General features: G+C 43.9%; 36 protein-coding genes. 15 read left to right on the forward strand and 21 right to left on the reverse strand.

Annotated elements, in window-relative coordinates; genetic code table 11:
- Positions 1–152: 152 nt before the first annotated feature.
- Positions 153–1,016: an urea carboxylase-associated family protein gene (locus BUA59_RS22420; protein WP_072842301.1), complete on the reverse strand. Its 864-nt coding sequence runs from the start codon at positions 1,014–1,016 to the stop codon at positions 153–155.
- 106 nt (positions 1,017–1,122) lie between these two features.
- Here BUA59_RS22420 and BUA59_RS22425 point away from each other — a divergent pair, with 106 nt between their 5' ends.
- Complete coding sequence (locus tag BUA59_RS22425) at positions 1,123–1,974, forward strand: LysR family transcriptional regulator (RefSeq protein WP_072842303.1); 852 nt, start codon at positions 1,123–1,125, stop codon at positions 1,972–1,974.
- A 60-nt stretch (positions 1,975–2,034) separates the two neighbouring features.
- Here the strand turns inward: BUA59_RS22425 and purL are convergent, their stop codons facing one another.
- Positions 2,035–5,934 (reverse strand): phosphoribosylformylglycinamidine synthase, encoded by a 3,900-nt coding sequence (gene purL, locus BUA59_RS22430; RefSeq protein ID WP_072842305.1) that lies wholly within the window; start codon positions 5,932–5,934, stop codon positions 2,035–2,037.
- A gap of 117 nt (positions 5,935–6,051) precedes the next feature.
- Positions 6,052–6,540, reverse strand: coding sequence for a tRNA adenosine(34) deaminase TadA (tadA, locus tag BUA59_RS22435; protein WP_072842307.1), 489 nt, complete (start codon positions 6,538–6,540; stop codon positions 6,052–6,054).
- A gap of 128 nt (positions 6,541–6,668) precedes the next feature.
- On the opposite strand from tadA, the gene BUA59_RS22440 reads away from it, so the two are divergent.
- Positions 6,669–7,091: a CBS domain-containing protein gene (locus BUA59_RS22440; RefSeq protein ID WP_084122655.1), complete on the forward strand. Its 423-nt coding sequence runs from the start codon at positions 6,669–6,671 to the stop codon at positions 7,089–7,091.
- A 1-nt stretch (position 7,092) separates the two neighbouring features.
- On the opposite strand, the gene BUA59_RS22445 is transcribed toward BUA59_RS22440, so the two are convergent.
- From BUA59_RS22445 to BUA59_RS22460, 4 genes are all read right to left on the reverse strand, one after another.
- Positions 7,093–7,350 carry a cold-shock protein gene (locus tag BUA59_RS22445; RefSeq protein WP_072842311.1) on the reverse strand — a complete coding sequence of 86 codons (258 nt, stop codon included), beginning with the start codon at positions 7,348–7,350 and terminating at the stop codon, positions 7,093–7,095.
- A 90-nt stretch (positions 7,351–7,440) separates the two neighbouring features.
- Positions 7,441–10,224 (reverse strand): valine--tRNA ligase, encoded by a 2,784-nt coding sequence (locus BUA59_RS22450; RefSeq protein ID WP_072842313.1) that lies wholly within the window; start codon positions 10,222–10,224, stop codon positions 7,441–7,443.
- A 131-nt stretch (positions 10,225–10,355) separates the two neighbouring features.
- A complete protein-coding gene (locus BUA59_RS22455; protein WP_072842315.1) occupies positions 10,356–10,787 on the reverse strand; it encodes a hypothetical protein in 432 nt (143 codons plus the stop codon).
- A 265-nt stretch (positions 10,788–11,052) separates the two neighbouring features.
- Positions 11,053–12,513: a leucyl aminopeptidase gene (locus BUA59_RS22460; RefSeq protein ID WP_072842317.1), complete on the reverse strand. Its 1,461-nt coding sequence runs from the start codon at positions 12,511–12,513 to the stop codon at positions 11,053–11,055.
- A gap of 254 nt (positions 12,514–12,767) precedes the next feature.
- Here BUA59_RS22460 and lptF point away from each other — a divergent pair, with 254 nt between their 5' ends.
- Together lptF and lptG are read left to right on the forward strand one after the other, a co-directional pair.
- Complete coding sequence (lptF, locus tag BUA59_RS22465; protein ID WP_084122657.1) at positions 12,768–13,883, forward strand: LPS export ABC transporter permease LptF; 1,116 nt, start codon at positions 12,768–12,770, stop codon at positions 13,881–13,883.
- A 5-nt stretch (positions 13,884–13,888) separates the two neighbouring features.
- Positions 13,889–14,950, forward strand: coding sequence for an LPS export ABC transporter permease LptG (gene lptG, locus BUA59_RS22470; RefSeq protein WP_072842321.1), 1,062 nt, complete (start codon positions 13,889–13,891; stop codon positions 14,948–14,950).
- A gap of 58 nt (positions 14,951–15,008) precedes the next feature.
- On the opposite strand, the gene BUA59_RS22475 is transcribed toward lptG, so the two are convergent.
- The gene (locus BUA59_RS22475) at positions 15,009–16,175 is read right to left on the reverse strand and encodes an aminotransferase class I/II-fold pyridoxal phosphate-dependent enzyme (protein WP_072842357.1); all 1,167 of its coding nucleotides are present in this window, start codon (positions 16,173–16,175) and stop codon (positions 15,009–15,011) included.
- 168 nt (positions 16,176–16,343) lie between these two features.
- Here BUA59_RS22475 and dksA point away from each other — a divergent pair, with 168 nt between their 5' ends.
- The 8 genes from dksA (at position 16,344) to pgi (ending at position 25,093) form a co-directional block, all read left to right on the forward strand.
- Positions 16,344–16,778, forward strand: a complete 435-nt coding sequence (gene dksA, locus BUA59_RS22480) for an RNA polymerase-binding protein DksA (RefSeq protein ID WP_012071672.1) — start codon at positions 16,344–16,346, stop codon at positions 16,776–16,778.
- A gap of 32 nt (positions 16,779–16,810) precedes the next feature.
- The gene (gene gluQRS / locus BUA59_RS22485; RefSeq protein WP_072842323.1) at positions 16,811–17,710 is read left to right on the forward strand and encodes a tRNA glutamyl-Q(34) synthetase GluQRS; all 900 of its coding nucleotides are present in this window, start codon (positions 16,811–16,813) and stop codon (positions 17,708–17,710) included.
- A 121-nt stretch (positions 17,711–17,831) separates the two neighbouring features.
- Positions 17,832–19,235, forward strand: coding sequence for a sigma-54-dependent transcriptional regulator (locus BUA59_RS22490; protein ID WP_072842325.1), 1,404 nt, complete (start codon positions 17,832–17,834; stop codon positions 19,233–19,235).
- A 560-nt stretch (positions 19,236–19,795) separates the two neighbouring features.
- A complete protein-coding gene (gene pcnB / locus BUA59_RS22495; protein WP_072842327.1) occupies positions 19,796–21,250 on the forward strand; it encodes a polynucleotide adenylyltransferase PcnB in 1,455 nt (484 codons plus the stop codon).
- 14 nt (positions 21,251–21,264) lie between these two features.
- Positions 21,265–21,747: a 2-amino-4-hydroxy-6-hydroxymethyldihydropteridine diphosphokinase gene (gene folK, locus BUA59_RS22500; RefSeq protein WP_217653773.1), complete on the forward strand. Its 483-nt coding sequence runs from the start codon at positions 21,265–21,267 to the stop codon at positions 21,745–21,747.
- Between the two features lie 3 nt (positions 21,748–21,750).
- Complete coding sequence (gene panB / locus BUA59_RS22505; protein WP_072842331.1) at positions 21,751–22,578, forward strand: 3-methyl-2-oxobutanoate hydroxymethyltransferase; 828 nt, start codon at positions 21,751–21,753, stop codon at positions 22,576–22,578.
- The gene (panC, locus tag BUA59_RS22510; RefSeq protein WP_072842333.1) at positions 22,575–23,423 is read left to right on the forward strand and encodes a pantoate--beta-alanine ligase; all 849 of its coding nucleotides are present in this window, start codon (positions 22,575–22,577) and stop codon (positions 23,421–23,423) included. Before panB ends, panC begins: the two co-directional genes overlap by 4 nt.
- A gap of 23 nt (positions 23,424–23,446) precedes the next feature.
- Positions 23,447–25,093: a glucose-6-phosphate isomerase gene (pgi, locus tag BUA59_RS22515; protein ID WP_072842335.1), complete on the forward strand. Its 1,647-nt coding sequence runs from the start codon at positions 23,447–23,449 to the stop codon at positions 25,091–25,093.
- 216 nt (positions 25,094–25,309) lie between these two features.
- Here the strand turns inward: pgi and BUA59_RS22520 are convergent, their stop codons facing one another.
- The 4 genes from BUA59_RS22520 to BUA59_RS22535 all read right to left on the reverse strand — a co-directional run bounded on the left by BUA59_RS22520 (position 25,310) and on the right by BUA59_RS22535 (position 27,781).
- A complete protein-coding gene (locus tag BUA59_RS22520) occupies positions 25,310–26,062 on the reverse strand; it encodes an FRG domain-containing protein (protein WP_084122659.1) in 753 nt (250 codons plus the stop codon).
- A 206-nt stretch (positions 26,063–26,268) separates the two neighbouring features.
- On the reverse strand, positions 26,269–26,523 hold the full coding sequence (locus BUA59_RS22525) for a Txe/YoeB family addiction module toxin (RefSeq protein ID WP_072842337.1): 255 nt from the start codon (positions 26,521–26,523) through the stop codon (positions 26,269–26,271).
- Positions 26,520–26,771, reverse strand: a complete 252-nt coding sequence (locus tag BUA59_RS22530) for a type II toxin-antitoxin system Phd/YefM family antitoxin (protein ID WP_072842339.1) — start codon at positions 26,769–26,771, stop codon at positions 26,520–26,522. Before BUA59_RS22530 ends, BUA59_RS22525 begins: the two co-directional genes overlap by 4 nt.
- Before the next feature lie 227 nt (positions 26,772–26,998).
- The gene (locus BUA59_RS22535) at positions 26,999–27,781 is read right to left on the reverse strand and encodes an AraC family transcriptional regulator (protein WP_072842341.1); all 783 of its coding nucleotides are present in this window, start codon (positions 27,779–27,781) and stop codon (positions 26,999–27,001) included.
- Between the two features lie 99 nt (positions 27,782–27,880).
- On the opposite strand from BUA59_RS22535, the gene BUA59_RS22540 reads away from it, so the two are divergent.
- Entirely contained in the window at positions 27,881–28,144 is a 264-nt protein-coding gene (locus tag BUA59_RS22540; protein ID WP_084122663.1) for a hypothetical protein, read from the forward strand.
- A 105-nt stretch (positions 28,145–28,249) separates the two neighbouring features.
- Here BUA59_RS22540 and lplA read toward each other — a convergent pair whose 3' ends face one another.
- The 8 genes from lplA to BUA59_RS22580 form a co-directional block, all read right to left on the reverse strand.
- A complete protein-coding gene (lplA, locus tag BUA59_RS22545; protein ID WP_072842343.1) occupies positions 28,250–29,263 on the reverse strand; it encodes a lipoate--protein ligase in 1,014 nt (337 codons plus the stop codon).
- A gap of 227 nt (positions 29,264–29,490) precedes the next feature.
- Positions 29,491–31,383: a methyl-accepting chemotaxis protein gene (locus BUA59_RS22550; RefSeq protein WP_072842346.1), complete on the reverse strand. Its 1,893-nt coding sequence runs from the start codon at positions 31,381–31,383 to the stop codon at positions 29,491–29,493.
- A 310-nt stretch (positions 31,384–31,693) separates the two neighbouring features.
- Entirely contained in the window at positions 31,694–32,170 is a 477-nt protein-coding gene (gene greA / locus BUA59_RS22555) for a transcription elongation factor GreA (RefSeq protein ID WP_072842347.1), read from the reverse strand.
- The gene (carB, locus tag BUA59_RS22560) at positions 32,170–35,385 is read right to left on the reverse strand and encodes a carbamoyl-phosphate synthase large subunit (RefSeq protein ID WP_072842349.1); all 3,216 of its coding nucleotides are present in this window, start codon (positions 35,383–35,385) and stop codon (positions 32,170–32,172) included. The genes greA and carB overlap by 1 nt, the downstream gene beginning before the upstream one ends.
- Positions 35,386–35,408: 23 nt before the next feature.
- Positions 35,409–36,539, reverse strand: a complete 1,131-nt coding sequence (gene carA / locus BUA59_RS22565; RefSeq protein WP_072842351.1) for a glutamine-hydrolyzing carbamoyl-phosphate synthase small subunit — start codon at positions 36,537–36,539, stop codon at positions 35,409–35,411.
- 262 nt (positions 36,540–36,801) lie between these two features.
- Positions 36,802–37,353, reverse strand: coding sequence for a DJ-1 family glyoxalase III (locus BUA59_RS22570; RefSeq protein WP_012071697.1), 552 nt, complete (start codon positions 37,351–37,353; stop codon positions 36,802–36,804).
- A 39-nt stretch (positions 37,354–37,392) separates the two neighbouring features.
- Positions 37,393–37,896, reverse strand: a complete 504-nt coding sequence (locus BUA59_RS22575) for a GNAT family N-acetyltransferase (protein ID WP_072842353.1) — start codon at positions 37,894–37,896, stop codon at positions 37,393–37,395.
- Between the two features lie 31 nt (positions 37,897–37,927).
- A complete protein-coding gene (locus BUA59_RS22580) occupies positions 37,928–38,773 on the reverse strand; it encodes a hypothetical protein (protein ID WP_072842355.1) in 846 nt (281 codons plus the stop codon).
- 178 nt (positions 38,774–38,951) lie between these two features.
- Between BUA59_RS22580 and BUA59_RS22585 the strand changes: the two genes are divergently transcribed.
- Both BUA59_RS22585 and BUA59_RS22590 read left to right on the forward strand, forming a co-directional pair.
- Complete coding sequence (locus tag BUA59_RS22585) at positions 38,952–39,740, forward strand: transporter substrate-binding domain-containing protein (protein WP_072842356.1); 789 nt, start codon at positions 38,952–38,954, stop codon at positions 39,738–39,740.
- A gap of 110 nt (positions 39,741–39,850) precedes the next feature.
- Positions 39,851–40,657, forward strand: a complete 807-nt coding sequence (locus tag BUA59_RS22590) for an amino acid ABC transporter permease (protein ID WP_084122665.1) — start codon at positions 39,851–39,853, stop codon at positions 40,655–40,657.
- A 537-nt stretch (positions 40,658–41,194) separates the two neighbouring features.
- Here the strand turns inward: BUA59_RS22590 and BUA59_RS22595 are convergent.
- The coding region (locus tag BUA59_RS22595) for a TIGR03842 family LLM class F420-dependent oxidoreductase (RefSeq protein ID WP_072842361.1) at positions 41,195–42,118 on the reverse strand (924 nt) is incomplete at its 5' end.

Raw genomic sequence — 42,118 nt, forward strand, 5'->3', positions numbered from 1 at the left:
GCCTTGTCCGTGTCAGCGAGGGCGTATATTAAGGATCTACAGATTTTGTGCAACCCTTTTTTAAAGAAAATTTAAATTAATGTCATTTAATTCAATTGTGGATCACTTATTAATCAACACCCCTGAAGCTGACTATTTTATAATCTAAAACTTTAAATATCCTGTTTTATAACGCTCCAATCTATGTTCGGAGCACGCATACCATGAACTCCTTTATAAGCAGGACTCTTTGGCGACTGCCAATTTTCTAGGGCTACAGGATCTAAACGATAAATATCAACTTCCAATGGATGGCATGTTGATAAAGGGTCTATACCGTCTCGTCCTAAGAAATCCACAGATAGATCTCCGCCCGGACAGCAAGACATCGCACACAATAAATCGATCTCCGCAAAAAATTCGAGATAATCTCCTTTTTGGGCAGGACACGGCTTCATAAAATACTGATCATCTTCGTTTAAACCAGTACATTGAAAGACGTTCAACACATCATGTACATCAAACTCTGTTAATCCATGAGGAAGTACTGCACGAACCAAATTAGAATGACAGTGAAAATCAAAGTCTTCCCCAGTTAATAGGTAGTTGATATAAGGATCACAACGCGTACCGAGTAAGTCATGTACTCGCCCGCCATCTTCATCCTTACCATAATCTTCTAGTGTGTCTTCTATAATAGTTGCCATTGGGCGTAAGAAAGGTAGTGTCGACCATAGTCTGTCATGTGTACTTACATGTGCACGCTGTAGTTGGCGAGTTCTGGAAGCCCACATCCGCTCCCTTGGATCATGTAGATTCCACATATTAAAGTCACCAACCTGCGGCCCATCTGAAACGCGGATACGAAATACATGCCCCGCTGGCACTTTCCAAGCTTGACCAAATCGCATTGGAACCTTGATAGTTTCGACCAAAGTTCGCTTCGCCTGACCTTCTTTTAAAGAATCGTAAAACACTTTATCAACAGCCAATTTTGAGCCTTCACCTGACCTGTACGCTGCTTCTACATTCGCCATATTGTCTCTCCAAATTAAGTTTCTATTTGACTTAGACTAGAGAAAGCGGAAACTCAAAAAAATGGACATTTATTTTAAGTACATGACAAATATTCAAGAGTGAGTTATGAGCCTCCCCTACACAGCATTACACACTTTTCATTTAGCGGTTCGCTTCGGTAGCCTAAAACAAACGGCAGATTATCTGAGCTTGACCGAATCTGCCGTTAGCCATCAAATCAAACGCCTTGAAGCGCAGCTAGGTTACGCCCTCTTTTATAAATCCGGCCGACAATTAAAAGTCACACCAGAAGGCATAAAACTCTCAACAGAATTAGCTCAGCCCTTCGATCATATTGACCAAGTACTATTGACGAAAAAGCAAAACACGCACACCCTCACTCTATATTGCCTACCTTCACTTCTCGAATCTTGGTTATTACCAAGATTACTCGCATTTAAAAAAGCTAACCCAAATTACGATTTAGCAATTCGATATTACTCCTCCGCACCTGACTATTTAGATGAATACAGTTTGCGTATTGGCAGCCATGAAAACTATGACTCCACCCCCCATTCACTCACGCCAATTTTTTCGGGTGAAACGCTACCAGTCTGCAGCCCGATATATTTAAGCCAGCATCCAAACCTCCTATCTCTTAATGGGTTATTAGAAGCAGATCTCTTACATGATCACTCAGATGCTAGCTGGCAAGATTGGTTCTCCCTGCAAAACAAGCAACTGATTCAACCAGCAAAAGTGATTTACGAAGATTTTCACTTACTCAAAATGGCTACGCTGGCGGCACAAGGAGTGGCCTTGTGTCCTGAAACACTCATCCAGCAAGACCTGTTAAAGGGGACATTAGTCTCACTTTCTCATCAAAAGGGTAATATTGGACGTTATTATGCTATCGAACAGAATCGTTACGCTCATGCCAATACCCATTTACTTATTGAGCACTTGCTCAAATCATAGACACAAAAAAAACCCTTTAGCTTTTCAGCTAAAGGGTTTCATCAATACTAATTTATCGAATTAGCCTAACCATTTACGTGCGTTCTGGAACAAACGCAACCATGGTGCTTGCTCTTGCCATTCGCTTGGATGCCAGCTGTGCTGAACCGTACGATAAACACGCTCTGGGTGAGGCATCATAATAGTCACTCGACCATCTTCAGATGTTAACCCCGTTACACCTTGCGCAGAACCATTCGGGTTAAATGGATAACGTTCGGTTGCTTGACCGTAGTTATCAACATAACGCAACGAAATCTGATTCGCAGAAGCCAGTGTCGCCATATCTTGGTCATCACGGTATTCAGTTAGACCTTCACCATGAGCAACCACGATAGGCATACGAGAACCTTCCATACCAGCAAGCAAGATAGAATTAGATTTTTGAACTTCTACTTGTACAAGACGGGCTTCAAACTGAGAAGATTGGTTACGAACAAATTTCGGCCAATGTCCCGCTCCAGGAATTAATTCGTATAAATTCGACAACATCTGACAACCATTACACACGCCAAGCGTGAAAGTATCAGGACGATTGAAGAAGGCTTCGAATTGCTCACGAGCTACTGGGTTGAAAAGGATAGACTTCGCCCAACCTTCACCAGCACCCAATACATCACCGTATGAGAAACCGCCACAAGCTACCAAACCACTAAACTGATCCAGCGTCGTACGACCAGACAAGATATCACTCATGTGAACATCCACTGGAATGAAGCCAGCTTTATGGAAAGCAGCTGCCATTTCAACTTGACCGTTTACGCCTTGCTCGCGCAAAACAGCAATCTTAGGCTTAACACCAGAGTCAATAAATGCAGCAACAATGTTTTCATTTTGATCGAAACGAACGTCAGCAGATAGGCCTGGGTCTTTCGCATCCAACAGACTATCAAATTCTTGCTGTGCTGAATCAGGATTATCACGCAATGCTTGAATACGGTAACTGGTTTCAGACCAAACACGCTGCCAATTAATGCGAGATTCTTCAAGCACAGTTTCACCTGCGAAACGAACACAAATGTTATCGTCACCAGACAAAGTAGCAATAGAAGCAACAGCGACGCCTACTTTTGCATAAGCAGCAATAATAGCAGCAACATCTGATTCATTAACTTGAATCACTGCACCCAACTCTTCGCTGAATAACACAGGCGCCACTTGAGCACGATTAGAAACAACTTCATCAAGATCGATATTCAGACCTAAATGACTCGCGAATGACATTTCAACCAAAGTTGCAAACGCACCACCGTCAGAACGGTCATGGTAGGCCAACAATTTGCCTTCAGCATTAAGTGCTTGCGTCGTATCGAAGAAACCGGCCAATGTAGCCGCATCATCCACATCTGGCGCTTGTTGACCCAGTTTGTTGTAAACCTGAGCAATAACAGAACCGCCTAGACGATTCTTACCAGCACCCAAATCAATCAACAACAAACGCGTATCAGCTTTGTTTTGCAGTTCTGGCGTTAATGTCTTGCGAACATCCGTTACTGGGGCAAACGCAGAGATAACCAAAGAAAGCGGAGACGTTACCGCTTTTTCTTTGCCATCTTCTTTCCATACGGTCTTCATCGACATAGAGTCTTTACCCACTGGAATGGCAATATCCAATGCAGGACACAACTCCATACCGACTGCTTTTACAGTTTGGTAAAGTTTTTCATCTTCGCCTTCGTGACCAGCGGCCGCCATCCAATTAGCAGACAACTTAATACTACTACGCTTAGTAATGTGAGCTGCAGCCAAGTTAGTTAACGCTTCACCAACGGCCATACGACCAGATGCAGGTGCATCTAACAGCGCAATTGGCGTACGCTCACCCATTGTCATAGCTTCACCTGTGTAGCCTTCTAAAGAGGACGTTGTTACCGCCACATCGGCTACTGGTACTTGCCATGGACCAACCATTTGATCACGAGCAACCATACCCGTGATTGAACGGTCACCAATGGTGATCAAGAAGTTTTTGCTCGCTACCGTTGGCAAACTCAATACGCGATTTGCTGCATCAGCTAAATCCACTTCAATCGCAGTAAAATCATCACCAGCAATAACCGCTTTTGTTGCTTCACGGTGCATTTTAGGTGGCTTGCCAAATAAAACAGACATTGGCAAATCAACTGGATTGTTATCAAAATGTTCATCGGCAACTTGCAGATGCATTTCTTCTTTCGCCTCACCAACGATGGCAAAAGGACAACGCTCACGCTCACAAATCGCGGTAAATTCTTCAACTCGATCTGGAGAAACCGCCATAACATAACGCTCTTGCGATTCGTTACACCAGATTTCTAGTGGAGACATGCCAGGTTCGTCGTTTAGGACCTTACGCAGATCAAAATTACCACCGCGCTCGCCGTCTTTTACCAATTCAGGCAAAGCGTTAGACAAACCACCAGCGCCCACATCGTGGATAAAGCTGATTGGGTTTTTGTCGCCAAGCTGCCAGCAACGGTCGATCACTTCCTGACAACGACGCTCCATTTCTGGGTTGCCACGCTGTACAGAAGCAAAATCAAGATCTTCATTGCCATCGGCAGAAGCCATGGAGGATGCCGCACCGCCACCAAGACCGATCAACATTGCAGGGCCACCAAGTACGATTAACTTAGCGCCAACTTTGATCTCTTGTTTTTCAACGTGTTCACGACGAATGTTACCGATACCGCCTGCCAACATAATTGGTTTATGGTAACCACGCACTTCTTCTTGAGAGGCACCTTGAATTTTTTGTTCGTAAGTACGGAAGTAACCCAATAGGTTTGGACGACCAAACTCATTGTTAAATGCCGCACCACCAATAGGACCTTCGATCATAATATCCAAAGGCGTTACGATACGAGACGGTTTGCCGTAATAGCTTTCCCATGGCTGTTCAAAACCTGGGATTTTAAGATCAGATACTGTGTAACCACTCAAACCAGCTTTTGGTTTGGAGCCAATACCTGTAGCACCTTCGTCACGAATCTCACCACCAGAACCCGTCGCTGCACCTGAGAAAGGCGCAATGGCAGTTGGGTGGTTATGGGTTTCTACCTTCATCAAGATATCGATGTGCTCATGACTAAAATCGTATTCACGAGTTTCAGCCGACGGGAAGAAACGACCACCAAAGTGACCTTCCATCACAGCAGCGTTGTCTTTATAAGCAGACAAGGTGCCATGAGGATTATGTTCGTGAGTGTTCTTGATCATTTTAAACAAAGAGCGCTCTTGCTCTTCGCCATCAATTGTCCAAGACGCATTAAAAATTTTGTGACGACAATGCTCTGAGTTTGCTTGTGCAAACATCATTAGCTCTACATCGATTGGATTACGACCCAACTCAATGAAAGACTCGACAAGATAATCAATTTCGTCATCCGCAAGAGCAAGACCTAGCGTTTGGTTTGCCTCAACCAACGCGGCACGGCCGCCACCTAACACATCAACACTTGTCATTGGTGTCGGTTCTGCATGAGAAAACATGTCAGTAGCGTCACTCAATGCCGGAAGTACGCTTTCTGTCATGCGGTCATGCAACATAGCAGACAACAAATCTAGCTCTTCAAGCGCCAATGGCGCCGAGCTATGAATAAAGTATTCCACGCCACGTTCAACGCGGGATACGGCCGCAAGGCCACAGTTATGAAGGATATCGGTTGCTTTCGATGACCAAGGTGAAATAGTTCCTAAACGAGGAACCACTAAAACACTTTGATCAGATGAACTGACTTGGGAGGATTTAGGACCGTAGGCCAAAGCGCGTTGTAGAACAGTTTCCTGTTCAGCAGTAAGCGTTTTATTATCAGCCAGCTCCACAAAATGGAGAAATTGAGCATCAACATCTGTGACAGATGGGATAGATGCTTGCATATTGGCTAATAACTTTGCCTTGCGAAACGCTGATAGCGCTGCGGAACCATGCAGAGTTAGCATGTTGAGTATTGCCTCACTTGGTAGTTTTGGGGAAATGGTGCGGGTATTTTAAATCAATGCAGCAAATAGAGGCTAGCAGAGTATGAAATTTCTACACAAAATGACGGAATTAATCGTCTAAATCGTCTTTTTTGCCTGTTCCTTGAGCTTCTTTTTTTGTTCACGGCGATATTGAAAGAAATGAGTAAGCTGGCTAGAGGCTATTTCAGCCAATACACCGGACTCAACTTTTACCTTGTGATTAAGAAATGGCGCTTCAAAAAATTGCCCCTGACTTTCCACAATTCCGCTTTTGGGTTCCGTCGCTGCATAAACCACCCTATCAATACGTGCGTGAACCATAGCACCCGCGCACATAGAGCAAGGCTCTAATGTTACATATAACGTCGCACCGGGCAGCCGATAATTATTCATGGCTTTACAGGCCATACGAATTGCCTGAATCTCTGCGTGGGCAGTCGGGTCACAAAGTGAAATCGGCGCATTATAACCTTCACCGATAATTTCATCATTGAGTACGACAATAGCGCCAACCGGAATTTCATTTTCTGATGCCGCTTTTGCAGCCAGCGCTATCGCACGCTCCATCCATTCTTGATCTGTCATTATTGATCTACCTCAAGGCTGCTATGCTTTATCTAAGACATAATCGCCTTTTATACATAATTGCCTTTCATACCTGATCCGCTCTACACTGAGCATTAACGCTGAAATAGATATAGGGAGACTTGTTCATGCGCACTGTAGCTGATTTGATGATTACTAACTTAATTACACTGAGAGAAAACGATTCTTTAGCGAAAGCCAAAGCATTGATGCAAGAAAAAAATATTAGAAACATCCCCATCGTAAACGACGAAGGGGAATGTGTTGGCATGCTAACGCAGCGTGAATACTTACGTCATGCCTTTCACCTAGTTAGCCAATTTGGCACCCAGCAAATATCTAAGAAAGAACAACAAACGCCAATTGCAAACGCCATGAACAAGGACATACTAACAGTAAGCCCTGACACAGATTTAGACATGGCTGCCGAGTTCTTTATTGAGAATAAATATGGCTGCCTACCAGTAACTCAAGACAACAAACTCGTTGGCATCATTACACCAGTCGATTTCGTCAAACTTGCGCACAAGATGCTAACTGAATCTAAATAAATTAAGCACTTTCAAGCTGTTGATTAGAACCAGAGGATGCAACTTGCGCCTCTTTTTCTAAACGCACTTCCATCGCTTGCAAGCCAAAATCCGTAGCAGATAACACAAAACTAACCGACTGGCCTTTTCTTAAGCTTTTATGACCATCACAAGCAATCGACTTGTAATGAACGAACACATCGCTGTCTTCTTCTCTCTTAATAAAACCCACGCCTTTAGCGTCGTTAAACCACTTAACTTTCCCAGTTAATCTTTCCATCTCTATCTCGCCTCTTTTTTATTTTTATTAAGTAAGCGCAAGGTCAGAAGCCAAAATAGACTTCCAACCTTATGTTTTTACAACGCGAATTTACAAAGATCCAATACTGATCTTTTGCTCTTCCAACTTAGTTACCGCAAGTTGCAAGTCATCACACTTAGCACGTTCTTTCTCAACCACTTCAATAGGCGCTTTCGCCACAAAGCTGTCATTAGAAAGTTTTCCTTGAATGCGTTGCAATTCTTTTGACGCTTTATCAATTTCTTTTTGCAAACGCGCAAGCTCAGCCTCTTTATCAATCAAGCCAGCCATTGGCACTAGCACTTCCATATCACCAACTAACGCAGTCGCTGACATTGGAGCTTCATCGCCCGCATTCAACCAAGTGACAGACTCTAATTTAGCCAGTGTTTGTAAGAATGTTAAGTTCGCATCTAAACGTGCTTTATCTTGCTCAGAACCATTACGGAACAAAATAGTAAGCGGCTTAGAAGGAGAAATATTCATTTCACCACGGATATTACGAATGCCTTCGATAACACCTTTTAGCCATTCAACATCCGCTTCTGCTTGTTCGTCTTTTTTCGCCTCATTAGCCGTTGGGTATTCACCCAACATAACCGTCTCGCCTTTAACACCTGCAAGCGGCGCAACACGTTGCCAAATTTCTTCGGTCAAGAATGGCATCATTGGGTGAGCAAGACGTAGGAAAGCTTCCAATACTCGAACCAAAGTACGACGCGTGCCAGTCAATTGCGCTGCAGTGGCATTTTCATCCCAAAGTACAGGCTTAGACAATTCCAAATACCAATCACAGTATTCGTGCCACATAAATTCGTACAATGCCTGAGAAGCCAAATCGAAACGATGAGTATCGAAAGCGCGGTTTACTGCATCTTCTGCATGCTGCAAGCGAGAAATAATCCACTTATCAGCAAGAGATAGTTCAACCTCTGTCCCATTCTGCCCACAGTCTTGATCTTCAGTATTCATCAAGACATAACGCGTCGCGTTCCAAATCTTGTTACAGAAGTTACGGTAACCTTCAAGACGATTAAGATCGAACTTAATGTCTCGGCCGCCAGACGCCAATGAGCAAAGCGTAAAACGCAGTGCATCAGTACCGTAGGCTTGAATACCTTCTGGGTAGGTTTCACGAGTATTCTTTTCGACTTTTTCAGCCAAGCGTGGCTGCATCATGCCGTAAGTACGTTTTGCAACCAAAGATTCGATATCAATACCATTGATTAAATCCAATGGATCGATAACGTTGCCTTTGGATTTCGACATTTTATCGCCGCGTTCATCGCGAATAAGGCCAGTGATATAAACCGTTTTGAAAGGTACTTTGTCAGTAAATTTCAAGGTCATCATGATCATTCTGGCAACCCAGAAGAAAATAATATCAAAGCCGGTTACCAACACGTCCGATTCACTAAACTCAGCAAAATCTTGCGTTTCTTCTGGCCAGCCTTGTGTTGCAAAGGTCCAAAGTGCAGAAGAGAACCAAGTATCTAGTACGTCTTCGTCTTGAGTTAATTCAACATCAGCCGCTAGGCTGTATTTGGCACGAACTTCCTCTTCACTCTTACCAACGTAGTGTTTGCCATCCGCATCGTACCAAGCTGGGATCTGATGTCCCCACCACAGCTGACGAGAGATACACCAATCCTGAAGATCACGCATCCAAGCAAAGTAAGTGTTTTCCCATTGCTTAGGCACAAACTGAATATCGCCATTTTCAACTGCTTCGATCGCAGGCTTTGCCAATGACTCAACAGCGACATACCACTGCTGTGTTAGGTAAGGTTCAATAACCGTATTACCACGTTCACCGCGTGGTACTTTTAATTTGTGATCAACGACTTTCTCAAGCAAGCCAAGCGCATCAAAATCAGCAACAACGGCTTTACGTGCATCAAAACGATCCATACCGCGATATTTTTCAGGCGCTACATCATTAATGGCCGCATCGTCGGTCAAAATATTGATCAATGGCATGTCGTGGCGTTTGCCTACTTCATAGTCATTGAAGTCATGGGCTGGTGTAATTTTCACACAACCCGTACCAAATTCTTTATCTACATATTCGTCAGCAACGATTGGAATACGACGACCAACCAATGGCAATTCAACAAACTTGCCAACAAGGTCTGTAAAACGCTCGTCATCTGGCGCTACAGCAACAGCAGCGTCACCAAACATGGTTTCTGGACGCGTCGTTGCGACAACAATGTAATCTTTGCCATCTGTTGTTTTCACGCCATCAGCAAGTGGGTAACGGAAGTACCACATGAAGCCATTTTCTTCTTCAGAAACTACTTCAAGATCAGAAATTGCCGTATGCAATACTGGATCCCAGTTTACAAGGCGCTGACCACGGTAAATGATGCCTTCGTCAAACAGACGCACAAACACTTCTTGAACCGCAGCAGACATGCCTGGGTCCATAGTGAAACGTTCTTTATCCCACGCAACAGAATCGCCTAAGACACGCATCTGGTCAGAAATAGTGCCGCCAGACTGACCTTTCCATTCCCAAACTTTTTCAAGGAACTTTTCACGACCAAGATCATGACGAGTAATATTTTGAGCCGCTAATTGGCGTTCAACCACCATTTGAGTCGCGATACCCGCATGGTCACAACCCGGCTGCCATAAAGTACGACTGCCTTTCATACGCTCACGGCGAATCATGGCGTCCATCAAGGTATGCTGAAACGCATGCCCCATGTGCAAACTACCAGTGACGTTTGGAGGTGGAATCATGATAGAGAATGGAGAACCGTTGCCCTGAGGGGAAAAGTATCCGCCCTCTTCCCAACGTTTATAAATAGGCTGTTCAATACTCTGAGGTTGGTAGGTCTTTTCCATTATGATGTCTTAAGGCTCTTATGTAGCGATCAATTGTAAGTTGAGGAATTATAACGTGTCATAACAAGATAAAGAATAACACGTGGGTAATTAAGCCGTCTGCAAACACATTAGACAGCTATTAATTTGTATTACTCTTTTTGAGTTGTACCGGCTGCATGCAATGCCTGCATCACTTCCGACACCAACTCTGGTAAACGTTTTTCAAGTACATCTGCAATAGTTTTAGCAATCAACTCTTGCGATAAAGCCGATTCAGCAACCACTTCGTTCAGCGTAACGACTTCATCTAGTGACGGATCTGACGATTCATCTTTAAAGTCATTCTGATAGGCTTCCTGCGAAACACTGCCATCAAGTATATCTTGCGGCTTAGCATCCTGCTCTTTATGCTCACTAAAAGACTGTTCTAAATGCGCTTCTTGGCTAGAGGAAAGAGACTCTCTCTCAGCGACAATATCCATCAAAATAGGAATGTCATCTTGATTCCGCAGAGCAGACATCAAGGTTTCTTCATCTGGTTCAAGAACACCATCATCATAATGAGTGGCTAAATCTGACATAGGAAAAACCAATATTAAGAAAGCAAAATACAAGAGTTAAGCGACATTACATACTTAACCCATCATTTGAAGCCCTCAACTTTCGCATTGAAAAACACAAAAGTCCACCCTCTCCAAATGAAGATAATGAACACAACACAGAGCGAACAAAAATAACACCTTGATCGGACTAATCTTTCCCCTTAGAAGACTGCACAAAAAAAGCAGCAACCATTAATGATTACTGCTTTTATAAACGCTATGCGTTAGTAAGAAAACGAGTTAGTTACACTTTACCGAGCAAATAACGAGTCAACAAAGCAACTGGACGACCACTTGCTCCTTTACTTGCGCCACCAGCCCAAGCTGTACCAGCAATATCCAAATGCGCCCAGGGATAAGAACCAGTAAAGCGAGACAAGAAGCAAGCAGCTGTTACAGAACCCGCTTCTGGACCACCGATATTACCGATATCAGCAAAATTACTATCCAGCTGCTGCTGGTACTCTTCATCAAGAGGCATTTGCCAAATTTTATCAGCAGATACTTGGCTTGCTGTTTTCAATTCTGACGCTAGATCATCATTGTTCGCGTACATACCTGAGTTAACGCTACCCAAAGCAACCACACAAGCACCCGTCAGCGTTGCAATATCAACAACTGATTTCGGTTTGAAGCGCTCAATGTAAGTCAAAGCATCGCAAAGCACTAAACGACCTTCGGCATCGGTATTCAAGATTTCTACCGTTTGACCAGACATAGTCTTCACAATATCGCCAGGTTTAGTTGCACGACCACTTGGCATATTTTCGGCTGCAGCAATAACAGCTGTGAAATTAAGTTTTGGTTTTAGCTCACAAATCACCTTCATTGTGCCAAAAACGCTAGCAGCACCACACATGTCGTATTTCATCTCATCCATTTTCGGACCAGGTTTCAAGGAAATACCGCCTGTATCAAAAGTAATACCTTTACCTAGGAGAACGTGAGGCGCTTCACCTTCTTCACCACCGCGGTAGTTCATAACGATTAAGTAGCTTGGCTGATCACTACCATGACCAACTGACAACAAGCAATGCATGCCTAGTTCATCCATTTTACTTTCGTCTAGTAACTCAACGCCGATACTGTATTCTTCACCTAGCTGCTGCGCTTTAGATGCTAAGTAACTTGGCGTACAAACGTTACCAGGAAGATTTCCTAGTTGACGAGCAAAGGCAGAACCTTTCGCCGTAGCCGTACCAATTGCCAAAGCCGCTTCATCTGTGCCCTCTAACAACAAAGATGTTACTTTTGTCGCTTTCTCAGCATCGTCTTTTTTGAAGCCAAGGAAGTTATAAAAACCTTCATTCAACCACTGAGCAACCAGAGCTAGCACATCAGCCTGAGAACGTTTTTTCAATACCAGACCAGCACTTGCAACCGCAACCGATGCGAATGGCAAACCTTTAATTTGAGCTGCTACGGCTGCAATGACTTTACGAGCTTGCATATCACTCAACTGAGCATCTTTACCAATACCGACTAATAATACTGCTTGAGCGAAGTCTTGCGACATACCAGGCAATAATAGCGTTTGCGCCACACTACCTTTAAATACGCCAGTTTCGCGCAATTGAGAGACTTGCCCATTGGCATTCTCATCAACCCAAGCGGTTGACTCTGAAAAGTCACCTTCACTTGGAACAAATGCAACAAGCAAGTCTGCTTGCACTGTGGATAAGCGATCAAATAACGCCATATTCATGAAAAAACCCTCAATAAAATAACTTCAAGACATTTACACAAGGTCACCAGCTAAGCAAAGACAAGGCAAAAATACGATTTATTAGCCATAAATCGACACTTTAAGACCATTTTTAACGCTCTATATTACAAGTAGCGTTGTCGTGCAAAGGTCTCATTTTAAAAAAAACTGGATAATATACTTCTTACCACGAGATAATGGGGGCTTTAGATGTGTAATCAACTCTACGCTTAAAAAGCAGAATCCATCCAGAGGTGACTTTGAGACTATTCAGATACTTAGCGAAAGAAGTGCTGGTGTCAACAGCTGGCGTTACGCTAATTTTACTACTCGTCATTCTAAGCGGTCGATTTTCCTTTTATTTGGGCCGTATCGCCGACGGAAAAATGACCTTCGAGTTTCTATTCGTGATTCTAGGCTATCATGTTCCCAGTTTCGTCCAGATGATCTTGCCATTGGCTTTTTTCTTGGCGTTATTACTTTCTTTTGGGCGCCTTTATATAGAAAATGAAATGTCGGTACTTTTTTCCAGTGGCATCAGCAAAGTAAAACTTGCAGGTTATACTCTTGGTATCGCCTTTCTTGTCGGTTTAGTCAGTGCCTCCATTAATTTTTGGCTCGCGCCATACAGTGAGTACAAAGCAGCTGAAGCATCGCAAGCTCAAAACCAACTATCAGCTTTTGATTTTCTCATCCCCGGCCGCTTTGAAGGCAGCGGCCAACGTACAACCTACATCGATAGCTTCACTAAAGAAGGTTGGATGAATCAAATATTCCTTTCTGATGTAGTACGCAAAAAAGACACAAACATTCCAATACAAACATTCGCAGCCAATGCAGAACAAATCCGCATTAGCTCTGAAGGCAATCAAAACTACCTTGTGTTCAAAAACGGCACTCGCTACGAGGGCAAACCCGGCACAGCAAATTATCGCATCACACAGTTTGATACCTACGCAATACGCATGGAAAGCAAAGATGAAAGCATCATTGATGACCCTTACACCCAAAACACTCTCAGCTTAATTAACAGCGATAAACTCTTAGAAAAAGTCGAGCTCCAATGGCGTATTTCGTTGGTTCTCATTATTCCTATTCTTGCCATCATTGGCCTCTCACTAAGCCAAGTTAATCCAAGGCAAGGTCGCTTTTTCAAAATGCTACCCGCAATTCTTTTGATGATACTGTACATTGCCCTCCTCATTTGGGGGCGAACATCACTAGAAAAAGGCAAGCTCCCTATCCAACTTGGCTTATGGTGGATACATGGCATATTCATACTCATCGCTGCCGTGCTTTTTGCACAGTACAATCAAGTATTTGAGCGTCGCAAGACCAGACAACCCAACGCAGCGGACTCAAGCGAGTAACCAATATGACTAAAATAGATAAATACATTGCTAGCAGCGTTTTATGGGCCTTTTTAATTGTCGCAGTAGTACTACTTGGATTGGATTTTGCGCTAACTTTTATAGAGCAAATCAAAAAAGTAAACGATAACTACACCATACAATCGTTATTACAGGTCATCCTATTTCGCCTACCAGGAAAACTAGCGGAATATATTCCAGTTGCCTCATTGATCGGCACTTTAATGGGACTAGGCACATTAGCAGCAACATCTGAATTAACCGTGATGCGCGCCGCGGGGATGCCGATTTGGCGTATTGGCTTTGCGGCATGCCAACCAATATTGCTGGTCTCTCTACTAGGAATGGGGATTTCAGAATTTGTCGCCCCCATGGCCGAACAAAAAGCCAACTTGATCGAAAAATTCAAAGGCCAAGAAAGCGGAACCTTCTCACTAACGGGAGGCGTCTGGTTAAAAGCGGACAACAGTTTTGTTTACATTGATGCCGCAGACGATATGGGTAAGCTATATGGCATACAAATTTTCTCGCCTGATGGCCAGAAACTGAAAAACATAATAACAGCAAGTAGCGCACAACATACTGAAGGTTCCCAATGGCAATTAAATAACGTGACAGAAACAATCTTCGCATCCGATCATGTAGAGAAAAAAAGCATGGAACACGCGAACTGGAACGTTAGCATTACACCAGAACACTTGTTTTTGGCATCACAAGAACCAGATGCTTTGTCTTTAAGTCAGCTTAAAAACTATCAAACTTACTTAAAGCAGCAAAAACTCGATGGCGCTCAGTATGAATTGGAGTTTTGGATTACGGCGTTGCGGCCAATCGCCTCGTTGGCACTAGTGCTAGTTGCACTATCGAGCGTCTTCGGACCACTTAGGTCCTCCACAATGGGTGGTCGAATATTCACAGGGGTCATAATAGGCCTGGCATTTCAAAATGCGCTCAACCTATTTGGTCGTATGAGTGTCGCTATTAACTTCCCACCAGTCATCGGTGTTAGCATCCCAATTATTATCTGCTTACTAGCAGGCATCATATTAGTAAGGCGTAGAGGTTAGACTCTGCACCTTACTCTTAAATTAAAAACAATCTCAAATCAAACCGTCATATCTGTAACTAAGAAGCCATGAAGCGAGCAATCCTCGCTAGCGCTTCTTGCAATCTAGCCTCATCACAAGTGTATGCAAAGCGCACGTATTTATGAGCGTCTTTGATACCAAAGTCAGCCCCTGGCGTGAGTGCCACTTTTTCCTGCTCAAGTAGTGCTAAACACCAAGCCATAGCATCCTGCGTCACGCTCGACACATCAACATAGATATAAAAAGCCCCATGCGCTGGCGCAACTACTGGCAAACCTATCGCCTCTAAGCCTTCAAGCAAAACCAATCGGCGAGCGTTCAATGTTTGTCGACGTACTTCACACTCAGCCAACACATCTGGAGAAAACGCTCGTACAGCTGCATATTGAGAAACACTTGGCGCGGCAATAAATAAGTTTTGCGCCAGTTTTGTCGCGCCTTCGATTGCCCATTCAGGCACAACTAACCAGCCCAATCGCCAGCCAGTCATAGCAAAATACTTCGAGAAGCTATTAATCACAAAGATATCGTCAGCAATAGACAATGCAGAAAAATCCTCTCCCTCATAAACTAAACCTTGATAGATTTCATCTACCAATAAATGGCCACCAAGCGCACTAACCTTTTCCCAAGCTTCCGATATATAAGACTTACTGAGTACCGCGCCGGTCGGATTAGAGGGAGAAGCAAGCCAAAGCCCAGTCGTATTTTCGCCCCAATGATCAGCTAAAGTACTCAAATCCATTTCAAAATCCTCTTCAGGTTTTGTTTCGATCAACTTTGCTTTTGCGCCAGCCTGAATCAAAAAATGTCGATTACATGGATAGCATGGATCAGGCATCACCACTTCTTCACCGGAGTCCACCATCAACGACGCCATTAGTAGCAAAGCCCCTGAGGCTCCGGGTGTAACAATAATTCGCCCTGGAGAGACGGTAACCTGATAGCGACTAAGGTAATCATCACTAATAGCACGTTTAAGTTCAGGCAAACCAGTTGCCGAGGTATAACCTGTTTTACCCTGCTGAATCGCCTCCATACCAGCGTTAGCAACAGCCTCCACAGCAACAAAGTCTGGCTCACCAACTTCAAGGTGAATAACATCTTCACCTTGAAGTTGTAGCTGTTTGGCCCGAGCCAATACTTCCATCACCTGAAACGGCGAAATTTGCCCAACTCTTGTTGCTAACTTATGCTTTTCCATCCCGTTTTCTCTACCTTTATCGACCTGTTTCAAAAATATCGCGACATTTTGCGCAAAAAATGTGGTTAACGAACACATTATCTGGTAAGTTTCCGCCCGAAAATAAATCACCTAATTTTATTGGTTACAGGCTACCACAATGGAAACCTGCGAAGTGAGGCAATGCGTATGCCAAATATGAACCCTGAGTCATTAATGAAAGACTTCACTCCTTATGTTGCTAAGGATGGCGAAGAATACATGAACGAGAACCAGTTGGCGCACTTTAAAAGCATCCTACTCAACTGGAAGCAAAATCTTATGGAAGAAGTTGATCGTACTGTTCATCATCTTAAAGAAGAAGCTGTGAACTATGCCGATCCAAACGACCGTGCTAGCCAAGAGGAAGAGTTTAGCCTAGAACTTCGCGCTCGAGATCGCGAACGTAAATTGGTTAAAAAAATCTCTCAAACTATCGAGCTTATCGATGCTGACGATTATGGCTTTTGCGAAGAATGTGGCATCGAAATCGGCATTCGCCGCCTAGAAGCTCGCCCGACAGCAACAATGTGTATTGACTGCAAAACACTAGCTGAAATCAAAGAGAGACAAATCGGCGGCTAACACTGTGTATTTAAGAACAGCGCTTAAAAACAGTGTCTAACCACGACAGTGCCGTTTCGAATATTTATCGTGGCCGTTTTGCACCTTCGCCAACCGGCCCACTCCATTTTGGCTCGCTAGTCAGCGCATTAGCGAGCTATTTGGATGCAAAAAAACAGCAAGGCAGCTGGATTATTCGCATTGAAGATGTGGATGGCACACGCTGCAAGCCTAGTTTTTCCGAGCAAATCACCGAGACACTCAACAGTTATCAGCTTTTTTCCGACGAACCAATTCGAATTCAAAGTCAGTGCATTCATATTTACGAACAACTACTGTCTGAATTAAAAAAGCAACAGATCATATTTCCATGCAATTGCACACGCCAGTCTCTCGCTCAATATGATGGTAACCACCCACTTGAATGCCAAAGCTCGACTAGCAAACCTCATTCATGGCGACTAAGAACCAGCACGGCTGTTTATCAATGCCAAGATAGCATTCAAGGCACTTTACTGTTTACGGATGATCTAAAAAACAATTGTCCGATTTTAAAAAGAAAAGACGGCTTTTTTTCTTACCAACTTGCCGTTGTAGTTGACGACCACTTACAAAAAATCAACCACCTCGTAAGAGGTGCAGACTTAATAGAAACCACAGCCCAACAACTTTACCTTTACGATTTATTTGGTTGGACGCCGCCAAAAATTTGCCACATTCCGCTAATTACTAATCATTCCGGCGATAAAATCAGCAAACAAAATCATGCTAAAGCGATTGAAAACAACCATCTTCCGACACTATTACGCGCACTCCACTATCTAAAAATTGATTTAGTGTCGCCCTCTTCCATCACGGAGGCGTTATCGCTAGCCATCGAAGCATGGGACTCAAGCAAATTAAAAGGAATAAAGGACCTACCACTCGAAGAGCAAGACCTGCATTTCATCTAACGCCCCACAGCCATCACCTAAATAAATGCCATTTAGTTCGCCTTGATTCAGATAGAAGTGCTCTCGACCAATAAGCTTGCATGTGTATAATCGTTACACTAGTTACAAGAGGTGACAATTCATGCACAGCATTATGATCATTTGCCCAGACAACTCACCACTCAAAGAATCAGAAAAATGGTTGTCTCGATATGGCTTTCAGGTAAATACCAGCAACACATTAGAGCAAGCCAACCGATACTACGAGCTGTCTGAATTCCATCTATTGCTGATCGACCAAGAAGCCATTAACCACCTTGCCGAAAGTAATATAGAACTCCCTAGCGTGCCACATCGCATCGTACTTGATGCAAAAGCCAGTTTGAGCACAGGTGTTAGCAGCATGGCGCAAGGGGCGCTTTATTACCTCCCCCTACCAACTGACTCAGAAACACTACTAAAACACGTAGTAAACGCACTAGAACAAAACAAACAACCAGCGCAGCCATCAAAACAGACAACCCATGTACTTTTCGCCAACACAGCAGAAGAGGCCAAAGAAGAATCAATTGCACTAGGTTCAGCTGGCAGCGGCATTATCGGTCGATGCCCACCAATGCAAGAACTCTTCAGTGACATGTATAAAATTGCAGGAACCCATGTCACCGTTCTTATCAGAGGGGAGTCAGGAACAGGTAAAGAGCTAGTTGCCAAAGCGTTGCACAACTTAAGCCAACGCCACAACCACCCAATCATCAGTGTAAACTGCGCAGCCATCCCAGAAAACCTAATAGAATCAGAGCTTTTCGGTCATGAAAAAGGCGCCTTTACCGGAGCAAACTCATCTCATGATGGTCTGATTTTCGCCGCCGACAAAGGCACATTATTTTTGGATGAAATCGGTGAATTGCCACTAGAAGCGCAAGCAAGACTATTGCGAGTCTTACAAGAAGGCGAGATACGCAAAGTAGGCGCAACGCAGTCGACCAAAGTAAATATCAGACTTATTACCGCAACACATAGGAACCTAATAGAGATGGTCAAACAGGGACTTTTCCGGGAGGATTTATACTATCGTCTTTACGTAATGGAACTGCTCCTACCGCCGCTGAGAGACAGAGATGATGACATTTCCATGCTGGCGCAGATTCTTCTTGAGAAAGCTTGTTTGAAGCACAACAAGCCAATTTACAAATACAATCAAGCTTTCGACAAAGCCATCCGCGCCCATAACTGGCCTGGAAACGTACGAGAGCTAGAAAATGCCATAGAAAGAGCCGTAATTCTTAGCCCTCCTGAAAGAGTCGAAGCAGCCAACCTAAAACTAGCTGACCAGCAGAAGCAATCAAGCACCACAAACATTTCGCGATTGACAGAACACGACTTAATGGCCGGCACAACGCTAGATGACTACTTCAAACATTTTGTTCTTACGCACCAACACAAGATGACCGAGACACAGCTTGCACATTCTTTGGGCATATCAAGAAAAAGCTTGTGGGAAAGAAGACAGAAACTGGCAATACCCAAAAAAGTAACAAACTAAAAGTAACACTTGCTACCAAAATACCCAAAAAATAAACACAAAATTGTAAAGAAAGTGTACAAAAATATATCAAAACCCAACAAAATCAGCACTTTATTGTTTTTGGCACAACAAATGCCTTATATATGACACAACGATAAGAAGATTGACCAAGAATAAAAATAAGTTAATCGTCGTATGTAGGTTCTTAAAAATAATAATAAAATCTAGGAACACTGTAGCCTCTTCAAATAAAAATAAAAACTTGAGGCTATGGATGGAAAATCGCTTTGGATAATTGATCTTTTTAGATATACAAGCCTTCGGGCAATGAAAACAATGCAATAATAAAAATAAAACCTGAGTAGAACTGCAGAAGCAGCACCCACTTTGTTTTCGGAACTAGTATCTTCATGTATCCAAAGCGATTATTTTATTTACTGATTAGTAAATATTCAATCGCTTCAGTTATCTCTTCTATATCGACATACCCATTTTGCTCAAACAATACCATTATCCGTGTAACTTTACTTCATCACGTGTAGAATGCCCTTTTCGTTAACTTTAAAATTTGTTGTCTAATGCTTACAGGATTAAAATCTCTGGTACGTAAAGCTACCTCACTGTTTGCCTCTCCAAAGGCACAGACTTACCCTATTATCATCCCTCGCAGCGATCATAGCTTATCTCGACAAAATTTAAGCCCAAATGCCGTAAAAGTATTGTATCGCCTAAATAAAGCGGGTTTCGACGCCTTTCTTGTTGGTGGCTGTGTTCGAGATCATCTTATTGGCATTGAGCCAAAAGATTTTGACGTTGTTACTAATGCCACTCCCGAAGAAGTTCACACCATTTTCTCAAACTCAAGACTCATTGGCCGCCGCTTCAAATTGGTCCATGTAACGTTTGGGCGCGAAATCATCGAAGTCTCAACATTCAGAGCAAATTCAGCTCAAGACGACAATGACGATGACGATACACAAAACACTTCTTTAAAAGGCAAAGACTCGGCACGATCCGCTCACGGTATCGTATTGCGTGATAATGTCTACGGCAATATTGAAGAAGATGCAGAACGCCGCGACTTCACTTTTAATGCCTTATATTACAATGTGAAGGACTTCAGTATTCACGATTACTGTGGTGGCTTAAAAGACATTGAACACAAACAGATTCGCATTATTGGTGACGCTCGTCAGCGTTATCAAGAAGACCCAGTTCGTATGCTGCGCGCAATTCGTTTTGCTGGCAAGCTAGGATTTGAACTAGAAGCTGAAACCGCAGCCCCTATTAAAGAAATGGCACATCTGCTGGATCACATTCCACCAGCGCGCCTATTTGAAGAAGTATTAAAACTGCTTGGTAGCGGCAATGGTATTGAAACATTCCGCTTGCTGCGCCAATACGGCTTGTTCCGTTATTTATTTCCAGACACTGACGCATTACTGCAAAGCGGCTGGAAACGTAATGACATCGACCCAGAAGCTTTCATCCTTCAAGGTCTAAAAAACACCGACGATCGCATCCAAAGCGGTAAGACCACAGCGCCTTATTTCTTATACGCCGTATTACTGTGGCCAAGTGTGGCTCTTCGTCATGAAGAATTCCAAGCACAAGGCATGCCTGCGACGCCGGCATTGCACCAAGCAGCCAATATGGTATTAGACAACCAAGTCGCATCAACCGCTATCCCACGCCGATTCTCAACTCCAATGCGTGAAATCTGGGACATGCAGTACCGACTACCAAAACGCTATGGCAAACGTGCTTTCTTATTGCTTGAACATCCTCGCTTCCGTGCTGGTTTCGACTTCTTACTTATTCGTGAATTAAGTGGTGCAAACCTGGATGGACTAGGCGATTGGTGGGAAAAATTCCAGCATGGCACAGAAAGCCAACAAAGAGAGCTCATCAAAAGCATAGACTTATTTACTAAAGACAACGAAGGCCCGAAGAAACGCCGCCCTCGTCGTCGTAGAAAGAGTAATGGCAACGCGACAAGCACAGCTCCACAAAGTGAAACGTTTGACGAGTAAGAGGATGCGTCTTGATACACGCTTATATTGGCCTCGGCAGTAATCTTGAAAATCCAGTGGTGCAACTTGATCGCGCCATTGACGCCCTAAAGAAACACGACGATTTAAAAAATCTTCGTGTTTCTTCTATTTATGGCAGCAAGCCCGTTGGCCCACAGGATCAACCGGACTATATTAATGCCGTTGCGACATTCGAAACTAATCTCTCCCCTATCGTCCTACTTGATTTATTACAAAGCATAGAACAGTCACAACGTCGAGTAAGAGAACGCCATTGGGGACCGCGCACCCTAGACTTAGATCTGTTATTGTACGGACAAGAAACAATACAGTTACCAAGGCTAACCGTGCCACATCCCTTCATGCTAGAACGAGGGTTTGTCATAAAGCCGCTTAGCGACCTAGCGCCTGATATGCTCTTAGCGAATGGAAAAACCGTTACCGAGCAATTACAGCAACTTGATACCAACGATTTGGTCTTTATCAAAGAAGAATAAATTATGTATTCAGATAACTCTCAAAGAAAACTCACCAAACCAGTTACCTTATCCACGCTTAAAAAAATGAAAGCAGATAAAGAAAAAATTACCTGCCTAACAAGCTATGACGCATCATTTACCAATGTGATGAACGTTGCTGGTGTTGAAACTATTCTGGTTGGCGATTCTCTAGGCATGGTCATACAAGGCCAAGACAGTACATTACCCGTTACCATCGAAGACATGTGCTACCACACGGCGGCAGTAAAACGAGGCAACACTAACGCCTTCATCCTCGCAGATATGTCTTTTATGAGTTACAGCAAGCCTGAACAAGCGCTAGATAACGCGGCAAAACTAATGCAAGCTGGCGCAAACATGGTCAAACTAGAAGGCGGCAGCTGGCTAGCAGACACAGTGAAATTACTGAGCCAACGCGGCATTCCCGTTTGTGCGCATTTAGGCCTTACGCCACAGTCTGTACATAAATTTGGCGGCTATAAAGTACAAGGCAAAAGCCAAGACGCAGCCGACTTATTACTACAAGAATCTTTAGACCTTGTTGCTGCAGGGGCAGACATTCTTCTATACGAATGCATCCCAACAGAACTCGGTAAAATACTTACTGAAGCCGTTTCTGTGCCAACTATCGGCATTGGCGCTGGACACCATACCGATGGCCAAGTTCTGGTAATGCATGACATGATTGGCGTCAATCTAGGCCACACACCAAAATTCGTTAAAAACTTTTTAACTGACGGTCGCAATGTAACGCAAGCCTTTGAAGCCTTCGTACAAGAAGTTAAAGACGTTACATTCCCAGGGCCAGAGCACGGATTCAAATCATGAAAACATTCCATACCGTGGCAGAGCTTCGTATCGCGCTTAAAATAGAACGCTTGAAAGACAAAAGCATTGTGTTTGTCCCAACCATGGGCAATCTGCATGACGGCCATATGTCACTGATTCGCAAAGCGAAAGAAGAAGGTGAAATCATTGTATCTTCTATCTTCGTTAACCCAATGCAGTTTTCGGATCAAAGCGATTTAGAGCGCTACCCAAAAACCTTGGAAGAAGACAAACGCGTTCTTGAAGCCAACGGCTGCAATTACCTGTTTGCACCAGATGCACTAGAAATGTACCCAGACGGCAAACGCAGTCAAACACAAATCGAAGTCGTCGGCATTTCTGACATTCTTTGTGGTGCTTCTCGCCCAGGGCATTTTGTTGGCGTTTCCACAGTCGTGACAAAATTATTTAATATTGTTCAGCCAGACTGCGCCATATTTGGTAACAAAGATTTTCAACAGCTTAAAGTCATTCAAGACATGGTACGTGACCTAAGCTCTAACGTACGTATTATAGGTGTTGATACCGCACGCAACGAAGATGGCCTTGCCATGAGTTCGCGTAATGGCTACTTAACAGAAGAAGAAAGACGCATCGCCCCAACAATTTATCAAACCTTGTTATGGGCAAAAGAAGCGTTAATTGAAAACCGTGCGAGTCACGAGGACATTTGCGAACAAGCTCAGCAGAAGCTTGAAGCAGCTGGTTTCCGTCGTGATTATTTCGAAATCCGCGCACAAGAAAATTTACAAACACCATCAGAAGAAGAGAAGCGCCTCGTCATATTGACGGCGGCATATCTAGGTAAAGCACGCTTAATTGATAACTTGCGTGTAGAGCTATAACTTTGATTTCTAGGGAGATTGTAATGGGCTCACCCACAGAATTGACAGCTTGGCAGAAATTAACAGAGCACAAACAAGAAATGGCATCTGTTAACATGAAGTCCTTGTTTGCAGCAGACCCAAAACGTGCCGAAAAATACACCACACAAGCGGCTGGCTGGACATTGGATTACGCAAAAAACCGCGCCAATGAAAAAACTCTTGGACTACTAACAGACTTAGTAAAAGAAGCGGGCTTAGAAAAAGCAATTAAAGGCATGTTCAGCGGTGCGCACATCAACAACACCGAAGATCGCTCTGTATTGCACATCGCCCTACGTGCTAGCCAAGCGCAAGATTCACTAATGGTCGACGGCGTTAACGTACTAGAAGAAGTTCGCAGCACTCTTAAGCAAATGGAAAAATTTGTTGCGCAGCTACACAGCGGCGAATGGAAAGGTTACACAGGCAAACTCATTACCGACGTTATTTCCATCGGCATCGGTGGTTCTTACCTTGGCCCAAAAGTTGTCGCTGAAGCCTTAACGCCATACGAAAAAGACGGCATTAAAGTACATTTTGTGGCGAACATCGATGGTTCAGACATCACTGGCAAACTGAAGCTAGTGAACCCTGAAACAACCGTTTTTGTGATCTCATCTAAAACCTTCGGCACTTTAGAAACCTTATCTAACGCTAACGCAGCGCGTGATTGGTTCCTAAGCAACGGTGGCTCACAAAGCGACGTCAGTAAACACTTCGCCGCGGTTAGCTCGAATGTAAAAAAAGCCGTCGACTTCGGCATGGCAAAAGAAAATATCTTCCCGATGTGGGATTGGGTTGGCGGACGCTATTCACTTTGGTCTGCAATTGGCTTGCCAGTTGCTATTGCCGTTGGCATGGACAACTTCTACGAATTGCTAGACGGCGCTCATCAAATGGACGAGCACTTCCGTACAGCACCGTTTGAAGAGAATCTACCCGTTATCATGGGCGCGCTTGGCGTGTGGTACATCAACTTCCACAACGCACAAACTCACGCCTTGATTCCTTACGACCATTACCTACGCGCCATGCCAGCTCACATCCAGCAGCTAGACATGGAAAGTAACGGTAAATCGACGCTATTGAATGGCGATGGTGTAGAAACAGACACAGGCCCAATTATCTGGGGTGGCGCTGGCACCAACGGTCAACACGCTTATCACCAGTTATTGCATCAAGGCACACGTCTTGTACCTGTAGACTTTATTGTGCCATTGGCGCCTCACAACCCAATTGGCGAACACCACGCACAATTGTTTGCTAACTGCTTAAGTCAGTCACAAGCCTTGATGGTTGGTAAAACACTTGAGCAAGCGCAGCAAGAACTTCGTGATTCAGGTTCGACAGACGATCAAATCGCCGCTATCGCGCCACACAAAGTGATTCCAGGCAACCGCCCAAGTAATACCCTACTGACTGATAAAATGACACCAGCGACCATTGGTGCCTTGATCGCCCTATACGAGCACCGTACTTTTGTACAAGGCACTATATGGGGAATCAACTCATTCGACCAATGGGGCGTAGAGCTGGGCAAAGTATTGGGAACAGACATCTACAACCGCCTTGTTAGCGACAGCGACAACAGCGCACTGGATGCCTCCACCCAAGCCCTGATCAAAGCGTTCAAAAAAGCTCAATCTTAACCGTTTAGCTTTTTGTACAGCGCTAATAAAAACACCAGCCGAGGCTGGTGTTTTTATTTACATTAGAAACAGAACAAATCGTAGGGCATCATAAGCGACAGCGTAATGTGCCGAAGAAAGCGAAGCTTTCATGTAGGTCGCGGCTTCAGCCCAGCACAGACTTTTGTACATGACACCAAGCCAAGCGGCGTTTCTCTCTCGAAACTATCGCCTACCTCATCGAAACGCCGCTTGGCTTCTACACACATACATTTTTATGTCCCGAGCAACACCTTCTAAGCCAGGGTATATAAAATACGCAGAGACCCCCATCTCCCTTAAAGAACTCCTAATTTCAGCTTTTAAGTGATGTGGAACAATGAGCTTGCGGTGTTTACGAAAAGATGGCTCATTAAAAGGCTCAACACTAAGAAAAAGTACTGTTGATTGATTCAAATAACGCTGATCTTCATATGGAGGCCTTATAAAAGTTCCAGCGTCGGCTACCGTAGGCTGGATAACTAAGGAACTATTTATTTCTTGATCTACATAACACGTCTTTAAATTTATATATTCAATCCGGTCTTCTATCATAGAGTCTTCAACAATATGAATCACGCCATCCCTATCGTCATGACTTTCACTCGCAAAGAATAAAGCAACCAGAGGGTTTGTAGTCCAATCAAGCAATCTGGTTGGACAGCCATAGTGCTGAGCTAAAACCATCCACTCTAATTCACAGCTAGGTTTTTCTCGATTAGCTAGAAACGCTCTAGCACCACGCTTAAACGCTGAAATCACATTTGGTTCATGGCAATCAAAAAAGGCCTTTCCACCCTCAGATAAACCTCGAACTATTGAGGGCAAAAGAGGGTAATCTTGTGATTGCCCTCTAAAAACTTTATCTACCATTCCTTTTACGGGATTAAGATCTTTAATACCATCATGAAAATATAACCAAAATTGATTAAGAGTAAGAGACTCTTCCATTTCTACCTCACTAACAAAAAAGGAGCAGATCCTTAAAATACAGACTATCGTTAATTTTGCTAGCTAATCATCCGAACACTTAAAGTACCCAACCCATTAACACTAAGTTAAACTCATTATTTGATACGATACGGGCAATTTTCCTCAACTTAGTCGCCGAAATTACAGGGATCCTTGTAAAGAGCTATTTAAATTAAACAGAAGCCCTAATAGTGATATCTCAACTGAGCGATCCAAATCGCATCATCTTGATATTTATAAACAATTCGGTGTTCATCATTGATGCGGCGAGACCAATAACCAGCAAGGCCATGTTTTAAAGGTTCTGGTTTACCAATTCCTTCATAAGGTTCGCTCTGAATATCTTTGATTAATAAGTTTATCCGCTTTAATACTTTCTTATCTGTGCCCTGCCAGTAAAGATACTGATCCCAAGCCACAGTTGAAAACGTGAGCCTCACTCGATTAACTCTCTTTCAACACCCTTACCCGCTTCCAGTTCAGCAATAGACTCCAACAAGACTCTGGCGTTCGCTGGCGAACGCAGCAAGTAGGTAGTTTCTTGCATGGACTCATAATCTTCTAACGACATCATCACAACTGGGCTTTCGCTTTTACGCGTGATAATGACTGGCGAATGATCATCACAGACCTTTGCCATCGTTTTAGCCAAATTAGCTCGAGCTGTTGTATAACTGATAGCATCCATAATTCATTTCCTGTACTTAATTCTGTACCACTGAGTATAAAGTAAACACCCAAAGCAAATCAACAGCTAACCCGCAAGCTGCGATCAGTGGAACCATCCTAATCAGGTATCATTCCTGCCACCGCCTTCCAAGCGGAACAAACAGCTACTTTTCAACCAAGTTGTAACAGTGGCTTAGTGGCTTTGGTAACTGTTTATTACTTCCCCTATTCAGCTCAAACAATGAATCAATCGTTATTGAACTGAATATATTGCCCCGGTGTTACCCCCATTACACGACGAAACATGGCAATAAAGGCGCTGACATTTTCATAGCCCAAGGTGAACGCAATATTGGTTACGGGTACGTTGTCGGCCAACATTTCGATAGCGCTCAACACCCTTGCTCGTTGCCGCCATTCAGAAAAACCTAACCCTGTTTGCTCGTTAAAGCGTCGCGCTAAGGTTCTCGAAGACAAGCCAATGGATCTAGCCCATTCCTCTAGACTTCGATTATCTGCAAGGTTAGATAGTAGCCCATCTGTCATCTTTTTCAGGGATGGTAATCCAGGTTGTAGCAAACCAAACAAGGCTTCTGGCAAGTTCACGATTTCATCAAACAACACTTCGGATAAGCGACTTTTCACAGCTTGAGACGTATCGTCAGACCAGCTGGCTGCTCGATGCACTAGCTCTTTTAGTAATGGTGTTGTTTGGAAGGTTTTTGGTGAGCTATCAAGTAATTGGCTTCTTTTTGGGGCAAGGTAAACACTCCAACCTCTAAAAGGGCCATGGGATTTCGCGCCATGCAATGTATTTGGTGGAATCCATACGGTATGGGTTGCAGGAACGACCCACCAACCGGATTCTGTTTGCACCGACAAAAGCCCTTCCAAGCTACCAACCAACTGACCAAATGCATGTCGATGCAGTTCTGTTTCTCTTATTTGATTTTCGATTAACTCTACTGACAAGATTAAGTCAGCATCAGATTGGTGAATAATATCCGCAAACGACAGGGAGTTTTTCATTTTGGCGATTTCTCAGTATTGCTTGTCTTAATTAATGGAGTATAGCCAAAATTCCAGCACTATACTGAGCCCTCATTCATCAATATAAGAGGCTTCATCATGACATCCATTATCAAACCAGAAGACATTTTGCCCGAAGATGTTAACCAAGCTAATCTTGAAGGCATTCACATTCGCAAAGGGACAGTAGCCGCATTTTTGCAAAATGCTAAACTCTGGCAAGACCCAACCACCACCGAGGAAGAAAAATCGAAACTCTTCGAGGCCATTAAAGAGACGCTTCCCTCTCTGCGAGTATTAGGCATGTTTGAGGTGTTCCAGTTTCAAGATAAGACGCTTCAAACTTTAAGTGAAGAACTATAGTTTATCGATTTAGCTTAATTATCAAATTAGAGGCGACCTTGTTACTAATCGTTGCTATCGCCTCTAATCATCAAAGACCTAACTACTGGCCAATCGAATAATTAGCTAAGAAACCGCCTTAACCAACCACTCTTTCATCTCTTCTAAGTCGTTTTTATGGTCTGGAAAATTCTCAATAACCGAGTCGATACATGCCGCAATGGCGTCTGGTCGGTAAGTCACGCCGACGAGTTTTTCTGCAAGCAGCTCAATTGGATCAGGGAATAGGCTGTCGGTGAAAGTTTGCGCGGCGGTAATTTGTGCGTTGCTCAGGTCGAGGTGAATCTCTACGCCGCCCCATTTGAAGCGTTCGTCTAACGTGTGGGTAAATTGCGGTGATTTGCCAAAGTTCCAATCCCAGCTTTGTTGCTGGGCGAATTTTTCAACAAAGCCGGGCAAGTCAGGCAAGGCTTCAGGGGAAATTTCCTCTATGACAGGTACTTCGCCAAAGTATTCACAAAACGCTTCAACAATGGCGTCACATACAAGCTGGTGATCAATAGTCTGATACAAGCTATTTAGATTGGTGACTCGTGAACGTACGGAGGTGATGCCTTTAGACTGGAGCTTTTTCAGATCTGGGTTTAGGTAATTGGCTAAGCGACTTAAATCCGCATGTAACAATAAAGTACCATGATGAAAGCCACGATCTTTGGTTTCTTTGTAGGCGGAGCCTGAGAATTTACGCATCTCTTCACCTTCGCCCACCACTAAATCATTTCGGCCATTGGCGTAACCTTCAATACCTAGCTTCTTCAAGCCTTGCAAAACAATCTCGGTGGAGACTTCTTTGTTGTACTCAGGCTTGCCCGCCATGAAGGTGAAGTTAGTATTGCCCAAATCATGAAAGACCGCTCCGCCACCACTTTGGCGACGAGCAAGGTGAATTTTATCTTGCTCCATCTTGTTGATATTGCATTCTTTCCAAGGATTCTGAGAGCGGCCAATCACCACGGTGTCCGCATTACGCCATAGGAACAACACTCGCTGATCTGCTGGCATGGAGCGAAAAATACAATCTTCCACCGCGAGGTTGAAGTGAGGATCATTGGAATGGGATAGTAGAATTCGGCTGGCCATGGCACTTTCTCGTTTAAGTAACTGTAAATCAGTGCACCCGATGTTAATAACATCTGTTCTTACTTACAACGACTTCGTTAGCAACAAAGACAACAGAACTAAGGATGAAGAGTTATTCTTTGAATAAATACCCGATAAAAAAGGTAAATAATAAAAAGGGGAATCACTGTGAGTGATTCCCCTTTTTAAATTAACGCTTTTAAATAAGTGTTTAAAAATGAGTACTTTTAAAGTCTAAATTTAGCGACTTCTTGATTTATTTGTCGTCCCAAGTCATGCAGTTTTTTAGCTTGTTCGGCGGCAAGTTTACTTGCTTCCGACATCTCATCACCAACACCTCGAATGGTTTCAGTATTGCGGCTAATTTCGAGTGTAACGGAAGATTGTTCTTCAGCAGCAGTCGCTATTTGTGCTGCCATATCATTGATTTGATTAATGGACTCAAGAATCTGACCTAAACTTAAGTTTGCTTCCTCTGCATCAGAAACGCTCTGGTTAGCCATCTCCTTACCTTTATCAGTTGCTTTAACAGCGCTTTCTGCAGCAGCTTGCAAAGACTCTATCATGCCTTGAATTTCTTGAGTTGAGCTATGAGTACGTTGCGACAAAACCCTTACCTCATCAGCCACCACAGCAAAACCACGACCTTGTTCACCTGCCCGAGCAGCCTCAATCGCTGCGTTTAGTGCAAGTAGATTGGTTTGCTCAGATATGCCGCTAATGGTTGATAGAATAGAGTTGATACTCTGTACATGCTTATTTAAATCGCCAATTATTTGGCTTGCTCGACCTACTTCTTCGGCTAAGGTTTCTGTCGAACGCTGACTTTTCTCAACTTCTTTGCGACCTTTTTCACTTACGGTGACACAGCTTCTTGCCGAATAAGCAGTTTGCTCTGCATTAGACGATATTTCTTGGGTAGCTGCCGCCATCTCAGTCACGGCAGTCGCTACCATGTGAATTTCACTTTGATGGCGCTGCAACCTATCGTTTTGCTGATCTGAAACTTTCGATACACCACTTGCTTCAGACAACAAGTCCTTAGACGTATCACTCAACCGGCTAATGATGCCATGCAGTTGTCCGACAAACCGATTGAAACTCGTTGCCAATTGACCAATCTCATCGCCACTTTTAACCTCTAAACGAATCGTTAAATCACCATTACCATTAGCAATTTCATCTAAGTTTTTAGTAATAGCACTGAGATTTTTCAACATCATTTTCAATAACAAAGACATGATAATCAAAATAACTGCCAAGATAATAAAGCTGATGATAACTTGGCTTATAAGCTGACTGCGTACTGGAGCAAATAATGTCTCTTTATCCATTACTAAAATAAGAGACCAATTTGAATTAGGGATAGCTGTCACATAAATAAGACGGTCACGGCCGTCTAATGACATATCTTGAAGCGTACGTTTAGCAACAATTTTTTCTAAAAGAGTACCTGCAAAATTTTCATTTAGTTCTGAGGCTTTTTTACTTTGTAGTTTTGAATCCGGATGCGCAACTATTTGGTCACTTTTATCAACCACTATGGCATAACCGTCACCAGGCACTTTGAGTTTATTAACAAATACCGTGAGTTGTTCCAAGGTAAGGTTGGCGCCAATAGCACCGATAAACTGACCATCTTTGTTTACTGCTTCGGATAATGTGACAACGTATTCATTGGTACTAGCGGAAACAAATGGAGAAGCCAAGAATCGACCATTAGCCTCTTTTGCACCCTTATACCAACTGCGCACTCTTGGGTCATAATTAGGTGGGTTTAAGTTAGGGTCATTACGGTACATTTCCCCCTTTTCGTTACCATAGTAAGTAATCGAGAAGCCTAAGCCCTCTCTGACTTGATCTAACAATATATAGGGTTGAATGTCGGGGTATTCTGAAATTGTCTTGGCAAGCTTGCTTACCGCATTTTGTCTATCTTTCAGCCAGTTCCCAACGTTATCACTAAATACTTCGGATACTAGATCAACTTCCTCTTCCAGTGCTGACTCAATATTCTTTTGTAATGTAGTAACACTCTGAATAACTAAAGCAACAAAAAATACAAAGAAACAAATAACAGTAATGATAAGAATTTTTTTACGTAATGAGAAATTTTTCATAATACCAACCCATCGATTAAATCAAGGATCAAAACAACATGCTTGCACATGTGCCAATTACATTTATTTTAATTTTTAAGAGAAATGAAAATTACCTTATATAAAACATCAACTAGTACTATCGCCCAATAGGCACCAAAATTCATCATAGGTTAAGAAATAAACCGAAGTCAAAACAACTTAGTTAATTATTGTGAAATAATAGCCAAGCTTTGTGTCCAAATGATTACGACCAACCTATAAATTCAAGCCATAAAAAAACCACGATGCTTTCACATCGTGGTTTTTAGAAGCAAGCCTTTAATACCTATTATAGGTATTCGACTTTCTCGATTTCGTAAACAACTTCACCACTAGGAACTTGAATGGCAACTTCGTCACCTTCCTCTTTCCCAATAATGGCTTTCGCGATAGGTGAAGCGTAAGAAATTTTCTTCACTTTCACATCCGCTTCATCATCGCCGACAATCTTATAAGTAACCGTTTCTTCGGTATCTACATTAAACAGTGTTACTGTCGTGCCGAAAATTACTTTAGACGATACAGGCAAAGATTTAACGTCAATCACTTGTGAATCTGCAAGTTTACCTTCGATCTCTTTAATTCGACCTTCAGCAAATCCCTGTTCTTCACGAGCGGCGTGATACTCTGCGTTTTCTTTTAAGTCGCCATGCTCACGCGCGGTTGCGATATCCGCAATCACGCGAGGACGGACGACAGTTTTCAAGTGATTTAGCTCTTCTCGAAGACGAGCTTCACCTTCTACTGTCATTGGTACTTTTTTCATTATTTCCCCAAGTGCAAATCTTGCAGTCTTCTAACTTTCGTTTCACCTGTTAGGCTAATCGCCATACTCGTTGCTTCAGCACCAGCCAATGTCGTAGTGTAACAAACCTTGCGCTGTAAAGCTGTACGACGAATAACAGAAGAATCTGCAATCGCTTGCGTACCAGACGTAGTGTTGATGATGTAATCAATTTCGCCATTTTTCATCATATCAACGATATGAGGACGACCTTCATTCACCTTATTCACTTTGCGAACTTCAACGCCGCGCTCAGTTAGGTATTTAGCTGTGCCTTCGGTACCGACAAGGTCAAATCCTAGTTCAGCCAAGCGACGAGCAACGTCTACTGCACCTTCTTTGTCCATATCGCGAACACTGATAAAAGCACGACCTGATGTAGGCAATTCAGTACCGCCACCAAGAACCGCTTTACCGAAAGCTTCAGCGAAGGTATCACCCACGCCCATCACTTCGCCCGTAGACTTCATTTCAGGCCCAAGAATCGGATCGACACCTTGGAACTTGTTGAATGGGAAAACGGCTTCTTTCACGCTGTAGTAAGAAGGAATGATTTCTTTGGTGAAACCAAGCTCTTCCAGTGTTTTACCTGACATAACCAATGCAGCAACTTGCGCCAAAGAACGACCGATACACTTAGAAACGAAAGGCACAGTACGTGATGCACGAGGGTTAACCTCAATTACGTAGATTTCGCCATCCTGAATCGCAAGCTGAGTGTTCATCAAACCGACAACGCCAAGTTCTAGCGCCATGTTTTTGATCATCTCACGAATGTCGTCTTGCACTTCTTTAGACAAAGAATATGGTGGCAAAGAACACGCAGAGTCACCTGAGTGAACGCCAGCTTGTTCGATATGTTGCATGATGCCGCCGATAACCACTTGATGGCCATCACAGATACAATCGATATCAATCTCAATCGCCGCATTCAAGAAGTGGTCTAGCAGAACAGGGCTGTCGTTAGACACTTTCACAGCGCTGGTCATGTAACGCATCAATTCTTTTTCGTTATAAACGATTTCCATCGCACGGCCACCCAATACATAGGATGGACGCACCACAAGTGGATAGCCGATAACTGCGGCTTTCGCTGCAGCTTGATCAACACTACGCACTGTCGCGTTATGAGGCTGTTTGTAACCTAAACGTTGGATCATGCTTTGGAAACGCTCACGATCTTCTGCACGGTCAATAGACTCAGGTGTTGTACCAATGATTGGCACACCTTCGTTTTGCAAAGCACGAGCAATTTTCAGTGGTGTTTGACCACCGAATTGAACGATTACGCCTTTTGGTTTTTCTTTACGAACGATTTCTAACACGTCTTCAAGCGTTACTGGCTCGAAGTACAAACGGTCAGATGTGTCGTAATCAGTAGATACAGTTTCAGGGTTACAGTTCACCATAATGGTTTCGTAACCGTCTTCACGTAGACCTAACGCTGCGTGTACACAGCAGTAGTCAAACTCGATACCTTGACCGATGCGGTTCGGGCCACCACCAAGGATGATGATTTTTTCACGATCCGTTGGCGCAGCTTCACACTCGTCTTCGTACGTTGAGTACATATACGCTGTATTAGTGGCAAATTCTGCTGCACAGGTATCAACACGCTTGTAAACTGGATGAACGTTCATTAAGTAACGACGCTCACGCATAGACTTTTCAGTCACACTTAACAAGCTAGCAAGACGCGCATCAGAAAAGCCTTTACGCTTCAAACGACGAATTACGTCGTAAGTCATGTCTATCAGACCTTTGTCTGCCAACGCTGCTTCTTCTTTGATCAAGTCTTCGATTTGCACCAAGAACCAATGATCAACACCTGTTGCTTCGTAAACTTCGTCGACTGTCATACCAGAACGGAAGGCATCACCGATGTACCAAATACGGTCAGAACCAGGAGATTGAAGCTCGTAAGCCAATTTCTCTTTGCTGTTTTCTTCAGCAAAATCCAACTGAGGATTGAAGCCATCAGAACCAACTTCTAAGCCGCGCAATGCTTTTTGCAAAGACTCTTGGAAAGTACGGCCAATCGCCATAACTTCACCAACAGACTTCATTTGCGTGGTTAGACGATCATTCGCTGTTGGGAATTTTTCGAACGTGAAACGAGGAATCTTAGTCACAACGTAGTCGATTGCTGGCTCGAAGCTCGCTGGAGTTTGGCCACCAGTGATGTCGTTTTGCAACTCATCAAGGGTGTAACCAATCGCCAATTTTGCTGCGATTTTTGCAATTGGGAAACCTGTCGCTTTCGATGCCAAAGCAGACGAACGAGATACACGAGGGTTCATCTCGATAACCACAAGACGACCTGTTAGAGGATCCATACCGAACTGTACGTTGGAACCACCCGTTTCTACGCCGATCTCACGTAATACCGCCAAAGAAGCGTTACGCATGATTTGATATTCTTTATCCGTCAAGGTTTGTGCTGGCGCTACTGTAATGGAGTCACCAGTGTGAACACCCATTGCGTCGAAGTTTTCAATCGCACAAACGATGATGCAGTTGTCTTTTTTGTCGCGGACAACTTCCATTTCGTACTCTTTCCAACCGATCAAAGATTCATCGATTAGCAATTCGTTGGTTGGAGACAAATCCAAACCACGAGTACAGATTTCTTCGAACTCTTCCATGTTGTACGCGATACCACCACCGGTACCACCCATGGTGAAAGAAGGACGAATAATACAAGGAAAGCCTACTTCAGCTTGAACTTTAAGCGCTTCTTCCATGTTATGGGCAATACCCGCACGTGGACACTCAAGACCAATCGCACGCATCGCTTTATCAAAACGGCTACGATCTTCTGCTTTGTCGATAGCGTCAGCTGTCGCACCGATCATCTCAACATTGTATTTTGCTAGAACACCGTGACGCTCAAGATCCAACGCACAGTTCAATGCAGTTTGACCACCCATCGTCGGTAGAACCGCATCGGGGCGCTCTTTTTCAATGATTTTTTCTACTGTTTTCCATTCAACTGGCTCAATGTAAGTCGCATCCGCCATCGATGGGTCTGTCATGATGGTCGCTGGGTTTGAGTTCACCAGAATAACGCGAATACCTTCTTCACGCAGCGCTTTACACGCTTGCGCACCAGAATAGTCAAACTCACAAGCCTGACCGATAACAATAGGGCCTGCACCTAAAATTAAGACGCTTTTTATGTCAGTACGTTTTGGCATAATATTTCGCTCCGCTCCTACTTTTAGGCTTTAGTGGCTTTGATGTTTTCAATGAACTGATCGAACAAGGGTGCAACATCATGTGGCCCCGGGCTCGCTTCAGGGTGACCTTGGAAGCTGAATGCACTCTTATCTGTACGCGCGATGCCTTGCAAAGAGCCATCGAACAAAGATTTGTGAGTCATCACAAGGTTAGCTGGCAAAGTGTCTTCGTCTACCGCAAAACCGTGGTTTTGGCTGGTGATCATCACTGTGCCCTTTTCAATAGCTTGTACCGGATGGTTTGCACCGTGGTGACCAAACTTCATTTTCTTAGTTTTCGCGCCAGAAGCCAAAGCCAAAAGCTGATGTCCAAGACAAATACCAAAGACAGGAATCTCTGTTTCTAGGATTTCTTTAATAGCTTGAATCGCGTAGTCACATGGCTCTGGGTCACCAGGTCCATTAGATAGGAATACGCCATCTGGATTCATCGCCAAAACGTCACTTGCTGGAGTTTTTGCTGGCACAACAGTTAAACGGCAACCGCGCTCAACCAACATACGAAGAATGTTGCGTTTCACACCGAAGTCATAAGCAACCACGTGGAAATCGAAAGATTCTGGCGTAGAGTGGCCCTTCACAAGATCCCAAGTAGACTCAGTCCACTCGTATGCTTTCTCAACCGTTACTTCTTTCGCTAGATCCATGCCTTTCAAGCCTGGGAAAGCTTTGGCAGCAGCAACCGCAGCCGCTTCATCTAGGTTTTCACCTGCCATGATGCAACCTGCTAGCGCGCCTTTTTCTCGTAGAATACGTGTCAATTTACGAGTATCAATGTCGGCAATACCAACCACGCCTTTGCGCTTCAAGTAAGAATCTAGAGATTCTTGTGAGCGCCAGCTGCTAGCAACCAAAGGAAGATCACGAATAATCAAACCTTCACACCAAATTTTGTCGGATTCTTCGTCTTCAGAGTTAACGCCAGTATTCCCGATGTGGGGATAGGTCAAGGTGACCATTTGTCGAGCATAGGAAGGATCAGTAAGAATTTCTTGATAACCGGTCATCGAGGTGTTAAATACTACCTCGGCCGTTGAGGAGCCATCTGCTCCGATCGACACCCCTTTAAAAATAGTGCCGTCTTCCAGAGCCAGAATCGCTGATGTTGCCAAAGGAACCTCCCATTTAGAGACTATCAGGTTGCAAAAAAGCGAGATAAACCGGCGGCTCATCTCGCTTTTAAGAAATTGCGTTTTTGCCGTTCTTCCAATGATGGATAACCAATGGATCTCGCGTTCAAAAAATCTGCCTAATTCTACTCTTATACGGCTTTTGCGTCCACCGAATTGCCGAGAAAACAGGCAAAAACACGGAATTTGAACGCATTTTTTCTTGACTTCTTAGTCAAGAATAAGAATAGAGCAAAATAACCTCTTAGCACAACAATCCATCAGCTACATTTTTGGCAGCGTCGTAACCATTTAAGTTACCTAATACAGTCAATGAAAAAACCATCGCTGCGGCAGGCCCTTTGCCTGTCAAAATGTTACCGTCCATTACTACAGGTTCATTGGCAATGTATTCTGCACCAATCAATCCATCTTCAAAGCCTGGGTAACAAGTCGCTTGTTTATCTACCACAAAACCATGAGTACCAAACACCACAGCGGGTGACGCACAGATAGCCGCTAATAAAGCATCTTGGATGTCATGTTTTTCCAATATATCGATTAGCAACTCGCAGTCACGCAAATGCTCAGCACCTGGCATACCGCCAGCTAACACCACAGCGTCAAAAATTTGCTCGCCAACCTCGGTCAATAAAACATCAGCTTCTAGCTTAGTGCCGTGTGCCATAACAATCTGTTTTGACTCATGAATACTCGCCACAGTGACTTCTACACCACCACGTCGCAACACATCGATAATCGTAATGGCTTCAATATCTTCATTGCCATTAGCAATCGGAACCAATACCTTGCTCATACCTTACCTCTTTCAGATACATTAAATTCATAAAAGCTTTCATGCGACTACTGCGTTTAAAAACTTTTCTATTTTTAGCGTAAACAAACATGCCGCTTCGTGGCCTTGTTCTGTTTGTCCTTTTTTTTCTATTTGATAGTAATTTTTTCGGCGACCAACCTGTTCGAATCCTAACGATTCGTACAGGGAAATGGCTCCTAGATTCGACTCGCGCACTTCCAATAACAGCTCACTGACATCTTGCTGCGCGACCGCTTCTGACCAAACTATCATCAACTGTCTGGCTAGCCCCTGTCTACGGACAGAGGAATCAATCACAATTAATTCTAATTCGGATTGATCAAGCACCACCGAAGCAGTTAACCAACCAACGATCGATTTTTGCGTCGCATCACCTAATTCAATAACCCAATTTTTGCGCGTTTGTAACGCATCAGCGACCAAATTTTCACCCCAAGGGTGAGGGTTAGACAAGGCATCAAGTTGGATAATAGGCAATAAATCTGACTCAATAGCCAGACGAATAGAAACAGAAGGAATCATAAAATTGAACGCTTCATTAAAGGCAAAAAGATTAACGGAAAAAGCTGGATTGCATCACTTGCCACGCGTCCTTGCGCAGTTCAGGAATACGATACAATTCAGACAAACTTACGATGTGCGCAGTAGGATATTGTTTTAAAAAGCTTTCAGGCGGTAAATCTTCCACCAACTGAGTAATTTGCGCACCAGCCAGCACTAACCATGGTGTTTCAGGGAAGTCTTTTACCAAACGGCCCACATAGCTTTCTAAAGCGCCAAACAACCAATCGGTACGATTCAAAAAATACGGATTTCGTAATTGCCCCGGCCAAGTAAACGCACTGCCCTGCCATTCATCAATAGGCTGTTTTAAAAGCGCTTGCCCCATTTTTAACGCCAAACGCTCAATGTCTTCTGCTTGGGTAAATACTTGAGGTACATCACTTAGAATCAAAAGCTTATTAGACAAGGCGTAAGCATGAATATTCAATCGCGTAATTTGGGTGTTCAGCGTTGGATCTGGCTCAACCACAATATCGACAGCCAATTCTTCAATTGGCTGCAAATCTTCGACAATAATTTCCGGTCCCGCATTTAACTGCTCACGAAGGTTATGAACCAAGGGCTCTTTTTCTTCTGGCGATAATTTAGGCATTGGAGCGGGAACAGGCTCAGCAGATCTAAACCCGGCTGAAGGCTGATCGCGATAAGAGTCTGCAAAGGAAGAGTTGGACGGCGCGTCCATATCAATAGGCCAAGGCTGAACCGGCATGAAAACCGTACCCGAAACACTGTCCGTGGCAGACTCATTTTTATCAATAGACAACCAGGACACCACGCCCATTTGCGCTAAGCAATGGGTTTGAAAAGCCTGTTGAGGTGGTAATTCGCGGGACATAGTAACCTTAATCGCAGCCTAAAAAATGCACATTCATCGATTTAAATACTGGTAAGCAAATATACTCGCTTACGCCACCAGATGCCACTTGATGGCCTAAAGCTTGCTAGAGATCTTTGCACTATGGCTGTGTATAATCACAACCAATTTAAAGCAACCCCATAAAAGGTATGAAAACATGGTGTCTTTGTTATCTCGTTTGATGGTTATCGCTGCCGTTTCGATCAGCAGCTTCAGCTTCGCTGACAACTTGCCTGATCTTAAAGGCCGCACTATTTTAGCCGTCACCGAAAATGCCTACACACCTCTTAACTTTGTCGATCCAGCAACGGGCGAAGGCATTGGTTGGGAGTACGATGCCATGAACGAAATTGGCAAGCGCCTAAACGCTAACATTGAATGGCACCTAAGTAGCTGGGACACCATGATCCAAGCCGTCAAACAGGGCCAATACGATGTCGGTATGGACGGCATCACAATTAATGAAGAACGCGCCGCGCAAATTGACTTCACCATTCCTTACATGACCTCTCAACAGTTCATGTTGGTTCGTGCCGATGAAAAACGCTTTAATGATGCCAAATCCTTTGCCGCCAACCCAGATCTACAATTTGGTGCACAAGCTGGCACCACCAACTTTTATGTAGCCGTCTACGATGTGCTTGATGGCGATGAAAACAACTCACGCATCACCTTGTTAGACACCTTTGGCGCATCCGTTCAAGCGCTGAAATCTAGCGATGTCGACAGCGTACTAATGGACGCCGCGTCTGCCCGTGGTTACATCGGCGCCAATCCTGGCGCATTCAAAATTGTTGGCGGCCCGTTGGGCTCTGAAGATTTTGGCTTCATTTTGGCTCCGGGTTCAGACCTTGTTAAGCCGATCAATGCGGCAATCGAAAGCATGAAAAAAGACGGCACCTTAGAAGCCCTGAACAAAAAATGGTTCTTCGACTATAACCGCTAAAAAAACCAGTAAATAGAAACAACAAACGCACAGCAACGGATCTTATACTTTTATAGCGATCCGTTTTTTTATTGTTAACCACCAAGGAACGGTCTTGCTATGAATGTATTATGCCCTTAAAAAAATCCCTAGAACGCACGCCTTGGTGGCTCGTCACCATCATTATTATTGCTCTGGTTCTGTTATGGAACATGGTGTCTGACCAAAGCTACCAGCGCATAGCGAGCGCACTAAGCGAAGGCTTACTCACCACAATAGGTGTAACATTCACCGCTTTTATACTAGCAAGTTTTCTTGGGTTATTAATTGCACTGGCAGGATTTTCTCGTCATCGCATACTTCGTGAATTCGCCCGTTTTTATGTAGAAATCTTCCGCGGCGTGCCCGTTCTCGTACTGCTGTTCTACATAGCCTTTGTCGGCGCACCAGAAATGGTGAAATTCTATAACTGGGCATTACAAATGCCGATTGAAGCAGGCTGGATAGAAAAGGCTCGCACACGAGACTTTACTCTTCTATGGCGCGCCATTATTGCCCTTGCCATTAGTTACAGCGCCTTCATTGCAGAAGTCTTCCGCGCAGGCATTCAAGAAGTTGGCAAAGGACAAATAGAAGCAGCAAAAGCATTAGGCTTATCCAACTGGCACCGCTTCCGCCTTATCACTCTACCCCAAGCCATGCGTAAAATCTTACCTCCCCTTGGCAACGACCTAGTCGCCATGATCAAAGACTCCGCACTCGTTTCAGTACTCGGCGTGCAAGACATCACCCAACTCGGCAAAGTATTCAGCTCCTCCACCTTCCAATTCTTCGAAACCTACAACGTCGTCGCCTTCATGTATCTCGTACTCACACTCAGCTTATCGCTACTGATACGCGCCTTTGAAACACACCTAAGACGCAACGATCATCATTGACTAGAGACTAGCTCCTCCCCCTGCTAAGGGGAAAGGTTTACTCTCTTCTTTGGGTTCCATTCAAACACTTTGTATTCCCGACCTTTATTCCGCCCTGCTGGGCGTGTAACTTTTTGCTAGCGCCCAAAAACTTCAATTTAAAGAAAAGCAAAAATTCGCTTTAAGACCTTTAATGCCTGATTTTTTTCATAGGCGCATGATTGCTTCCTACGCTCCTTGTATCGTAAGGCATAGATTGTTTTTACTGCTGTGGGACAGGATATTTTTAACTGACTCTGAAACTCCATAAGGTCGCGCAATCAGGATTGCGTCGAAGTAACTTATTCGGGTTTTCAAGTTCAGAAGGCTAAGTCAACTAATCACTAAATCATCTCCCCCTTTCTTCAAGGGGAGATGATATCTTGTATCGTAGACAAAAGGAGAAGGAACAGAGATGCATTCGCCGACGGCCTAAACATCATGGGCGAATAACATTCCAACGAGGGAGGCGGTAGTTTCGAGGAGGAATGTTATTCGCTCAATTATTACAACAACTGCTTAGCCATTAAAAACGGGGATAATCTCTCTGCCGTATTTGGCGATAATTTCTTCTTCGTCGCCGCTGTCTAGGTAGATGTTGAACTGCGTGGTTCCTGCCGTTTCTAGGTCTTTGATCTTGGCAATATGATCTTCAACGGTTCCCAATACACAGAAGCTTTTGACGATATCTTCAGTGATGAAGTCCAAGAATGGGTTGTCGCTTTGACCGTGTTTCGAGTAATCGTAACCACGACGTTTTTCGATGTAATCCGTTAAGCTTTTTGGCACTAAACCTGAATCACTGCCATATTGTTCAACGATATCCGCCACATGGTTACCCACCATGGCAGGGAACCATTTGGTGTGCTCGATACAATAATTCATATCACCAAAGTAAGCTGGCGCAGCAGCTTGGACTTTGAAGTTAGACATATCGCGTCCGGCAGCTTCACCAGCGTTAATGGCTTGATCTTTAAACCATTTCACCAAATCAGGATCACCAATTTGCAAAATCAAACCATCGCCAACTTCACCAGCGGTGGCTAAAGCTTTCGGGCCATAAGCGCCAATCCAAACTGGTAATTCGTAGCCTGTCGCCCAAGGCAGTTTAACGGGTTCAGGACATTCGCCATATTCCACTTCTTCGCCGCGCACCATGGCTTTTACCTTGGTAGTAAATTCCGCAAGGCGCGCTAATGTCGCTGGTTTTTTGCCCATGACACGCATGGAAGAATCGCCACGACCAAGACCGATATCGAAACGACCATTACTTTGATGCGCCAAGCTCGCGTACAAGCTGGCTGACAAAGACCAGTCACGAATATTTGGGTTGGTCACACAAGGACCAAAACGCATGGTTTTGGTGTGCTCCATACACATTGCCATGGCCACAAACGACTCACGCCAAAGAATATGAGAATCGTAAAACCAGCAGTAAGTGAA

It is taken from the genome of Marinomonas polaris DSM 16579, assembly GCF_900129155.1.
GTDB lineage: Bacteria > Pseudomonadota > Gammaproteobacteria > Pseudomonadales > Marinomonadaceae > Marinomonas > Marinomonas polaris.

Excerpts from the sequence above, each read along its gene's own strand:
- BUA59_RS22540 (WP_084122663.1), top strand. The coding sequence starts at position 27,881 with ATGACATCCATTATCAAACCAGAAGACATTTTGCCCGAAGATGTTAAC.
- BUA59_RS22460 (WP_072842317.1), bottom strand. The coding sequence starts at position 12,513 with ATGAATATGGCGTTATTTGATCGCTTATCCACAGTGCAAGCAGACTTG.
- BUA59_RS22440 (WP_084122655.1), top strand. The coding sequence starts at position 6,669 with ATGCGCACTGTAGCTGATTTGATGATTACTAACTTAATTACACTGAGA.
- BUA59_RS22445 (WP_072842311.1), bottom strand. The coding sequence starts at position 7,350 with ATGGAAAGATTAACTGGGAAAGTTAAGTGGTTTAACGACGCTAAAGGC.
- BUA59_RS22590 (WP_084122665.1), top strand. The coding sequence starts at position 39,851 with ATGCCCTTAAAAAAATCCCTAGAACGCACGCCTTGGTGGCTCGTCACC.
- BUA59_RS22490 (WP_072842325.1), top strand. The coding sequence starts at position 17,832 with ATGCACAGCATTATGATCATTTGCCCAGACAACTCACCACTCAAAGAA.
- pgi (WP_072842335.1), top strand. The coding sequence starts at position 23,447 with ATGGGCTCACCCACAGAATTGACAGCTTGGCAGAAATTAACAGAGCAC.
- tadA (WP_072842307.1), bottom strand. The coding sequence starts at position 6,540 with ATGACAGATCAAGAATGGATGGAGCGTGCGATAGCGCTGGCTGCAAAA.
- BUA59_RS22550 (WP_072842346.1), bottom strand. The coding sequence starts at position 31,383 with ATGAAAAATTTCTCATTACGTAAAAAAATTCTTATCATTACTGTTATT.
- purL (WP_072842305.1), bottom strand. The coding sequence starts at position 5,934 with ATGCTAACTCTGCATGGTTCCGCAGCGCTATCAGCGTTTCGCAAGGCA.
- BUA59_RS22425 (WP_072842303.1), top strand. The coding sequence starts at position 1,123 with ATGAGCCTCCCCTACACAGCATTACACACTTTTCATTTAGCGGTTCGC.
- carB (WP_072842349.1), bottom strand. The coding sequence starts at position 35,385 with ATGCCAAAACGTACTGACATAAAAAGCGTCTTAATTTTAGGTGCAGGC.
- BUA59_RS22570 (WP_012071697.1), bottom strand. The coding sequence starts at position 37,353 with ATGAGCAAGGTATTGGTTCCGATTGCTAATGGCAATGAAGATATTGAA.
- lplA (WP_072842343.1), bottom strand. The coding sequence starts at position 29,263 with ATGGCCAGCCGAATTCTACTATCCCATTCCAATGATCCTCACTTCAAC.
- BUA59_RS22520 (WP_084122659.1), bottom strand. The coding sequence starts at position 26,062 with ATGGAAGAGTCTCTTACTCTTAATCAATTTTGGTTATATTTTCATGAT.
- lptG (WP_072842321.1), top strand. The coding sequence starts at position 13,889 with ATGACTAAAATAGATAAATACATTGCTAGCAGCGTTTTATGGGCCTTT.
- BUA59_RS22455 (WP_072842315.1), bottom strand. The coding sequence starts at position 10,787 with ATGTCAGATTTAGCCACTCATTATGATGATGGTGTTCTTGAACCAGAT.
- BUA59_RS22575 (WP_072842353.1), bottom strand. The coding sequence starts at position 37,896 with ATGATTCCTTCTGTTTCTATTCGTCTGGCTATTGAGTCAGATTTATTG.
- panB (WP_072842331.1), top strand. The coding sequence starts at position 21,751 with ATGTATTCAGATAACTCTCAAAGAAAACTCACCAAACCAGTTACCTTA.
- BUA59_RS22475 (WP_072842357.1), bottom strand. The coding sequence starts at position 16,175 with ATGGAAAAGCATAAGTTAGCAACAAGAGTTGGGCAAATTTCGCCGTTT.
- BUA59_RS22535 (WP_072842341.1), bottom strand. The coding sequence starts at position 27,781 with ATGAAAAACTCCCTGTCGTTTGCGGATATTATTCACCAATCTGATGCT.
- BUA59_RS22580 (WP_072842355.1), bottom strand. The coding sequence starts at position 38,773 with ATGTCCCGCGAATTACCACCTCAACAGGCTTTTCAAACCCATTGCTTA.
- dksA (WP_012071672.1), top strand. The coding sequence starts at position 16,344 with ATGCCAAATATGAACCCTGAGTCATTAATGAAAGACTTCACTCCTTAT.
- greA (WP_072842347.1), bottom strand. The coding sequence starts at position 32,170 with ATGAAAAAAGTACCAATGACAGTAGAAGGTGAAGCTCGTCTTCGAGAA.
- BUA59_RS22585 (WP_072842356.1), top strand. The coding sequence starts at position 38,952 with ATGGTGTCTTTGTTATCTCGTTTGATGGTTATCGCTGCCGTTTCGATC.
- BUA59_RS22450 (WP_072842313.1), bottom strand. The coding sequence starts at position 10,224 with ATGGAAAAGACCTACCAACCTCAGAGTATTGAACAGCCTATTTATAAA.
- pcnB (WP_072842327.1), top strand. The coding sequence starts at position 19,796 with ATGCTTACAGGATTAAAATCTCTGGTACGTAAAGCTACCTCACTGTTT.
- BUA59_RS22420 (WP_072842301.1), bottom strand. The coding sequence starts at position 1,016 with ATGGCGAATGTAGAAGCAGCGTACAGGTCAGGTGAAGGCTCAAAATTG.
- BUA59_RS22530 (WP_072842339.1), bottom strand. The coding sequence starts at position 26,771 with ATGGATGCTATCAGTTATACAACAGCTCGAGCTAATTTGGCTAAAACG.
- panC (WP_072842333.1), top strand. The coding sequence starts at position 22,575 with ATGAAAACATTCCATACCGTGGCAGAGCTTCGTATCGCGCTTAAAATA.